Below are 40,372 nucleotides of genomic sequence, written 5' to 3' on the forward strand. Positions count from 1 at the left end.
ATTTACTAGAAAAATAACTACTTTTACTCATCGTTTTTTTTGTTTTGCAACTCTAAATTACGATAAGTTTTAAGAAGCCATTAATTTGGCTTCTTTTTTATTTATTTTTTATCGGACAACATTGAATCCAAATTATTAAAACATAAAAATTTGTTGATAAACTATCTTTTTGGTTGAAAAATTCTAAAAATATTAGTCGTTGTTTAACGAATAATTAAAATAGTAATAATTACTTTTGTATGTTTAAAACAACACCTATTTACTTCAAGAAATTACATGAAAACAGATGCATTTGCTTTACGCCATTTAGGTCCACGTGAGAGCGACTTAAATTACATGTTTAAAACCATTGGCGTTGAAAATTTTGAACAACTCATCTACGAAACTATTCCGGATGATATTCGTTTAAAAAAAGACTTGGATTTAGAACCGGCTCTAACTGAATATGAATATTTGAATCACATTCAGGAATTAGGCAAAAAAAATAAAGTATTCAAAACCTACATCGGATTAGGCTACCATCCCACTATTGTTCCTGCTGTTATTCAACGAAATATTTTTGAAAATCCGGGTTGGTACACGGCTTACACACCTTATCAAGCTGAAATTGCTCAAGGCCGCTTAGAAGCTATTTTAAATTTTCAAACTACTGTTATCGAATTATCCGGAATGGAAATTGCCAATGCATCTCTACTTGACGAAGGTACAGCTGCTGCAGAAGCGATGGCTCTTCTTTTAGATGTCAGAACGCGTGATCAAAAGAAAAACAACGTAAACAAATTCTTCGTTTCTGAGGAAATTTTACCACAAACACTTTCGGTTCTTCAAACAAGAGCAACTCCATTGAAAATTGAATTAGTAGTTGGAAATCATGAAACGTTTGATTTTTCTGCAGAATTTTTTGGTGCTATTCTTCAATATCCCGGAAAATTTGGTCAAGTAAATGACTATTCAGCTTTTATCGCAAAAGCGGCTGAAAATGAAATTAAAGTTGCCGTTGCTGCCGATATTTTATCATTAGCCAAATTAACCCCTCCAGGAGAAATGGGTGCTTCGGTTGTAATAGGAACCACGCAACGTTTTGGAATTCCAATGGGTTATGGCGGTCCACACGCTGCTTTCTTTGCCACCAAAGAAGAATACAAACGCTCAATGCCGGGAAGAATTATCGGGGTTTCCATTGATGTTAATGGAAACAGAGCTTTGCGTATGGCTTTGGGCACACGCGAACAACACATCAAACGTGAAAAAGCAACTTCAAACATTTGTACAGCTCAAGTATTATTAGCTGTTATGGCTGGAATGTATGCGGTATTTCATGGTCCAAATGGATTGAAATATATTGCTAATAAAGTGCACGCTTCAGCTGTAACTTTAGCAGATGCCTTAAACAAATTAGGCGTTTATCAATTAAATACCTCATTTTTTGATACAATTTTGGTGAAAGCAGATGCTCAAAAAGTAAAAGCCATTGCCGAAAAAAATGAAGTGAATTTCTTTTATGTTGATGCCGAAACGATTTCAATTTCTTTAAACGAAACCACTTCAATCAAACATATCAACCAAATTATTTCCATTTTTGCGGAAGCAGTTGGTAAAGAAAATGTGCCAATTAGTCAATTAGCCAATGAATCAATGGTACCTGAAAACTTAGTAAGAAAATCTACATTCTTGCAACACGACGTTTTCAACAATCATCATTCAGAATCGCAATTAATGCGGTATATCAAAAAATTAGAACGCAAAGATTTATCGTTAAATCATTCGATGATTTCGTTAGGTTCTTGTACCATGAAATTAAACGCTGCTGCCGAAATGTTGCCTTTATCGATGGCCAATTGGAACAGCATTCATCCTTTTGCCCCAATTGAACAAGCAGAAGGCTATCAAATCATGTTGAAAAAATTAGAGCATCAATTGAATGTGGTAACCGGTTTTCAAGGTACAACTCTGCAACCCAATTCAGGTGCACAAGGTGAATATGCCGGTTTAATGGCAATTAGAGCTTATCATCTTTCCAGAGGCGATAACCACAGAAATGTATGTTTGATTCCGGCTTCTGCACACGGAACCAATCCGGCTTCTGCTGCCATGGCAGGCATGGAAATTATCGTTACCAAAACCATGGATAACGGAAATATCGATATTGAAGATTTAAGAGCAAAAGCCATTCAACATGCAGCTAATTTATCATGCTTGATGGTGACATATCCTTCCACGCATGGTGTTTTTGAAAGTGCCATTTGCGAAATCACCAAAATCATCCACGATAATGGCGGTTTGGTTTATATGGATGGTGCCAACATGAATGCACAAGTTGGTTTGACAAATCCGGCCACTATTGGAGCGGATGTTTGTCACTTGAATTTACATAAAACATTTGCCATTCCTCACGGTGGCGGCGGACCAGGAGTTGGCCCCATTTGTGTGAACGAAAAATTGGTGCCGTTTTTACCTACCAATCCTATCATTCCAACCGGAGGAAGTCAAGCGATAACAGCAATTTCATCAGCTCCGTTTGGTTCTGCTTTGGTTTGTTTGATTTCATATGGCTACATCACGATGTTGGGTGCCGAAGGTTTAAAAAATGCTACGCAATATGCCATTTTAAATGCCAACTATATGAAAGCTCGTTTAGAAGCCCACTACCCCATTTTATACTCAGGAGAAATGGGAAGAGCGGCTCACGAAATGATTTTAGATTGCAGAGCTTTTGAAGAAAAAGGTATCAAAGTAACCGATATTGCCAAACGTTTGATGGATTATGGTTTCCATGCTCCAACAGTTTCCTTCCCGGTTGCCGGAACGTTAATGGTAGAACCCACCGAATCGGAAGATTTAGCTGAGTTAGATCGTTTTTGTGATGCGTTGATTTCAATTCGTAAAGAAATTGAAACTTCTACAAAAGACGACGCCAACAATATTTTGCGAAACGCTCCTCACACTTTAGCTATGGTAACTTCAGATTCCTGGACTTTCCCTTATACAAGAGAACAAGCCGCTTTTCCGTTGGACTATATTGCCGAAAACAAATTTTGGCCCACTGTTCGTCGTGTTGATGAAGCGTATGGCGATAGAAATTTAGTATGTAGCTGTGCTCCGATTGAAGCATATATGTAAAAAAGTGATTAGTCCTAAGTCATTAGTGATTAGTCCTAAGTAAATAGTTTAAGGTTTCAAATTAATTTTGAAACCTTTTTCTTTTCATAAATATTATATAAATCAAATTATTAATGTTTCATTCAAGTAACTTTGTATTCCAATCATAGTCAGAAATGAAAGATATCCTATCCTAAGACGATTTATACCTTCTTGTAGATGAATTCTACAAAAAACTCTTGTCCGACCCAAAAATCAGTTACATTTTTACCGATGTGGTCAAAATTAAGTTAGAAGAACACTTGCCCATCTTAGTTACTTTTTGGTCACAAGCCATTTTAGGAACGGGTGGTTACACCAATAACCTAACGCAGATTCATTTGGATGTAAATGAAAAAGAATATTTATCCCCTGAGTTATTTCAAATTTGGTTGAACCAATTTAACCATGCTGTTGATGAAAATTTTAGTGGAACAAATGCAGAGAAAATAAAAACCCAAGCCTTAAACATTGCTACCGTGATGCAGATAAAAATCGCTCAGAAAAAAGGCTAAAAAATGCGAGTTATTTAATTTTCAATATATAATTTTAAATAATTCACAAATCTATAGTATTTGTTGCTAACTATTGAAATTAAACAGACAATTATTGATAATTTCGTTAAGAATATGACCTTTAAATTATGAATATCAAAATAACCGGTTCAGGTAGTTACATTCCAACCGAAGTAGTAACCAACATCGATTTTGCTAAACACGTTTTTCTGAATGATGACGGGAGTCCCTTTCCGCAACCCAATGAAGTGATTGCCGAAAAATTTCGTGACATTACCGGTATTGAAGAAAGACGTTATGTAACAGATGATTTAAACACTTCTGATATTGCAACCATTGCTGCCAAAAAAGCCATTGAAGATGCCAAAATTGACCCTGAAACATTAGATTACATCATTTTTGCACATAATTTTGGTGATGTAAAAAAAGGAGCTATACAAACTGATTTATTACCAAGTTTAGCTTCACGAGTTAAATTTAATTTACGTATCAAAAACCCAAAATGTGTGGCCTATGATATGCTTTTTGGATGCCCGGGTTGGGTGGAAGGAGTCATTCAAGCACAAGCGTTCATCAAAGCAGGAATGGCCAAAAAATGTTTGGTCATTGGAGCTGAAACATTATCGCGAGTAGTAGATATGCACGATCGAGATTCAATGATTTATTCTGATGGTGCCGGTGCAACAATTATAGAAGCAACAGAAGACGAAGGCGGTATTTTAGCCCACGAAACAGCCACATTTACCTTTGATGAAGCCTATTATTTATTTTTTGGCGATTCTTTCAACAAAACACACGACCCCGATGTTCGATATATCAAAATGCACGGTAGAAAAATCTATGAATTTGCGTTAAGCCAAGTACCAAAAGCAATGGTTTCTTGTCTTGAAAAAAGTGGAATTCCCATTCAAGAAGTCAAAAAAGTGTTGATTCACCAAGCCAATGAAAAAATGGATGAAGCCATCATTCAACGCTTTTACAAACATTTTAAACAAACACCTCCCGAAGGCATCATGCCCATGAGTATTCATAAATTAGGTAATTCTAGTGTGGCAACCGTTCCAACTTTATTTGATTCCATTCTTAAAGGAAAAGTTAAAAATCAAGAATTACATAAAGGTGATGTTATAATTTTTGCCTCGGTTGGTGCCGGAATGAATATAAATGCAATTGTCTATAGAATGTAATATTTAGGAGCTAATCCTGCTTTTCGTTTCAAGTCCTCACTCAAAAAATGGTTTTTTTAGGTGGTTTTCAAGAGCTCCCATGGTCGCTTTGCCTCCCACAAAAAAACTCATTTTTTGAGTTCCGGGCTTTCCTCTTCAATCAGGGCTATTTCGTGCCAACATCAAATAATTTAGTACATTTGTGTCACGAAAACCAAACCATGTACGAAAAAACATTTCCCAACAAACGATTCAAAATCACGCTTGAATTTCTGGAAAAACACCTTGAAAAGTCAGAAACTATTCTGGATTTAGGGGTTGAAAATCCGTTTTCCTCCATCATGAAAGAAAATGGCTATTCAGTAAAAAATACTGCCGGTGAAGATTTAGATTTTGATCAATCCGGTTTGAAAAAAGAAGAGTATACTGCAGTTACTGCCTTTGAAATATTTGAACATTTACTCAATCCGTTCACAGTTTTGCAAAACATAAAATCAGACAAAGTGTTTATTTCCATTCCCATGCGTTTATGGTTTTCACCGGCCTACCGCAGCAAAACAGATTCGTGGGACCGTCATTATCACGAATTTGAAGATTGGCAACTCGATTGGCTGTTAGAAAAAACTGGATTTAAAATTGTGGATAGTTTGAAGTTTACTCATCCTACTAACAAAATTGGTTTTAGACCGATATTACGTTATTTTACAAATAGGTATTATTTGGTTTATGCTGTTCGTCAATAACAATATCAATTTCAAAATTCAATTTCAAAAATTGGAGTTTTCAAAATGAAGTATTATATCATCATACCCACCTATAACGAAGAAAAATTTATTTCACTCACTTTACAGTCGCTTGTGGAACAAACGGTTTTGCCTTCTAAAGTAGTAGTGGTAAATGATGGCTCAACCGATAAAACAGCTGAAATTATACAATTGTTTACTGAAAAACATTCATTTATTACTTTGGTAAACAAAACTTCCCAAGCCATTCATCTTCCCGGAAGCAAAGTAATTCAAGCCTTTAACAAAGGATTAGAAACAATTGATGACAACTATGATTTTATTGTAAAAGCAGATGCCGATTTGATTTTTCCACCCCATTATTTTGAAACAATCAGCAACCATTTTCAATCGGACAATCAAATTGGAATGGCCGGTGGATTTTGTTACATTAAAAAAAATGGCGAATGGATTCTCGAAAACCTAACTAACAAAGACCATATTCGCGGAGCAATAAAAGCCTATAGAAAAGACACTTTCAACCAAATTGGCGGATTAAAACCCGAAATGGGTTGGGACACTGTAGACGAATTACTTTGTAAATTTTACAATTGGAAAGTTGTTACAGATAATTCACTACGCGTCAAACACCTCAAACCCACAGGAGCAAATTACAATCAAGCCGCACGTTTTAAACAAGGCGAAGCGTTTTACAGTTTGGGTTATGGTTTTTGGATAACCGCAATTGCTTCGTTAAAACTAGCTTTGCTAAAGAAAAAGCCTTTTCTGTATTTTGATTATATTCAAGGTTTTTGGAAAGCAAAATCAGCAAAAAAACCATTATTGGTCACTTCAGAACAAGCAAAATTCATCAGGAATTATCGCTGGAAAAAGATAAAAGAAAAAATTTTGTAAGGTATATTTTTATTTATAAAACTGTTTTTATAAAACGGAGATTCTAAAACTCAAAACCGAAACTTTTTCCTATTTTTGCTTCATGCTAAAAATGCTTACACATATCGGAAAGTATTTCCTGATGCTCAAAGAAGTCTTCAACAAACCCCTTAAATGGAGTGCGATGAAGAACTTAATTTTTAAAGAAATCGATGATTTAATCATAGGCTCTTTGGGAATTGTGGCATTCATCTCCTTTTTCGTAGGAGGTGTGGTTTCTATTCAAACCGCATTAAACCTTACTAATCCGTTAATTCCGAAATACCTCATTGGTTTTGCTACCAGACAGTCAGTTATTTTAGAATTTGCACCCACTTTTATTTCCATCATTATGGCGGGAAAAATGGGTTCGTTTATCACTTCAAGTATCGGAACCATGAGGGTTACAGAACAAATAGATGCGTTGGAAGTAATGGGTGTAAACTCTTTGAACTACTTGGTTTTTCCAAAGATTATCGCTTTACTTTTATACCCTTTTGTCATTGGAATAAGTATGTTCCTAGGGATTTTAGGTGGTTGGATGGCAGGTGTTTATGGTGGTTTTACATCAAGTGACGAATTTATCATGGGATTGCAAACAGAGTTTATTCCTTTTCATATTACTTATGCATTTATCAAAACGATGGTTTTTGCAATAATTTTAGCAACAATTCCCTCCTATCACGGCTATTACATGAAAGGTGGAGCATTGGAAGTAGGTAAAGCTAGTACCGTTTCTTTTGTATGGTCATCGGTAGCAATTATTTTGGCCAATTACATTCTAACCCAATTATTGCTGAGCAAATGATAGAAATTAAAGACATAGAAAAATCATTTGGCGAAACAAAAGTTTTAAAAGGTATTTCCTCCGTCTTTGAAACCGGAAAAACCAACTTAATCATTGGTCAAAGTGGTTCAGGAAAAACCGTTTTACTCAAAACTTTGTTAGGCATCCATTCGCCGGATTCGGGGACAATTTCGTTTGACGGAAGAATTTATTCCGAATTAACCGCCGATGAAAAAAGAGCTTTACGAACAGAAATCGGAATGGTTTTTCAAGGAAGTGCATTATTTGACAGCATGACTGTAGAGGAAAATGTTGGTTTTCCGTTGAAAATGTTTACAAATCAAACTCCAAAAGAAATTCAAGAACGAGTGGATTTTGTTTTGAAAAGAGTGAATTTAATTGATGCTCATAAAAAGAAACCTTCTGAAATTTCGGGTGGAATGCAAAAAAGGGTTGCGATTGCCAGAGCAATTGTGAACAAACCTAAATATTTATTTTGTGATGAACCTAACTCAGGACTTGATCCAAAAACAGCGATTGTTATTGATAATTTAATAAAAGAAATTACAGAAGAATACGATATTACAACCGTTATTAATACCCACGACATGAATTCTGTGATGGAAATTGGCGAAAGAATCATTTTCCTCAAAGAAGGTATTTTAGCTTGGGAAGGCACAAAAAAAGACATTTTCAAAACAGACAACGAAGCCATTGTTGATTTTGTGTATTCCTCCAATTTGTTCAAAAAAATCAGAAAAGCACAGAATAAGGGAGAATAAAAGAATTTATTTTTTCTTAAACAATTTTCCTATCATTTTTGCCACGTCGTCAAGGCGTTCTAAATTCTCTGTAAAAGTGTCAAAGGCTCCCGGATCTCGCAAGTCAATTTTAGAATTTCCTTCAATTCCCAGTTGCAATGGATAAATTAAAATCACATTATTTTTGTTAAAATATTTGTTCATGTAGGTTGGGATCTGAATCATATTTGTATTAAATGACAAATTTGGTTTTCTACTCATAACTACAACTAGTGCATCATCTTTCACAATGTTTCTGGACAAGATTAAAAAGTCATCCCAATCAGAAAACACATTAAAACCAGCATCTACAGGGTGTTTTGCATGAATATCTTTGATGAAATTAATTGTAGTTTCACTCCCATAAAAAACAATTTTTGCACCGGTATTTTTTCCTAAATTCCATATTTTTAAAAGCCAAAAAGGAAATCCGATTTCTCGTTCTGCTCTTTCCGGAATCACAACGATGTATCTTTTTATAGTTGAAATGGGTTGAACAGACTTATAAATAAATGTAGTTGCGTTGCATTTATTCAAAACACCATCAGTTAACGGGCCATACATTGTATCGTTTGAACCTAAACTTTCTGTTTGTCCTAAAATAATATCTGAAATTTTTTGTTCCCTAACTACACTCGTGATTCCGTTTAAAATATTCAAATCATATCGCATTAACATATTTAGGCGATTATCCGTGGCAGAGGCGACAACTGCAGCTTTGTCTACAATTTTTTTTGCTTTAGATTCTTTAGATAATGAGGACGAATTGTTATTTATTACATTCAAAGCAAACAATCCTGTTTTATTTTTCTTTGATTTAATGGTTACAGCCAATTGAATCAGTTCTTCAACTGTGTCAATATTTTTCATCGGAATCAAAATACGCTCATCCCCTTCGATAGGATTGCCCTCTTCTTGTTCATCGGAGTCGTCTTCCATTAATGCAATGTTATAAGCTCCTTTCTGAGCCACAAAAGAAGCGATTGTACAAGTAACAAGAATCATCAAAATGGTTCCGTTAAGTACATTTTCATTTAACAAACGATTTGGCATTCGTATATCAGCCAAACGACCTTGGTTGAAAGACATTTCCGTTTTATCTGTTAACTTATATAATCCATTAGCAGGAACATCTGCTACATAAGCTTCGCTTCCAACTTTTGGAAAATCACCTTTTCTAAAATCTTTAAAAACCAATTCCGAGAGATTTTCGGTTGTAAGTTTGTTGTTTTTTAGGTGAATTTCATTGTATACAGTCACGCTTTTATAATCTACAATAATATTGAATCCAACCAAAACAGCAGCTAGTGTTGCAGCGGCTTGAGCATTACTTAAACCAAAAATCAGCTTTCTTTCATTTTTTGTATAACCAAATAATTTTTGTGTAATTAAGGCAGGTAGGTATTTTCCAATGATTGCCACAACAGTCATAATTGCAGCAACTTGCAAGGTATCCCAATCTTTGATAAATGCTTTGTAATCAATGAGCATTCCGACTCCAATCAAAAAAAAAGGAATAAAAAGTGCATTCCCTACAAATTCTATTCGATTCATCAATGGCGAAGTATGGGGAATAAGTCGATTCAATGCTAATCCGGCTAGGAAAGCACCAATAATCGCCTCAATTCCTGCCAACTCGGCTAGCGTACAGCCCAAAAAAACCATCGCCAAAACGAATATATATTGAGAAATATTATCATCAAATCGTTTAAAAAACCACCTACCAATAATAGGAAAGAGAAGCATAACAACCAGTCCGAAAGCAATAACAGAAAGGCCTAACCTTATCCAAAACTCCTGATTAATTTCTCCTGTTTGCATTCCGGCAATTACTGCTAAAACCAAAAGTGCAAGGGTGTCAGTAATCATTGTTCCTCCCACGGCTACTGTAACTGCTCTGTTTTTAGCAATACCTAACTTACTGACTAAGGGGTAAGCAATTAATGTATGCGAAGCAAACATACTCGCTAATAAAATTGAAGTGGCAATTGAAAAATGCAAGATATAAAGACTCACGACAGTCCCTAAAATCATTGGAATTGAAAATGTCAACAATCCAAAAACTAAACTCTTTGAGCTATTTTTTTTGAACTCCGCCAAATCAATTTCTAATCCGGCCAAGAACATAATATATTGTAAACCAACCGTTCCAAATAAAATAATGCTCATATCGCGAGCAATAAGATTAAAACCATTTGGTCCAATGAGAGCACCGGCAATAATCAATCCGATTAGATGAGGAATTCGTAATTTATTTAAAACAATCGGAGCAAATAAAATGATGAACAGTATTAAAGAAAACAATAATACCGGATTTTTGAGTGGTAAAGTAAAATCTATTCCAACTAAAAAAAGCATAGTTCCTAATTTAAAAATTAAAAATAATAATATTACTCTTCCAAAAATAATTTATAAAATGTCATCTATTTTAAAAATTCAATCTAGAAACAATCTGCTTAATATCCTGTTCTTTCCCTTTGGGATAAACTAACAATACATTTCCCTGATCAACAACAATGTAATCATTTAAACCATCAATAATCACTAACTTTTTTCCCTCTGTTCGGATAATATTATTTGAGGCATTTTCTAAGACTACTGTAGCATTGACGATGGCATTATTCTGTTCATCTTTATCTAATTTTTCATGCAAAGAACCCCAAGTCCCTAAATCATTCCAATCAAAATTGGCAGGTAGAACATATACATTTTTAGCCTTCTCTAAGATGGCATAGTCAATTGAAATATTTTCTGCTGAAGCATAATTTTGATGAATGAAATCAATTTCTGCTTCTGTGTTATACTTTTCAAAACCTTCTAAAAACAATTGATTCATTTGAGGTTGAAAAGTAGAAAAAGCCTCTGTTATTGATTTGACAGACCAAATGAAAATGCCGCCATTCCACAGGAAATTACCACTTTCCAGAAAAGATTTTGCCGTTTCATAATCAGGTTTTTCTCTAAATTGATTTACTTTTTTTATGGGATTTGAATCGGTTTTATCAAATTCAATATAACCAAAACCGGTATTTGGAAATGTAGGTTGAATACCTAACGTCATCAATGCATTTTCGTGCTGACAATAATCAAAACATTGTTGCAAATTTGATATAAAAGCGGTTTCATCTTCTATCCAATGATCGCTTGGAGCCACGACCATCAAAGCATTGGGATTCATTTTTTGAATTTTTAGCGAAGCATATAAAATGCACGGAGCGGTATTTCGCATAGCCGGTTCCAATAAAACTTGTTCTTGTTTCACCATCGGCAATTGAGTAAGAACCAAATCATTGTACTTTACATTGGTTAAAATCAAAATGTTTTCTGCCGGTATTAATTTTGACAATCGGCTGAACGTTTTTTGAATCAACGTTTCCCCTGACCCTAACATATCGTGAAATTGCTTTGGAAAATCGGTTGTGCTTACCGGCCAAAACCGTGAACCCACTCCACCGGCCATTACTATTGCGTAATAATTTTTGTTCATTTTATTTTTTTCTGCAAATGTATTTGTGAAAATATAGGGTATTCAATTACATTCTTTTAAATGTTTATTTCATTCGATGAATTAATAGGATGTAAAGATAAAGAGTTATTTCTATTTGGATGTTGACTTTAAAAAAAATGAGCTCAATTTAAGTAAGATATTGAAAACAAATAACAATTGTAAGCCTGCAAAAATTAATAATGAAATTATAGTTCTTAAATTATAATCAATAGAATCAAAAATGGAAGATGAATTTATTTTACCTAAATAATAGAAAAACACTCCTAAAAAAATCAACGAACCATAGACATGAATTAAGGAAAGAATTGAAATGAATTGAATTTCAAAAAAATTAAAAATGAAGTATATCAATCCTGTAATGAAAAATATCAAACACAATAAAATATAAGCATGCTGAAAAGTAATTACATAATAAGTATCATGAACATTAAAATCCAATGTTTCCTTTTTATTTACTATAAAAGACAAAATCAAAAATGAAATTGCAGCTAAAAGCAATAAAAAATAAGGTTTGTTTTTAAGCAATTCTAAAATCATAAATCGTTATACTTAAATCGTTAATCAACCCGGAATAATCTCCACCTCAGCATTCGCATTAAACAAATATAATTTTCCGGTTTTTACTTCCAAACATTCATAGCGTTTGACACGTAAACCTTTTTTTTGAAAAACTCTTCCGTTTTTAATTCTAAAAAAACTGCCGGAAGGCACTTCATGTATAAAATGAATGTCGGGTTTTCGTTCGTCAAATTGCTTCAATGCAAAAGCCAATCGAGCATCGGTATCGCTACTGGCCGTTGGATTTCTAAAATGATTCGCTACCAAAGGCAAAACCGAATTCGGAAAAATTTCAGGACGAATAAACGGAATCATCAACCGTTGAAAGGTAATTTTCCATTCATTGCCATGTGGTTTAATCATTCGCCCATATTTTTCAAAAGCAGCCAAATGAGCAATTTCATGTACCAACGTGATTAAAAAACGGTATTTATTCAAATTAGCATTCACCGTAATTTGATGTTTCCCGGAGGGATGTCTTCTATAATCACCGTGACGCGTAACCCTTTCATTTACAATTTTTAAATGAACGGAATTGGTTTTGATTAACTCAAAAACCGGTTCGACTGCGTGTTCGGGGAGATATTTTAAGAGGACTTCGCTCATTTATTTCTTATCAATTTCTTTTTTTTGATTGAGTAATGTTTTGGCATTTAATTCGGTTACAACTTTTTTACCGGTTTTGGCTTCCAATTCTTTTCTGGCAACATTGGCAACATTTCCGCCTTGTTTAGCCACTTCTTTACTGTCTTCAAACGTTTCAGGATGCAATGCTTTGGAAATATCTTTAGTGGAAGCTTCTGCTAACATATTCAAAATCAATTCCGTGTTGGTCATATTATCGCGAAGGTTTTCCTTTTTTAATCCTTTCAATATTTTATATTCTTTGGTGGTTTTTCCCGACCAAGCTTTTAACAATATCGGTTAAGGTAGCAAATTGTTGACCTTCTTTAATTCCTCTACTTTTCCATTCATCCGTTAATTCTTTTCTAATTTCAATGCTTTTCAAACGTTGATTAATCCAATTTTCAGAATATCCGAATTGTAAATATTGTTCTAACGCTCTGTCAATTGTTAATTCCGGATCTTGCATTTCGTCTAATCGTTCGGATGCAATTTGTGCTAACCACAACTTAAACGGTTCTGCTTTTGGAGATGGAATGGATTGAATTAGCCTAAAAAGCTGCTCTGTATCAGCGACATCTGTAATTCGCATTTTCCCGTCAGGAGCAACCATTTTCAACTGTCCGATTTTATCGGACACTTCACTTCCCTCTTTTTGTAACTTCGCTTTTAAATCACTCCAATATTTTCTTGGGCGATCACTTTCTGTTAAAACTTCAATTACATCAATAATTGAAAAGAACCACTTCTCGTTTTCTGCATCCCAAAGTGTTCTTACTTTTTTGTTTTCAAATAGCTGGATGGCGTTTTCTTTTTTCATATTATATATATTAAAAATTTGAATTACGGTGTGGATGAACTTACCTGCAACACTTTACCATTATAATACTTATTTCCGTTTAACGAAAAATCATAAATATAATCGGCCATTTCTTTGGCAGAAAGTGGGGCTTGATAACCTGGAAAAGCTTCTTGTAACATTTCGGTTTGTACTGCTCCTAATGCTAATACATTAAACGAAATACCTTCTTCTTTGTATTCTTCTGCTAACAATTCCGATAACGTAATCACCGCTCCTTTGCTGGAAGAATAAGCAGCCAATCCAGCAAATTTTGAACTGCCTTGAACGCCACCCATCGAACTAATCGTAACCACATGACTGCCTTTTTGCATAAAAGGCAAACAAACCTGTGTTAAATTAGCCACTGCAAAAACATTGACTTTGTAAACCATTTCAAAATCGGCTTGTGATAATTGTAAGAATGGCTTTAAAACCAAACTTCCCGCGTTGTGAATTAATACATCTACATTTTTCCATGTATGAGTAATGAATTCTTTGATTACATTCAATCCGGATTCTTCCGATAAATCAACGGAAAGACAAGTTATATTGGAATGTTCAATTAATTCTTTGGGCGTTTTCCTTGAAATTGCCAAAACTTGATGACCTGCATTAGCAAATTGCAAAGCCAGTTCAAATCCAATGCCACGTGACGTTCCGGTAATGATGATGTTTTTCATGTTATAATCTGAATAATTTCTTTCAAATGTATGTAAAAGGAAACCGCAAATTCGCAAATTAAATTTTAAAATTTGCGAATTTGCGGTTAAAATTAATTCAAATTATTAAATCAAACCTCTCGAAATCACTATGCGTTGAATTTCAGAAGTTCCTTCATAAATTTGTGTAATTTTAGAATCACGCATCATTCGTTCTACATGATATTCGGCTACGTAACCATTTCCACCATGAATTTGAACGGCTTCATTTGCTACTTCTAAAGCAATTTCAGAAGCATATAATTTCGCCATCGCACCGGAATGGGCAATGTCTTTTCCTTCATCTTTTTCACAAGCTGCTTTCATTACTAATAATTTTGCTGCTGTAATTTTTACATACATATCCGCTAATTTAAAAGCAATAGCTTGATGTTTGAAAATTTCTTTTCCGAACGCTTTTCGTTCTTGTGAATAATTCAAAGCTAATTCATAAGCTCCGGTTGCAATTCCTAGAGCTTGAGAAGCAATTCCGATTCTTCCTCCGTTCAAAACATTCATGGCAAAACTGAATCCAAATCCATCTACTCCAATTCTGTTTTCTTTGGGTACTTTCACGTCCGTGAACATTAATGAATGTGTGTCGCTTCCGCGGATTCCCATTTTCTTTTCTTTGGGACCAATTTCAAAACCTGCCCAACCTTTCTCAACTATAAAAGCGTTGATACCTTTGTGACCTTTTTCAATATCCGTTTGAGCGATAACAAGATAAGTAGAAGCAGTTCCGCCGTTGGTTATCCAGTTTTTGGTTCCATTTAATAAGTAATAATCACCCTTGTCGATGGCAGTAGTTTTTTGCGAAGTTGCATCACTTCCCGCTTCCGGTTCTGACAAACAAAAAGCACCAATCACTTCACCTTTAGCTAAGGGCACTAAATATTTCATTTTTTGTTCTTCAGAACAATACTTCTCCATTCCGGCACAAACTAAAGAATTGTTTACCGACATAATTACCGCTGCTGAAGCATCTACTTTGGCAATTTCGGTCATGGCCAAAACATACGAAACACTGTCTAATCCTGCTCCACCGTATTTTGGATCTACCATCATTCCCATAAAGCCTAATTCGCCCATCATTTTGACTTGCTCAGTCGGGAATTTTGAATGTTCGTCTCTTTCAATAACTCCCGGTAATAATTCTTGTTGAGCAAAATCACGAGCGGCTTGCTGAATCATTAAATGCTCTTCGGTCAGATTAAAATCCATAATTATAAAAAATAGTGTTTGATTGTTTCTTAAATTTGAACGCAAAAATAGTACATTAAAGTCAAAATCTCAAACGATTTCGTAATTTTAGGCCATGTTTAAAGAATCATATCACGTTATTGGTGTCATGAGCGGTACTTCGCTCGACGGAATAGATTTAGCTCACCTCTATTTTTCGAATAAAAACGGAAATTGGACCTATAAAATCGGCATCTGTCAAACTGTTCCATACAATTCAGAATGGTTAAACAAATTAAAGATTGCAGTTCACTTTTCTTATAAAGAATTAGAAAAACTAAATCAAGATTACACCAAATATGTTGGTAAAATAATCAAACAATTTATTGAAATTAATCATTTCAAAGAGATTGACGCAGTTTGCAGTCATGGTCACACCATCTTGCATCAACCTCAAAAGGGTATCACATTACAAATTGGAAATTTACCTGAAATTGCTAAAATTATTGGTGAGAAAGTTGTTTGTGACTTTAGAGTACAAGATGTAAAACTGGGCGGACAAGGAGCTCCATTAGTTCCGATTGGAGATCGATTATTATTTTCAGACTACGATTTTTGTTTAAATTTAGGAGGATTTTCTAATATTTCGTTTGAAGAAAATGGAGATCGAAAAGCATTTGATATTTCTCCGGTAAATACTGTTTTGAATTTTTATGCCAATCAATTAGGTTTTGATTATGATGACAAAGGAGAAATCGCTCGTTCGGGAAAAGTAAATCAAGCTTTGCTCGTTGAATTAAATTCGATTGATTTTTACAAAAAAAAATACCCAAAATCATTGGGGATTGAATTTGTAAATTCAACAATTATTCCATTAATTAATTGTTTTTCTATATCAATAGAGGATAAATTACACACATTTGTAGAACATATAGCAATCCAAATTGCCGTGGCTTTATCAAAAAAAGAAGGAAAGATGCTGGTTACCGGTGGTGGTGCATATCATCTTTTTCTCTTAGAAAGAATGAAAGACTATTTGCCAACGACGGAAATTATTGTTCCAGATGCCAAAACCTTAGAATTTAAAGAAGCACTTATTTTTGGACTGTTAGGTGTTTTGCGATTGCGAAATGAAATCAATGTTTTAAGCAGTGTAACAGGTGCAAAAAATGACCATTGTTCCGGTATGGTTTACAAACCATCATACTGTAGATAAATCTCTTGAAAACTTTAGTAAAAAATTAAAAATAAATCGAATTTGTTCAATTAAATTTGCATTACAAACAAACTGAAATGAAAGAATTACTCAAAAAATTTGAGAATAAAGAACCTGAAATAATTTTTAATTGGAAAGACCCTGAAACGGATGCAGAAGGATGGACAGTCATCAATTCATTGAGAGGAGGAGCCGCTGGTGGCGGAACTAGAATGCGAAAAGGACTTGATATGAATGAAGTGCTTTCGCTTGCCAAAACCATGGAAGTAAAATTCTCTGTTTCCGGCCCCGCCATTGGTGGAGCGAAATCAGGAATCAATTTTGACCCAAATGATCCCCGCAAAAAAGAAGTGTTACAACGTTGGTATAAAGCTGTTTCTCCCTTATTAAAAAGTTATTACGGAACCGGTGGCGATTTGAATGTAGATGAAATTCATGAAGTAATTCCAATTACAGAAGAGTGTGGGGTTTGGCATCCACAAGAAGGAGTTTTTAACGGTCACTTTAAACCTACTGAAGCCGACAAAATTAACCGAATTGGTCAACTCCGTCAAGGTGTGATCAAAGTAATTGAAAATCCAAAGTTTTCACCGGATGTAAACCGAAAATATACCGTTGCCGATATGATTACCGGTTTTGGCGTTGCCGAAGCTGTTCGTCATTATTATGATATTTATGGAGGTAGCGTTGTAGGTAAAAAAGCAGTCGTTCAAGGTTTTGGAAATGTAGGTTCAGCTGCGGCCTTTTACTTGGCCGGTATGGGTGCAAAAATAGTCGGAATAATTGACCGTGAAGGGGGAATCATCAACGAAGATGGTTTTACCTTTGATGAAATAAAACGATTATTTCTCAACAAAGACGGTAACAAATTAGTGGCCCCAAACATGATTCCGTTTGAAACAATAAATCAACAAATTTGGAATATCCAAGCAGAAATTTTTGCTCCTTGTGCCGCCTCACGATTGGTTCAAAAAAGTCAAATTGATCAAATGATTACTTCCGGTTTAGAAGTGATTTCAAGCGGTGCCAATGTACCGTTCGCAGATAAAGAAATTTTCTTTGGTTCCATCATGGAAGAAACCGATGCGAAAGTTAGTTTAATCCCTGATTTTATTGCAAATTGCGGTATGGCACGTGTTTTTGCCTATTTTATGGAAAAGAAAGTTCAAATGACTGATGAAGCAATCTTTTTTGATACTTCTGAAATCATCAAAAAAGCAATTGAAAAAACGCATGCTTTAAATTCATCTAAAACAAATATTAGTGCTACTGCTTTTGAAATTGCACTTAAACAATTAACTTAATAATCCTATGGCAATTATTATCATCTTATTATTCGTTATTGGTTACATGTCCATCACTTTAGAGCATCCTTTAAAATTGGACAAAACAGTACCGGCTCTATTAATGGCTGCTGTCATGTGGGCTTTTTTATCTTTTGGTTTCAATAATGGATGGCTTTCAATTATTGATGGTCATAATCATGTTTACAACATTAACATAGGTGACGCTGAAGCCAATCACGAAGGATTTCTTGAAAACTTAATGCATCATTTCGGAAAAACTGCTGAGATTTTGATTTTCTTGATTGGTGCAATGACTATTGTTGAAATTATTGATTTACACCAAGGTTTTGATGTAATAAAAAATAGAATTAAAACCACGAATAAAGTAAAACTATTATGGACATTGGGATTAATTGCTTTTTTTCTTTCAGCCATTATAGATAATTTAACAACTACCATTGTATTAATTACTTTGTTGAGAAAGCTTATTCCAAAAAGGGAATACAGAATATGGTATGCTTCATTAATAGTTATAGCAGCAAATGCTGGAGGAGCATGGTCTCCAATAGGAGATGTTACTACAACTATGCTTTGGATAGATAATAAAGTCACTGCCATCGGATTATCCGAATATGTAATTGTCCCTGCTATAATTTGTTTTGTGGTACCCTTTTTTATTGCTTCAAGATTAAAACCATTTCAAGGAACTACCGAAAGAAAGTCTTTTGGCATCAATGAAGAATCAGAACGGTTTTTAAGTAGTAAAAAAATGCTTTATATTGGATTAGGAGCAATTGTATTGGTACCAATCTTCAAAATGATAACCGGACTTCCTCCCTACGTAGGAATGATGTTTAGTCTCGGATTCGTTTGGTTAGCATCAGAATATGTTACGCCTTATGACGATTTCAACAAAAAAGACAAGCATCTCTATTCCGGGCACAAAGCCTTAACAAAAATTGAATTTTCAAGCATCCTCTTTTTCTTAGGGATTTTAATGGGAGTAGCCGCTTTAGAGAGCATGGTTTTTGGTCAAATTAACGGTTCAGATACCGGAACACTTCGCTATGCAGCAGAGTCTTTATCTAATGCTGTTCCCAATATGGACATCGTTGTTATTCTTTTGGGAATTCTCTCATCGGTTATAGACAACGTACCTTTAGTTGCAGCATCAATGGGAATGTACACCTACGAAGTTGATCATCCTGTCTGGCATTTTATTGCCTATTCGGCTGGAACAGGTGGTAGTATGCTTATTATCGGTTCAGCTGCCGGTGTAGCCGCCATGGGAATGGAAAAAATAGATTTCATCTGGTACCTCAAACGAATCACTTGGCTAGCCTTTGCAGGATTCCTAGCAGGAGCTTTAACATTCATGTTTATTGAACATTTCGTACGATAAACAATTTAAAATAGTATTTTAGCGTTATCTTTTAACCAATCAAAAAAACTAATTAAAATATGCAACCAAACGATAGTCTATTATCAGGGCAAGAAAACAACCCTTTTATTGAAGGAAATGAACCAGTAGAAAAAACATTATCCATTTGGGAGTTAATCACTAGTGGTGGAATCGGGGGACAACTCATCATGATTACATTGGGTTTATTGCTTTTTTTCGCTTTGTATCTTTATTTTGAAAGACTAATGGCTATCAATGCCGCTTCAAAAATTGATGTGAATTTTATGAATAACATCAAAATGAATATCCTTAACGGAAAATTAGATGCCGCCAAAATGCTATGTGCTCAAACCAATTCACCTGTTGCTCGATTAACCGAAAAAGGAATTTCCCGAATCGGAAAACCTTTAGAAGATATTAATACTGCCATTGAAAATGCAGGAAAACTGGAAATTTATAAACTAGAGAAAAACGTGAGCATGCTTGCAACTATCTCTGGAGCTGGCCCAATGATTGGTTTCCTAGGAACCGTAATTGGTATGATTCTTGCCTTTCATAAAATGGCTAGCGGAGGCGGGCAAATTGAAGTAGGTGCGTTGGCAGAAGGTATTTATACTGCAATGACAACCACAGTTGCAGGATTAGTAGTAGGTATTATCTCGTTTATGGGTTACAACCATTTGGTTGTTAAAACAGATAAAGTAGTGCACCAAATGGAAGCCAATGCAACTGATTTCCTTGACCTTTTAAACGAACCTTCTTAATATGAATATCAGAGGTAGAAATAAAGTATCACCGGAATTCAACATGTCGTCTATGACAGACATCGTCTTTTTGTTGTTAATTTTCTTTATGCTAACATCCACTATGGTGACCACCAATGCATTGGATTTAGTTTTGCCTAAAGCAAAAGGAAAAACGGATAGCAACAAAAACATTTCGGTAAGTATTAATAAAGATTTACAATTTTTTATTGATAAAGAACAAGTTCAAGAAGCAGATTTAGAAACCCGTTTATTAGGTTTGTTTGCTAACAAAGAAGACAAAGCCTTAATTCTTAGAGCCGAAGAAGGTGTGCCAATTGAAAAAGCAGTCAATGTGTTAGACATCGCCAACCGCAACCAAATTAAAGTGGTATTGGCAGTACGACCAAAATAATAAGAAGCTAATCCTGCTGTTCGTTCCTAGTTTTTTTGAATAAACCCTTTTTTTGTAAGCCGTTTCAAGAGCTTCCGCTGGTCGCTTTGAAACAGCAACAAAAAATAGTGTTTCTTTCAAAAAAAGCTATCCACTACCATCAGGGCTAAAAAGAGAGACCATGAAATATTTAGAAACCGAATACGAAAAAAAATCATTTGCCATTACTACAGCAATTATGGCAGTGTTGCTTTTATTATGCATTTTTCTGGGGTTAACATACATGGATCCACCACCCGAAAACGGAATCGCTATTAACTTTGGTAACACTGACGCCGGTTCAGGAAACACCAACACAACAGAACCTGTTAAATCAGAACCAAGAGAAGTAACCGAACAGCCGGTAGAAGAATCTACTTCTGAACCTACTTCTCCCAGTAAAGCCGCTGAAAATGTAATTACTGCCGATAATGAAGCGGCAATTGCCTTAAAAAAACAAAAAGAAGAAGCGAAAGCCAAAGCAAATGCCGAAGCTATAGCAAAAGCAGCCGAACAGAAAAAAAAGAAAGAAGAAGCGGATAAAAAAGCAAAATTAGATGCTTTAATTGGCGGTGTAAAAAAATCAGATGGTAAAACCACCAGCGGCGACGGAACATCAACTTCACCCGGTAATCAGGGAAAAATTGACGGAAGTATCTATTCCAATAGCTACTATGGTAGTGGCAAAGGAGTCGGCACCGGAAACGGATCTTGGGGATTAAATGGGAGACGGCTTTCCAGCCCGGGAGCGGTTAAAGCTGAATGTAATGATGAAGGCACAATTGTAGTTGAAGTAAAAGTAAACAAAAACGGTGGGGTAACTAATGCAAAATTTAGCCCAAGCGGCTCAAATACAACCAGTCGTTGCTTACAAGAAGCAGCCATCAAATCGGCATACAAATACCGATGGAATGATGACGAAAAAGCACCGGATGGACAAATTGGGTTTATTGTATTTAACTTTAGAAACGGAGAATAAAATGAAAAATCAGTTTCTTTTGCTTTTCCTATTTTTTTGCTTTATATGTTTTGGACAAGAAACAAATTCTAAATCAGCTGTTTTAAATAAAGGTTTAAATACTACTAATAAGGATATAGAAGAATCTTCAAACAATTATTATGGTAGCGGAAAAAGTAATGTAGTATTAAATGGCAGAAATTTAGCCAATCAAGGCACAATCTTACCAGATTGTAATGACGAAGGAACTGTTATTGTGGAAATTGAAGTAAACCAGAGTGGTATTGTTACAAATGCAAAATTTAGTCCTCGAGGCTCAAACACAACCAGTAAATGTTTACATGAAGCTGCTATAAAATCGGCTTATAAGTACAAATGGAATGAAGATTCAAAGGCTCCAGAAAATCAAATTGGGTTTTTAGTATTTAATTTTAGAAACGCAGAATAAAAAATAAAATTTATTTATATTTTAACCTCACTCTTGTGGGGTTTGTTTTTTTAACTCATGAATTATCAAGAAACTGTTAACTGGCTATTCAATCAGCTTCCCATGTATCAAAACCAAGGAGTATCGGCCTATAAACCGAACCTTGACAATACAATTTTATTGACTAATTATCTCAACAATCCCGAAAAAAAATTAAAAACCATTCATGTTGCTGGCACTAACGGAAAAGGTTCTACCTCTTCTCTACTCGCTTCCGTTTTACAAGAAGCAGGTTATAAAGTGGGGTTATATACTTCACCTCATTTAAAAGATTACAGAGAACGCATCAAAATCAATGGAGAAGAAATCACCGAAGAATTTGTAATCGACTTTGTTTCCAAACACAAATCCTTTTTTGAAAGTCATCAATTGAGTTTCTTCGAAATGACCGTTGGTTTGGCTTTTGATTATTTTGTGAAAGAAAAAGCAGATATTGCAATCATCGAAGTGGGAATGGGCGGCCGATTAGATTCCACCAACATCATTACACCATTAATTTCAGTCATTACGAATATTGGATTAGACCATACTCAATTTCTGGGAAATACATTGGAAGCCATCGCCTTTGAAAAAGCCGGCATTATCAAACCCAATATTCCGGTAGTGATTGGTGAATTTACTACTGAAACAAAACCCGTTTTCGTAAAAAAAGTATCAGAAACAAATTCACAGATTTATTTTGCCTCTGAATTGGTTAAAGCTACTTATCCCTCCGCATTATTGGGTGATTATCAAATTCAGAATAAAAAAACAGTGATGCAAAGCATTCGTATTTTACAACAACAAAATGAATTTATAATATCCGAAGAGAATATAAAAAAAGGATTTTTAAATGTCATACAAAATACCGGCTTAGCGGGAAGATGGCAACAATTGGGAGAAAGTCCTAAAATAATTTGTGATACGGCTCATAATAAACACGGACTATCAGTTGTAATTAAACAACTGGAAAAACAAAAATTTGAAAAACTTCATATTGTCTTAGGCGTTGTAAACGATAAAGATTTAACTGAAATTTTACCTTTATTTCCTAAAAATGCATTGTACTATTTCTGCAGTCCAAAAAATTTACGTGGGTTACATCCAGAAATTCTAAAACAAAAAGCCGTTGAGTTCGGACTTAAAGGAAAAGTATACAATTCTGTTTCAGAAGCTTATAAGAACGCTATGGAAAAATCTACCGCAAATGACTTTATTTACGTGGGTGGAAGTACTTTTGTTGTAGCAGAAATTTTATAATTTTTTTTCGCTTTTTGTTTGCAGATACCAAAAACTGTTCTATATTTGCACTCGCAATCAAGCACTAATCGGGCGATTAGCTCAGCTGGTTCAGAGCACCTCGTTTACACCGAGGGGGTCGGGGGTTCGAACCCCTCATCGCCCACAATAAACTCCTTAAGCAATTAGGGAGTTTTTTATTTCTAAAGGGTCATTAACTCAGTTGGTTCAGAGTGTCACGTCGACAACGTGGAAGTCATTGGTTCGAATCCAATATGACCCACTACTTAATACTATAATTCTACTCATTGTATTTCAATTTTATAGATTATCTTATGCTTTCAGTTATCGTTTTCCTAGATAATTATTCTTTACTTTTCAGATACTCCATTTAATACTCATTTTTTTGATATATTTGAAATCAAATCATTGTTTTGATTTTTTTGAAATTAAAGCTTGATTTTACTTATCTTTTAAAGTAAAAATCTGATGAAAAATAAACTTTTAACTATTATACTTTTTTTGAGTCCAATAGCTTTATTTGCCCAAAATAAACAAACGGAAAAAGCCGACAAGCTATTTGAAACCTATCAATATGTGGCTGCTATTGAAGAATACTTAAAATTGGCTGAATCTAAAAAAGCTGATAATTATGTTTTCAAACAATTAGCAGACAGTTATTACAACGTATACAACACTGCGGAAGCTGCAAAATGGTATGCCAAAGCAGTGGTAAAAAGTTCGGATGGAGAAACCTTTTATCGCTATGCTCAAACTCTAAAATCGCAAGGGAAATACCAAGAAGCCAATACACAAATGGATAAGTTTGCTTCGCTAATGCCTTATGATCAACGAGCGAAAGACCACAAAGCCAATCCGAATTATATCCCCAGTTTGGCCGATAAAACCAAGTTGTTCGATAGTAAAGAAACAAAAATCAACAGTAAAGAGCAAAGTGATTTTGGAGCTGTTTTAACCAATGATAATACGTTGTATTTTGCAAGCACACGAAACACTTCAAACAAAACGGACAAGTGGAATAATCAACCCTATTTGGATATTTTTTCTTCAACATTAAATCCAAACGGAACACTTTCTGAACCTCAAAAAGTAAATGAATTAAATACACCCTATCATGACGGACCGGTTACTGTTTCTGCAGACGGGAATACAATGTTTTTTGCAAGAGACGGCCACAGCGAGGGAGTTTATGAAAAAGACAAAAAGAATAAAATTCAAATTGGTGAGCAGGGTTTGTATAGAGCCTCTAAAGTCAATGGTAAGTGGTCTTCCATTCAAGCATTGCCTTTCAATAGCAAAAATTATTCAGTTAGTCATCCTAGTTTGAGTAAGGATGGTCAAACGTTATATTTTGCCTCTAACATGCCCGGAGGATTGGGTGATACAGATATATGGAAAGTTACAGTTAAAGGTACCTCATATGGAAAGCCGGAAAACCTTGGGGTTTCTGTTAACACAGCCGGAAAAGAAGGCTTTCCCTTTATAACCGATGACAATGTGCTTTATTTTGCTTCGAGTGGTAGACAAGGTTTTGGTGGTTTAGATATTTTTAAAGTTGATTTGAATAATCCATCAGAAACAATAAACATCGGAAAACCGATTAATACCGAAAAAGACGATTTTTCATTTAGTTTTAATACAAGCAAAAATATTGGCTTCTTTTCTTCTAACAGAGATGGAGTCGATAACATTTTTGAAGCCATCCCAGTCTGTACGGCTGAAGCGTTTGCGATAGTAAAAGACAAAAAAACCGGAAAAGTTCTTGCCAATGCAACGGTATCCATTTTGGATGAAAAAAGAAACGTGATTGCCACTTCTCAGACCAATACCAGTGGCGAGGTGATGTATGACATCAACTGTAATACGTTGTATATTTTTCAAGTAACGAAGTCAGATTATGATCCTGCTACTTCAACGGTTGAAAAAGTAAAATCCGGAAGAACTTCAGTTGTAATTGAATTGGAGCCGATTGAAGTGATTGTGACCGAGACAGAAGTGATCTTAAAAAGCATTTATTTTGAATTTAATAAAAGTAATATCACTGAACAAGGTGCAACGGAATTGGATAAGTTAGTTAAAGTGATGAAAGACTATCCCACAATGGAAATTTTGGTTAAATCGCATACGGATTCAAAAGGAACCTCGGCTTATAATTTGAATTTATCCAATCAACGAGCCCAATCTACAGTTCAATATTTAATTTCAAAAGGAATTGCTAAAGAGCGACTTTCCGGCAAAGGATTAGGATTTACTGAGCCAAAAATTGATTGTAAAGCAAATTGTAATGACGAACAAGATGCACAAAACCGTCGTTCGGAGTTTTTAATTGTGAAAAAGTAAACTCTTTTCTAGCACTTTTTGCGTGAGGGATAGTAGCGGAAAGCCCACAGCAACAACGGAGCTTGTGGAGTTGGTGCGAGGACTTGCAGCGGATAGCCCGACCCTTGTGGTCACGCCCAAATTATAAAATTATCCGTGAACCGTTTCTTTTTTTCCATAGTTGGAAATGAGTTCGCCTTCAAATTCGAGCCATTCCTGCCAGCGTTTATCCACATCAACATTTTCGGAATATTTTCGGGCAAATTTTAAAAAAGTGGTATAATGGTTGGCTTCGCTAATCATGAGTTCACGATAAAACTTGGCTAATTCTTGGTCTTTAATATTTTCGGAGAGCACTTTGAAACGTTCGCAACTGCGGGCTTCAATCATGGCGGCAAAAAGCAATCGTTCGATTAAGGCATCGTTTCTAGAACCGCCTTTTTTGCTGAATTTTACGAGTTGGTTGACGTAATCGTCTTTTATCTCACGTCCAAATTCGAAACCGCGTTCTTGAATAATGTTGTGTACCATTTGAAAATGTTCCATTTCTTCGATGGCGATTTTAGCCATTTCGGTGACTAATTCAACGTTTTCAGAATTGTTGGTGATGATATAAAGAGCATTGGCAGCCGCTTTTTGTTCACACCAGCAATGGTCGGATAAAATTTCTTCGAGGTTTGATTCGGCGATATTGGCCCATCGTGGGTCGGTTTTAAGCTTTAATCCTAACATGATTCGTGAGATTTACTGCAAAAATAATGCTTTTTATTTGAATAGAATTGCCTCTTTTATTGCTATTTTAGTGGGATGAAAGGATTAGAAAACAAACAACTTTTAATTATTGGTTTTGTGTGGCCGGAACCGAAATCTTCTGCTGCCGGAAGTAGGATGATGCAATTGATTTCTTTTTTTAAGGAAAAAGGAGCAAAAATAACATTTGCCAGTACAGCAGTAAAAAGTGAATTTTCGGAGGAATTAATTGGTATTGTTTGTAAACAAATAAGCCTGAATTGTACTTCTTTCGATGTATTTATATCTGATTTGCAGCCGGATTTGGTCTTGTTTGATCGGTTTATGACAGAGGAACAATTTGGTTGGCGAGTTGCACAACATTGTCCTAATGCACTTCTAATGTTGGATACTGAAGATTTACATTGTTTACGAGAAGCAAGGCGTTTGGAAGTTTTAAAGAATAAACCGTTTGACTTGAATAATGATTTGGCAAAGCGTGAAATTGCGAGTATTTTTCGATGTGATCTAACGTTGATGGTTTCGGAATTTGAAATGGAATTGTTGCAAACGTATTTTAAAGTGCCTTCGTTTTTATTGTTTTATTTGCCGATTTGGGTTGAGAATGAAACACTAGATTTACCAAGTTTTGAAGAAAGAGACGATTTTGTATTTATTGGAAATTTTTTACATGCTCCTAATCACGATACCGTTATCTATTTAAAAGAAGTGATTTGGCCATTTTTATCTAAAAAATTTCCCGAAGCAAAGTTGCAAGTTTACGGAGCCTATCCCACACCAAAAATAAAATCATTGCATGAGCCGAAGCTGAATTTTTTTGTTCATGGTCGAGCCGAAAGTTCGTTCGAAGTGATTTCTAAAGCAAGAGTTCTTTTGGCACCCATTCGTTTTGGTGCCGGAATTAAAGGAAAATTGTTGGAAGCCATGCAGTTTGGAACGCCTAGTGTTACTACTACGATTGGGGCGGAAGCCATGAATGGTGATTTTTTATGGAATGGATTTATTACTGACTCACCGGAAGATTTTGTCGAAAAAGCAATAGAATTATACCAAAACAAATCCTTTTGGATGCAAGCTCAACAAAATGGTTTCGAAATTATAAAAAATCGATTTTCGAAGGATTTGTTTGAAAATACTTTCCTTGAAATGGTATTAGATAAGTTTGATAATTTGGAAAAATATCGTGAGCATAATTTTATTGGTTCGATGTTAATTCATCATTTTTTGCAAAGTACCAAGTATATGGCGAAGTGGATTGAGGAGAAGAATAAAGCGAAGTATTAATGTCTTTAAGTTTATAAAATATAATGTATGATTTTTTTTAAAAAGCCAAAAAAAGATACGAAATCTTGAAATTATATAAAGTAGTTGATTTAGAGACTGCAAAAAAATTTCAAACTCACGCGATTATTAATTTAATTTTAGAATTTTTAGAATCTAATTATGAGATGCTCCCAATTACTATCGATTTAAATTATGGAAAAAAAGAATGGTTTGACTTAAAAAAATTTAAACAAGGTTATTCTAAATTTCCTAGTGATAAAACTTGTTATTTAACTGTATATTTTGGCTCAAGTAGTTCAATGTTTAGTTTTTCTAATGATATTTTAAATTCTAATAATAAAAAAAGAATCATATATCAATATTACATTAGCATTAGATAAGCAATTTTTTCATTCTGAAACTACACATCAATTTGTTAAAAAGTTAAATCACATTTCAGAATTTGATTATGGTTATGGTTTGAGGTTAAATGAGGATTTTGATTTTAATAGTGAGCGAAAGTTTAAAAAATCCTTATTTGGGTTGTCAATATCATCTTCCATAACAGAAGAAGATATTGAATTAGAAAAAAGAAAAATTAATTTTAAAAATGGATATTTTCAGAAAGTTTACCCATTTAATATCTTCAATAAGAGTCAAATCAATTCACTTATTATTAATCTATATCCAAATCACAAACTTTCAAATTTTAGTGATGAACTTTTTTATTTTAATTTAATAGAATAATTAATAAAAAAAAGCGAGTCCAAAATTGAACTCGCTCTCATATATAGTTTCAAATAAATCTAAGCTAACATAGTCACTGGATTTTCTAAATACGTTCGTAACGTTTGAAGAAATTGAGCTCCTGTTGCTCCGTCAACCGTTCTGTGGTCGCATGCTAAGGTTACTTTCATGGTATTTCCAACTACAATTTGACCATTTCTTACTACCGGTTTTTCGATAATCGCTCCTACGGATAAAATAGCAGAATTAGGTTGGTTGATGATTGAAGTAAATTCTGTTATGCCAAACATACCCAAGTTAGAAACCGTAAATGTGCTTCCTTCCATTTCGGTTGGTTGTAGTTTTTTGTTTTTAGCTCTTCCGGCCAAATCTTTAACTGCAGAACCAATCTGTGTTAAACTCATTTGGTCAGTAAATTTCAGCACAGGAACTACAAGTCCATCTTCTACAGCCACGGCTACACCAATGTTTACGTGGTGATTGATAACCGTTACATCCTCTTTCCATTGTGTATTTACTTGTGGGTGTTTTTTTAATGCCATCGCACAAGCTTTCACCACCATATCGTTAAATGACACTTTCGTATCCGGAACGGTATTGATAATTGCTCTGGATTTCATTGCTTCATCCATGGCTACTTCTATTGTTAAATAGTAATGTGGAGCTGTAAATTTAGATTCAGAAAGGCGACGAGCAATGGTTTTACGCATTTGCGAGTTTTTCACTTCTTCTGAATACGATTCTCCGGCAGGAACAAATGGTTGAACAGCAGCAACAGGTTGAGCAATGCTTTCTTGTTGCACTGCTTTTTGAGGAGTAACAGCCGATGATGTGAAATTTTCAACATCACTTTTTACAATTCTTCCATTTTCGCCTGATCCTTTTACTTGAGAAAGGTTGATTCCTTTGTCTTTTGCAATTTGTCGGGCTAATGGTGAAGCAAAAATTCTTCCGTTTGTTTCGGAGGAAGTGGATGCTTCTTCTTTATTTTCTGTGGATGGTTTTGCATCCTCTGATTTACTTTCTGGTTTTTCGGCTTTAGGAGCGTCACCACCTTTGGTAAAGTTTTCCGCAATACCGGAAACATCAGTTCCGGCAGGGCCGATGATGGCTAAAATACTATCTACCGGAGCAGACTGACCTTCTTGCACACCTATGTATAATAATGTTCCTGAATTGAATGATTCAAATTCCATTGTGGCTTTGTCTGTCTCAATTTCGGCAAGAATATCACCTTCTTTTACCGTATCGCCAATTTTTTTTAACCAAGTAGCTACCGTTCCGTCTGTCATGGTATCACTTAGACGCGGCATGGTTACTACTTTCACTCCGGCTGGAATTTCAGGAGTGGTCTTTGGTTTTGCTTCTTCACTTTTAGTATGGTCAGCTTCAGTAGATTTTTCTACTGTTTGGGCAGCATTTCCTCCTGCTAATAAACTTGAAATATCCTCACCTTCTTTTCCGATAATGGCTAAAAGGGAATCAACCGGAGCCGATTCGCCTTCTTGAATTCCGATGTGAAGAAGCGTTCCAGCTTCAAATGCTTCAAATTCCATGGTCGCTTTGTCGGTTTCTATTTCGGCTAAAATATCACCTTCTTTTACGGTATCGCCAACTTTTTTAAGCCATGTTGCAACAACTCCTTCAGTCATTGTATCACTCAAACGTGGCATTGTTATAATTTTTGCCATATTGCTTATAGTTTATGGGGAATAAAAGGATAGTTTTCTTGTTCGTATACTACGTCATATAATTGTTGTACTTCCGGGAATGGAGATTCTTCAGCAAATCTTTCGCATTCATCCACTAAGTTTTTCACTCGTTCGTCAATTGCTTCAATTTCTGCATCGGTTGCATAATTGTTTTCTTTGATAATATCTAAAACTTGTGTGATAGGGTCAATTTTTTTGTATTCTTCCACTTCGTCTTTAGTTCGGTATAATTGAGCATCAGACATCGAATGTCCTCTGTAACGGTATGTTTTCATTTCTAAGAAAGTGGGTCCGTCTCCACGACGAGCTCTTTCGATTGCTTCATGCATAGCTTCGGCCACTTTTACCGGATTCATTCCATCAACCGGTCCGCATGGCATTTCATACCCTAAACCAAGTTTCCAAACATCTGTATGATTTGCGGTTCTTTCGACAGAAGTTCCCATGGCATATCCATTATTTTCACAAATGAATACTGCAGGAAGTTTCCATAACATTGCCATATTGAAAGCTTCGTGAAGAGAACCCTGACGAGCGGCACCATCACCAAAATAGGTAAGTGTTACACCACCAGTATTGAAATATTGATCGGCAAAAGCCATTCCGGCACCAACCGGGATTTGAGCACCTACAATTCCGTGTCCACCATAAAAACCGTGTTCTTTAGAAAAGATGTGCATCGATCCACCCATACCTTTAGATGTTCCGGTTACTTTTCCATAAAGTTCAGCCATTACCTTTCGTGGGTCAACACCCATTCCGATTGGTTGAACGTGGTTACGATAAGCAGTAATCATTTTGTCTTTTGACAAGTCCATTGCATGCAATGCACCGGCTAAAACCGCTTCTTGACCGTTATATAAATGTAAAAACCCTCTCACTTTTTGTTGGATGTAAACGGCAGCTAATTTGTCTTCAAATTTTCTCCAAAACTGCATGTCTTCATACCATTGCAGATAAACTTCTTTGGTGATTTTTTTCATTTGTTCTATTTTGAATCTTTTATGTTTGTTTTGTCTGTTTCACAAATAGGTTGTGCACAAATTTGCGAGTAGCAAAAATAAGACATCCTAAGTAGATGTAAAAATTTAATCGCCTTAAAATGACAAACTTTATGAAAAGTTATTTACGATAACGTTATAGTTGACTTTAGTATTTATAAGTAATTTTTATCAAATACTAATGGTAGTAAGTTGGTTAATGAATCCGATTTATAAATTTCTCCTGATTCACCCATAAAGAATATTTCGATGGGCGTATTTTGTTTAAATTCATATTCAGCAATTGATTGGCGACATGATCCACAAGGAGGAATAGGTGAGGTTACCGGCTTTTCATCTGCAGTTGCGGAGATAGCTAATTTTAAAATTTTGGCATCGGGATAAATGGCTCCTGCCTGAAAAATGGCTACACGCTCTGCACAAAGTCCGGATGGGTAAGCCGCATTTTCTTGATTGGAACCTAAAACTATTTTCCCATTATCAAGTAAAATTGCTGCACCAACTCTAAATTTTGAATAAGGGGCATAGGCTTTTTTTCTAATTTCAATAGCCATTTCCATCAATTCCTTTATTTCTGATGGCAATTGTTCTTTGCTTTCGTAAACAGAAAATTCGGTTGTAATTGTAATTTTTTTCATAGTGTATAGCGGAAAAAAAATCCAAACTTCATTGTTGAAATTTGGATTATTTTTAATTTATATTGATTGATTAATATTCATCATATTTATCTCCAAAATTAAACGTTAAGGAGAAACGTAATGTGTTTTCAAGAGGATTTCGTACTTTAGAAGCAGAGAATAAATAGGAAACGTCTAATTTGATTACAGTGTATTTGAATCCGGCTCCAAAAGAAAAATATTTTCTAGCACCTTTTGTTTCATGCTCATTAAAATAGCCTAAACGAAGTGCAAATGAGTCCTGATAATTATATTCTGCACCCAAAGCCCATGTAAATTCTTTTAATTCCTCGCTAAATCCATCCGATGCATCACCAAATGATTGAAAAATACCAGATACCCAACCGATTCGTTGATAATCGTTTCTGCTTATGGTTTGATCTTCACTATCAATAATACCATCTCCATTTAGATCTTCAAGTCTTTGCGGCGAAGGTACTAGTAACTTGGTAACTTCGGCATTCAATCCAATTTTGTTGTATTCGTCAAAAATAAAATCGAAACCGGCACCTACACGCATATTAGCAGGGAGAAAATTCGATGTTAAATCTGAAACATCAGCATCATAATTAATTTTAGGACCTAAGTTTTGAAAGTTAAATCCAGCTCTCCATCTTCCGTTAAAGCTATCATAGGCCTCTTCTTCCGATTGATAATATCCGGCAAGGTCAAAAGCAAAAGAGCTAGCAGCCGAAGCATCTCCTTGTGTGTCTGGGATTCTTAATTGCGAACGAATGTAACGAAAGGCAACAGACGTAGAAAAACGTTCGCTTAATTTTAAAGCATACGAAACATCAACAGCCAATTCATTGGGCTCTACCTCTAGGGCAACGTCATCAAAATTTTGTCTCAACTCAATAGTTCCCAAACTAAAATAACGCAAACTTCCTCCAAAAGCACTTTTTTCGCTAATTCGATTATAGTAATTTAATTGACCTAATGAAATATCATTGACTAAATCAGTTAAATAAGGTGTATAACTTACACCAATACCAATCTTTTCAATAGCAAAAGCATATTTAGCAGGATTCCACTGTTGTGAATAAGCATCAGCAGAAGTAGCCACCCCAATATCAGCCATACCAGCTGCACGAGCATCTGCTGCTATCAATAAAAACGGAACTCCGGTGGTGATTACTCTATTTTGATCTTGTGCGGTAAGGTTCTGAAATGCTATTAGGCAAATTAAAAATACGGTTATTTTTTTCATTATAAATTCTGGATAATAATTAACAAATATAGTGTTTTCTTAAAGTATTACAAGTTTTTCTATTTTTTCAACTTTCTTGTTGGTGAGGTTAGACTTGACCGTTAGCTTATAAACATAGACTCCTTTACCTATTTTATCGCCAAAATCGTCTCTGCCGTCCCATGTAATCTCACGCGACAAAAAGCCTTCCGTGTTGATCACTTGGTTAATGGTTTTTACAATTTTTCCGGTAATAGTGAAAACTTGTACTTGTACATCTAAGGGTTCAAACGGACGGTTGTGTGAAAACCAAAATTGTGTGTAACTTACAAAAGGATTTGGGTAATTAAGCACATTGGTGAGACTAATTGTTTCATCACCCACCACAATAAATTGAATTTCTGCCGTGACCGGATTGTTGTAAACATCCCAAGCTCGAAACGTTATGGTATGTAAACCGGGAGCCAAATCTCTGAATGGGAAGCGAACTCTACCTTGGGTGTAATCATTTAATTCAGTTTCGTAGTAATCATTTAATACGTAGGGATTGTTTTCGTCACCATCTAAAATAGCTACGATATCGTGACCAATTCCGCTAGCGGTGTTGATTCCGTTTTCATCTTCTAAAAAAGCGAGGAAAATTGGACTAGCATTGGTGATTCCTCCTGAAATAAATGATTCATCATTCATGAAAAGCCGCACACGCGGACCAATATTATCTTCCGGAGCATTTTCGTTGATTCCACCAATTAAGATTGAGGTATCAAAACCGGTTTGGTCTTGTAAAACCGGGTTTGGGCTTTTTGCATAAAAACTAATTCTTCCATTTCCAACCGGAATAGAGATGTCTTTCGGAACAATAAATTCAATTTCAAACAAACCATTGGTAACCGTTGCATTACCTCTGAAAATTGTTTCACCTAACGTTTGAAAATTCATTAGAATTAAGTTGTTTGAGCTATTTCTTGTTCCATCATTACCTAATGTACTTCTGTTAACTGATTTATCAAAAATTTGAACGGCAATGTCTCCATTATAATTCGATAATAAAGCGTCTCCGTTGATATCTCTCACTTCTCCAGATATTTTCACCTTGCTCAAAGCATTAAAAACTAATGACGACGATTCGGCGGGCACATCATTTACTTTCGTAAGTACAATTTTTGGTTTTGGAATGGCCAATTTTAAAGCCGGATCTCCAACATAAAAAACCATCAAGGTCTGACTGTTATATGCATTTTTTGCTCTTCGCAAAGCTTCAGCAATGGTTGTTTCATCACTGGAATTTGGTCCGTATCCATATAAAAAGCTGGAAAAGCCTTCGTTAATTTGTTGCCCGGTTGTCACGCCAATTTGACGGGTTGTAGTGATTAATGAAATGGCACCTCCTGTTGGATTCCAGTAGGTGTATTCGCCTGCTGTGGGTCGAAAAGGGTTGTCAAATCGGGTAAATTCGCATGTTACGGTTACGATAAGTGGATAGCGATATTGATTATTTAAGTTTTGAGCATCTGTTTTTTCAAAAATACGTTCCGATGCTAATTGATCTTCGCCACCGTGACCAAAATAATTGAAAACCAATGAACCATTTTGGATGGCATTTAATAGTTCTTGTTTTAATTTAGGATAACGTTGTCCGCCCGCAGAGGCTTCTTGTACATAAGAGTCAGCATGAAATTTAAGTACATTCACAAATGGTTTTTCATTGTTAATCGTATTTCCGAGATTATCAATTCCATTTTGAATTTGATTTTCCCAGCTTTCATCCACATCATCAGAAACCAAAGTAAAATTGTTTCGCCATCTACCGTAGGAATTGATATCGTGGTATTGAATGATTTTATCAACCATTTCTTTGGCTTGCTGTAATGAAGAAACTAACATTCTTCCCACTGCAATATCCAAAGCTTCAAATCCGGGAAGATTACTTTGACTAATCATTCTCCCTTCATGCGGATCCATCATTCCGTAAAAATCATCCGTCATGGTTGAACTTAATAGTGATTCACTATTTAGACTATGAAAGACCGGGACAATGTTTGTATTGTTGGGTATTCTGTCTTTGTAATCAAAAGATGTATCACCAAACAGGTTGAGGTATTTTACTCTTTTAGAATCATCAGAAGCATTGAAATAGACGTATTTAACTAAATTTCTGATGGCTCCAATATCTTGTTTACCGGATGAGAATTCTTGATAAATTTTTTCTAAAGTAACGACTTTAACGTTCAAATTGGAATAATTTCTGTGGAAATTAGCCAATCTTTCAGCCTCTGAGACTAAATTGGTTGGAGAAATAATCAAGTAATCAATATCTTGAAATTGACCTTGAGCATTATTGAAAATAGTTCCCTTTATGTCTTGATTAACCACTTTTGATTGTGATTCGCGAAGTGGATTGTAATAATCAGAAGGCTCAAGGGCAATGTATTTTCTGGTTTCGCCTAAGTCTACTTTAAATGAAAAAGTAGCGTTACCTTCATTTTCGTAATTTGTAACATTATATATATCCGTAATATCCCAAACTTGCTGAATAGACGATGCACCGGATATTTGGTACTCTCCAACACCTATTAATGTAGCAGCAGATTCATTTTGAAAACGGAATTGTTTGGCATATCCTTGGAGATTCCTTTTTGCACGTGCAATTACATAATTCAAATAACCTCTTGCACTCGGAACTCCATTATTGTTATAGCTTAGTTCTAAGTTTACATCTTGAGTAGCAGGAATGCTGAATTGAGCAGTGCCGGAAGAAAACAAAACAGAGCTAAATGTTGGTATAGCTGTAAAGTTAATGCTTTGCGATTGTCCTCCTGCATTTATCGATAAGTTAGAGCTTGACAAAGAAACAGCAGCACTATTTACTGTAAATTGTATTGACGAATTATTAACAATATTAGGAAAATTAAAATTTAATGTAAGCGGAGTTTGGGAACTGAATTGTTCTCCATACCAAGTTCTTCCTAATCTTCCAATACTAATTAGGTCTTCTTCATGAAACTGATAATCATCAAAAGTTGTAAAAATAGTAGAAACCGGGTCGGTTGGCTGCAAAGCGGAAGTTATTCTTTTACCGCTTCCTCCCTGAGCAGTTACATAATAATACGACTTATCTTCATATAGATTGAGATGTGTTAAGCTTTCCGTATTCCAATTGTCCATTCCTTCAGCATAGAATAAAATGTAATCGTCCGGATTAAAAATTCCGTCTTCTTCGCCAACAAACAAGATTGCATTTTCAGCTAAATCGGAGGGATATTCAATACTATTTAATAGTGGAATCATTCTTCCGCCGTTGCCATATATTTTTATATTTCGAGGATCAACATTGACATTCATTCCAAGTTGACTTAAAAAATTTCTGGAAATTTTATAGACACCCGATTTTTCTATATAAAAACGATACCAATCTCCATTCGATAAAACTGAATTTTGAATAGTGCTGAAGTCGAAACTATTCTCATTTCTTTGTTGAAAATTAGTTGAATTGCTATATGAAATTCGAAATGATTTTACTTTCTTATACCCATCATTTGTCTTAATTATAGGTGAAAACGTCAATAAAACCTGTAGTAAATCCCTTGCTTTTCCGTTTTTTAAAGTAACATTAATGTTGTTCGGGATGTTTTTTAAGGATAAATCGCCAAGTTCACTTTGAGCAATATTTTCATAAATCAAAGCTGATAATTGAATAGAGTTTTCATCGATTGGAGAGGAAACCGTTACTTTCTGATTGTAGAATATTGATTTATTTACATCATCAAAAAAGAAGTTGTTTTGCTGGAATTGCGGAATGTTTAGTTGATGGTTTCCCAAGTCCAATAATCTGCTTTCCTGCCACGAAACAGCTATATCTATAGTGTTTTGAGCAATGCCAAACAAACCATTCAACATGATATAAAGGAGTAAAATCTTTTTCATAACAAGAAATAAACGCAATGGATGCAAATTTATTACAAGATATAAATATTTTGCAATGTTTTTAATTTATACTAAACAAATTATTTTTGCGTTTTAGGTTTGTTTATAAGACAATAAATTTGTTCTTTTGACAAAATTTTTAAAAAACTGTTGTAATATAAAGGTTAATTAGTATATTGCGGCTCTAAATTTATTACCTACTTAACGTATGAAAGTAAACAAAGTTATGACATTAAGATTGCTATTCGGATTGATAGTGATGTTTGGTTTTGCTAGTTGTAGTAAAAGTTCAAGCTCAAAAAATTCATCCACAGCAACCGGTTGGAAAATCAACGATAAAAAAGGTGGTTTTCAGTACGCATCAAACTTCAAGAAGCAAGAAGCTGCCCCTGGCTTGATTGCTATTGAAGGTGGGACTTTTACGATGGGAAAAGTTCAGGACGATGTAATCCATGATTGGAATAATACACCAAATCAGCAACACGTTCAATCTTTTTTCATGGATGAAAGCGAAGTTACCAACCTTATGTATATGGAATACTTAGATTGGTTAAAACGACTTTTTGATCCTAATGACGAAAATTACACAAATATCTATAACGGTGCTCTACCGGATACATTAGTGTGGAGAAATCGTTTAGGATATAATGAAACGATGACAAACAACTATTTGAGACATCCTGCTTACAAGGATTACCCTGTAGTTGGTGTAAATTGGATTCAAGCGGTTGAATTCTGTAAATGGAGAACAGACCGTGTTAATGAGGATATTTTGGAAAAAAATAAATTCCTCAAAAAAGATGCTAAATTAGCCGATGCTTCTGCTGAAAAATCATTTAGTACTGAAACTTACATTAATTCACCTTCTCAAGCATTTGGTGGTGATGAAGAAATTGTACTAAAAGGTAAAGGAGGTCGTGCAAAAGCAACTACAAATAAAGATGGAGAATCATCTGAAGCTAAAAATGTTTACGCAACACGTTCTTCCGGACTTATTCAACCTGAATATCGATTGCCAACCGAAGCAGAGTGGGAATATGCTGCTGTAGCTAATGTTGGTAACAGAGAATATAATTTGTATCAAGGAAAGAAGAAATATCCTTGGAGTGGTAGTTACACTCGTTCTGGTAAAAGAGTTGTAAAAGGTGATCAGTTAGCAAACTTTAAACAAGGAAAAGGAGATTACGGCGGAATTGCCGGATGGTCTGATGACGGTGCTGATATAACTCAAGTGGTTAAATCTTATCCACCAAATGATTTTGGTTTGTATGATATGGCGGGTAACGTTAACGAATGGGTTGCCGACGTTTATAGACCAAGAGTAGATGATGAAGCAAATGACTTTAACTACTACAGAGGTAACGTTTACATGAAAAATAAAATTGGAGAAGATGGTAAAGTTGAATTAATCACTTCAGAAAATATTATGTATGATACGTTAGTTAACGGTAAAATCATTGCTAGAAATCTTCCTGGACAAATTGCTCAAGTACCTGTAGACGAAAAAGAAACGTACTTAAGGCAAAATTTTGACAAGAGTGATAATAGAAATTACCGTGATGGAGATAAACAATCTATCCGTTTCTATAAATTTGGATCAGAAGAAGAAGGAGACAATAATGTAAGTGAGAAAAACAGAATGTATGATTCTCCAAAGCATCAAGTTTCTGTTGATAGTGCTTCTGCTGAAATGGTAAGAAAGTATGACAAATCATCTAAAAGAACTACCCTTATCGATGATAATGTAAGAGTTTACAAAGGAGGTTCTTGGAGAGACAGAGCATATTGGTTAGATCCAGCTCAGAGAAGATTCTTCCCACAAGATATTGCAACTGACGACATTGGTTTCCGTTGTGCGATGTCTAAAGTTGGACCAAAATCAAACAAAAAAACTGCTAAAGGAAAGCCAAAATCAACACGATAATTTTCTTTTGCAAATCATACAAAAAGCCCTTTTCAGGGCTTTTTATTTTTAAAATACTTTTGTTTTTATGGATATTGCTCAAATTCACGCCTGTTTTTTAAAGTGTACATCTGTTTCAATCGATACGAGAAGGATTGAGAATAATTCTTTTTTTGTGGCCTTAAAAGGAACAAATTTTGATGCTAACACATTTGCTAAAGAAGCTTTGGAAAAAGGAGCTAGCTATGTTTTAATTGATAATGGTGAATTCTATTTGAATGAACAAACAATTTTAGTTAACGATTGCTTAACGGCATTACAACAGTTAGCAAGTTTTCATAGGAAGTATCTAAACTTACCCATTATTGCCCTTACCGGAAGTAATGGAAAAACAACAACCAAAGAACTATTTCAGGTTGTGTTGTCTAGAAAATACAAGACTAAAGCTACATTGGGAAATTTTAATAACCACATTGGGGTACCACTTACCTTGCTTTCTTTTACCAAAGAAACAGAAATTGGTATAGTTGAAATGGGTGCAAATCATCAAAAAGAAATTGCTTTTCTATGTGAAATTGCCCAACCGGACTACGGTTATGTAACCAATTTTGGCAAAGCTCATTTAGAGGGTTTTGGTGGGGTTGAAGGCGTTATAAAAGGGAAATCAGAGATGTATGATTATCTTTCTGCAACTAATAAAAAAGTGTTTGTAAATCTTGATGATTCCATCCAGTACACTAAAACGATGAAAATGAATCAAATTACATTCAGCAATTCAACTCCTGATGGTTTTATTTATATCGATAAAATTGAAGCAAACCCCTTTGTTAAAATTAATTATGAAAATATAGAAATTCAATCCAATTTAATTGGACTCTATAATGCTACGAATATCATGGCTGCAATTACAGTTGGCCGTTATTTTAACGTTGATAATGAAGAAATAAAACAAGCTTTGGAAAGCTATCAACCAGACAACAATCGTTCCCAAATTATTTATCAAAACAGTAACGAAATTATTCTCGATGCCTATAACGCAAATCCAAGTAGTATGGATGTTGCTTTACAAAATTTTATTCAACTAGATAAAACTTCAAAAATTGCTGTTTTGGGCGACATGTTTGAGTTGGGTAACGAAAGCCATGAAGAACACAGAAGTATTGTAAAAAAACTCCGTTTAGAGGCAAATTTTAACTGTTATTTGATCGGAAAAGAATTCTATCTTGCAAAAGAACATCAATCAAACCTTCATTTCTTTCAAACGTTTGATGAATTTTCAGCATATTTAAAAGATAATCCAATTCATAATTCAATTATTTTGATCAAAGGTTCACGAGGCATGGCATTGGAACGTAGCCTTAAATATATCTGAAAATGTGATTTGATTTATAATTTTTTAAACTGTTGATTGCTTGCTATCCGCTACAAGTCTTCGTTCTTCGTGCCTACTCTCTGTGGGCTTTTCGCTAATCTTGTCATTAATAGGAACCAGGACACGAGCGATAGCGAACTGGCTAAGCTATCCCTTTCATTGTTTTCTGTGCTTCTTGTTAGAAAACTTAAAATACAGGTTTTGAACTTGAGCCTTTTTAATCATTCTAATCTTCGTGCCTTCTTAACTTTGAGGTAAAACAAAAGAATCTGAATCAAG

The 40,372-nt window shown here is 34.9% G+C and carries 31 protein-coding genes, 2 tRNA genes and 1 pseudogene; 22 read left to right on the forward strand and 12 right to left on the reverse strand.

All coding sequences use genetic code 11. The features are described 5' to 3' along the window. The first annotated feature begins 276 nt into the window (after positions 1–276). The 7 genes from gcvP (at position 277) to ACIQ0M_RS09575 (ending at position 8,043) form a co-directional block, all read left to right on the forward strand. A complete protein-coding gene (gene gcvP, locus ACIQ0M_RS09545; RefSeq protein WP_396151623.1) occupies positions 277–3,120 on the forward strand; it encodes an aminomethyl-transferring glycine dehydrogenase in 2,844 nt (947 codons plus the stop codon). Between the two features lie 218 nt (positions 3,121–3,338). Further along, on the forward strand, positions 3,339–3,653 hold the full coding sequence (locus tag ACIQ0M_RS09550; protein ID WP_396151625.1) for a group III truncated hemoglobin: 315 nt from the start codon (positions 3,339–3,341) through the stop codon (positions 3,651–3,653). Positions 3,654–3,781: 128 nt separating this feature from the next. After that, entirely contained in the window at positions 3,782–4,840 is a 1,059-nt protein-coding gene (locus tag ACIQ0M_RS09555; RefSeq protein WP_396151627.1) for a 3-oxoacyl-ACP synthase III family protein, read from the forward strand. A gap of 200 nt (positions 4,841–5,040) precedes the next feature. Further along, the gene (locus ACIQ0M_RS09560; RefSeq protein WP_396151629.1) at positions 5,041–5,562 is read left to right on the forward strand and encodes a methyltransferase domain-containing protein; all 522 of its coding nucleotides are present in this window, start codon (positions 5,041–5,043) and stop codon (positions 5,560–5,562) included. A 45-nt stretch (positions 5,563–5,607) separates the two neighbouring features. Further along, complete coding sequence (locus ACIQ0M_RS09565) at positions 5,608–6,456, forward strand: glycosyltransferase (protein ID WP_396151631.1); 849 nt, start codon at positions 5,608–5,610, stop codon at positions 6,454–6,456. A gap of 82 nt (positions 6,457–6,538) precedes the next feature. Further along, positions 6,539–7,282 (forward strand): MlaE family ABC transporter permease, encoded by a 744-nt coding sequence (locus ACIQ0M_RS09570; protein WP_396151633.1) that lies wholly within the window; start codon positions 6,539–6,541, stop codon positions 7,280–7,282. Then, on the forward strand, positions 7,279–8,043 hold the full coding sequence (locus ACIQ0M_RS09575) for an ABC transporter ATP-binding protein (RefSeq protein WP_396151635.1): 765 nt from the start codon (positions 7,279–7,281) through the stop codon (positions 8,041–8,043). Before ACIQ0M_RS09570 ends, ACIQ0M_RS09575 begins: the two co-directional genes overlap by 4 nt. Positions 8,044–8,049: 6 nt before the next feature. Here ACIQ0M_RS09575 and ACIQ0M_RS09580 read toward each other — a convergent pair whose 3' ends face one another. The 6 genes and pseudogenes from ACIQ0M_RS09580 to ACIQ0M_RS09605 form a co-directional block, all read right to left on the reverse strand. Beyond that, positions 8,050–10,419: a cation:proton antiporter gene (locus tag ACIQ0M_RS09580; RefSeq protein WP_396151637.1), complete on the reverse strand. Its 2,370-nt coding sequence runs from the start codon at positions 10,417–10,419 to the stop codon at positions 8,050–8,052. A 70-nt stretch (positions 10,420–10,489) separates the two neighbouring features. Beyond that, complete coding sequence (locus tag ACIQ0M_RS09585; protein WP_396151639.1) at positions 10,490–11,548, reverse strand: mannose-1-phosphate guanylyltransferase; 1,059 nt, start codon at positions 11,546–11,548, stop codon at positions 10,490–10,492. Between the two features lie 582 nt (positions 11,549–12,130). Beyond that, complete coding sequence (locus ACIQ0M_RS09590) at positions 12,131–12,733, reverse strand: SprT-like domain-containing protein (protein ID WP_396151641.1); 603 nt, start codon at positions 12,731–12,733, stop codon at positions 12,131–12,133. After that, positions 12,734–13,571: pseudogene (locus ACIQ0M_RS09595) on the reverse strand (Bro-N domain-containing protein). Positions 13,572–13,594: 23 nt separating this feature from the next. Continuing rightward, positions 13,595–14,272, reverse strand: a complete 678-nt coding sequence (locus tag ACIQ0M_RS09600; RefSeq protein ID WP_396151643.1) for an SDR family NAD(P)-dependent oxidoreductase — start codon at positions 14,270–14,272, stop codon at positions 13,595–13,597. Positions 14,273–14,377: 105 nt separating this feature from the next. Beyond that, positions 14,378–15,514, reverse strand: a complete 1,137-nt coding sequence (locus ACIQ0M_RS09605) for an acyl-CoA dehydrogenase family protein (protein WP_396151645.1) — start codon at positions 15,512–15,514, stop codon at positions 14,378–14,380. 94 nt (positions 15,515–15,608) lie between these two features. On the opposite strand from ACIQ0M_RS09605, the gene ACIQ0M_RS09610 reads away from it, so the two are divergent. The 11 genes from ACIQ0M_RS09610 (at position 15,609) to ACIQ0M_RS09660 (ending at position 25,576) form a co-directional block, all read left to right on the forward strand. Further along, entirely contained in the window at positions 15,609–16,688 is a 1,080-nt protein-coding gene (locus tag ACIQ0M_RS09610) for an anhydro-N-acetylmuramic acid kinase (protein WP_396151647.1), read from the forward strand. Between the two features lie 77 nt (positions 16,689–16,765). Then, positions 16,766–17,992: a Glu/Leu/Phe/Val dehydrogenase dimerization domain-containing protein gene (locus ACIQ0M_RS09615; protein WP_396151649.1), complete on the forward strand. Its 1,227-nt coding sequence runs from the start codon at positions 16,766–16,768 to the stop codon at positions 17,990–17,992. Between the two features lie 7 nt (positions 17,993–17,999). After that, positions 18,000–19,376 carry a sodium:proton antiporter NhaD gene (nhaD, locus tag ACIQ0M_RS09620; protein WP_396151651.1) on the forward strand — a complete coding sequence of 459 codons (1,377 nt, stop codon included), beginning with the start codon at positions 18,000–18,002 and terminating at the stop codon, positions 19,374–19,376. A 59-nt stretch (positions 19,377–19,435) separates the two neighbouring features. Next, positions 19,436–20,140 (forward strand): MotA/TolQ/ExbB proton channel family protein, encoded by a 705-nt coding sequence (locus tag ACIQ0M_RS09625; RefSeq protein WP_396151653.1) that lies wholly within the window; start codon positions 19,436–19,438, stop codon positions 20,138–20,140. 1 nt (position 20,141) lies between these two features. Next, positions 20,142–20,534, forward strand: coding sequence for an ExbD/TolR family protein (locus tag ACIQ0M_RS09630; protein ID WP_396151655.1), 393 nt, complete (start codon positions 20,142–20,144; stop codon positions 20,532–20,534). A 160-nt stretch (positions 20,535–20,694) separates the two neighbouring features. Then, positions 20,695–21,531, forward strand: coding sequence for an energy transducer TonB (locus tag ACIQ0M_RS09635; RefSeq protein WP_396151657.1), 837 nt, complete (start codon positions 20,695–20,697; stop codon positions 21,529–21,531). 1 nt (position 21,532) lies between these two features. Beyond that, a complete protein-coding gene (locus ACIQ0M_RS09640; RefSeq protein ID WP_396151659.1) occupies positions 21,533–21,958 on the forward strand; it encodes a hypothetical protein in 426 nt (141 codons plus the stop codon). A 57-nt stretch (positions 21,959–22,015) separates the two neighbouring features. Next, positions 22,016–23,236 (forward strand): bifunctional folylpolyglutamate synthase/dihydrofolate synthase, encoded by a 1,221-nt coding sequence (locus tag ACIQ0M_RS09645; protein ID WP_396151661.1) that lies wholly within the window; start codon positions 22,016–22,018, stop codon positions 23,234–23,236. A 70-nt stretch (positions 23,237–23,306) separates the two neighbouring features. Then, positions 23,307–23,381 (forward strand) — tRNA-Val (locus tag ACIQ0M_RS09650). A 42-nt stretch (positions 23,382–23,423) separates the two neighbouring features. Further along, positions 23,424–23,498 (forward strand) — tRNA-Val (locus ACIQ0M_RS09655). 206 nt (positions 23,499–23,704) lie between these two features. Beyond that, positions 23,705–25,576 (forward strand): OmpA family protein, encoded by a 1,872-nt coding sequence (locus tag ACIQ0M_RS09660; protein WP_396151663.1) that lies wholly within the window; start codon positions 23,705–23,707, stop codon positions 25,574–25,576. A 129-nt stretch (positions 25,577–25,705) separates the two neighbouring features. Here the strand turns inward: ACIQ0M_RS09660 and ACIQ0M_RS09665 are convergent, their stop codons facing one another. Next, positions 25,706–26,287 carry a tRNA-(ms[2]io[6]A)-hydroxylase gene (locus ACIQ0M_RS09665; protein ID WP_396151665.1) on the reverse strand — a complete coding sequence of 194 codons (582 nt, stop codon included), beginning with the start codon at positions 26,285–26,287 and terminating at the stop codon, positions 25,706–25,708. Between the two features lie 75 nt (positions 26,288–26,362). Here ACIQ0M_RS09665 and ACIQ0M_RS09670 point away from each other — a divergent pair, with 75 nt between their 5' ends. Both ACIQ0M_RS09670 and ACIQ0M_RS09675 read left to right on the forward strand, forming a co-directional pair. Next, positions 26,363–27,589, forward strand: coding sequence for a glycosyltransferase family 4 protein (locus tag ACIQ0M_RS09670; RefSeq protein WP_396151667.1), 1,227 nt, complete (start codon positions 26,363–26,365; stop codon positions 27,587–27,589). 65 nt (positions 27,590–27,654) lie between these two features. Next, positions 27,655–27,969 carry a hypothetical protein gene (locus ACIQ0M_RS09675; protein ID WP_396151669.1) on the forward strand — a complete coding sequence of 105 codons (315 nt, stop codon included), beginning with the start codon at positions 27,655–27,657 and terminating at the stop codon, positions 27,967–27,969. 405 nt (positions 27,970–28,374) lie between these two features. Here the strand turns inward: ACIQ0M_RS09675 and ACIQ0M_RS09680 are convergent, their stop codons facing one another. From ACIQ0M_RS09680 to porU, 5 genes are all read right to left on the reverse strand, one after another. Then, complete coding sequence (locus ACIQ0M_RS09680) at positions 28,375–30,006, reverse strand: pyruvate dehydrogenase complex dihydrolipoamide acetyltransferase (protein WP_396151671.1); 1,632 nt, start codon at positions 30,004–30,006, stop codon at positions 28,375–28,377. 5 nt (positions 30,007–30,011) lie between these two features. Further along, positions 30,012–31,010, reverse strand: a complete 999-nt coding sequence (pdhA, locus tag ACIQ0M_RS09685; RefSeq protein ID WP_396151673.1) for a pyruvate dehydrogenase (acetyl-transferring) E1 component subunit alpha — start codon at positions 31,008–31,010, stop codon at positions 30,012–30,014. A 173-nt stretch (positions 31,011–31,183) separates the two neighbouring features. Next, positions 31,184–31,666, reverse strand: a complete 483-nt coding sequence (gene cdd, locus ACIQ0M_RS09690; protein WP_396151675.1) for a cytidine deaminase — start codon at positions 31,664–31,666, stop codon at positions 31,184–31,186. Positions 31,667–31,736: 70 nt separating this feature from the next. Further along, positions 31,737–32,915 carry a type IX secretion system outer membrane channel protein PorV gene (gene porV, locus ACIQ0M_RS09695; RefSeq protein ID WP_396151677.1) on the reverse strand — a complete coding sequence of 393 codons (1,179 nt, stop codon included), beginning with the start codon at positions 32,913–32,915 and terminating at the stop codon, positions 31,737–31,739. A gap of 39 nt (positions 32,916–32,954) precedes the next feature. Further along, on the reverse strand, positions 32,955–36,818 hold the full coding sequence (gene porU / locus ACIQ0M_RS09700) for a type IX secretion system sortase PorU (protein WP_396151679.1): 3,864 nt from the start codon (positions 36,816–36,818) through the stop codon (positions 32,955–32,957). Between the two features lie 208 nt (positions 36,819–37,026). Here porU and gldJ point away from each other — a divergent pair, with 208 nt between their 5' ends. Both gldJ and murF read left to right on the forward strand, forming a co-directional pair. Beyond that, the gene (gene gldJ, locus ACIQ0M_RS09705; RefSeq protein ID WP_396151681.1) at positions 37,027–38,742 is read left to right on the forward strand and encodes a gliding motility lipoprotein GldJ; all 1,716 of its coding nucleotides are present in this window, start codon (positions 37,027–37,029) and stop codon (positions 38,740–38,742) included. A 67-nt stretch (positions 38,743–38,809) separates the two neighbouring features. After that, on the forward strand, positions 38,810–40,093 hold the full coding sequence (gene murF / locus ACIQ0M_RS09710) for a UDP-N-acetylmuramoyl-tripeptide--D-alanyl-D-alanine ligase (RefSeq protein ID WP_396151683.1): 1,284 nt from the start codon (positions 38,810–38,812) through the stop codon (positions 40,091–40,093). Positions 40,094–40,372: the final 279 nt, after the last annotated feature.

Origin of the sequence: Flavobacterium sp., from assembly GCF_044339515.1 — a bacterium.
In the GTDB taxonomy this organism is placed as follows: domain Bacteria; phylum Bacteroidota; class Bacteroidia; order Flavobacteriales; family Flavobacteriaceae; genus Flavobacterium.

Excerpts from the sequence above, each read along its gene's own strand:
- gcvP (WP_396151623.1), top strand. The coding sequence starts at position 277 with ATGAAAACAGATGCATTTGCTTTACGCCATTTAGGTCCACGTGAGAGC.
- ACIQ0M_RS09555 (WP_396151627.1), top strand. The coding sequence starts at position 3,782 with ATGAATATCAAAATAACCGGTTCAGGTAGTTACATTCCAACCGAAGTA.
- ACIQ0M_RS09560 (WP_396151629.1), top strand. The coding sequence starts at position 5,041 with ATGTACGAAAAAACATTTCCCAACAAACGATTCAAAATCACGCTTGAA.
- ACIQ0M_RS09565 (WP_396151631.1), top strand. The coding sequence starts at position 5,608 with ATGAAGTATTATATCATCATACCCACCTATAACGAAGAAAAATTTATT.
- ACIQ0M_RS09570 (WP_396151633.1), top strand. The coding sequence starts at position 6,539 with ATGCTAAAAATGCTTACACATATCGGAAAGTATTTCCTGATGCTCAAA.
- ACIQ0M_RS09575 (WP_396151635.1), top strand. The coding sequence starts at position 7,279 with ATGATAGAAATTAAAGACATAGAAAAATCATTTGGCGAAACAAAAGTT.
- ACIQ0M_RS09580 (WP_396151637.1), bottom strand. The coding sequence starts at position 10,419 with ATGCTTTTTTTAGTTGGAATAGATTTTACTTTACCACTCAAAAATCCG.
- ACIQ0M_RS09585 (WP_396151639.1), bottom strand. The coding sequence starts at position 11,548 with ATGAACAAAAATTATTACGCAATAGTAATGGCCGGTGGAGTGGGTTCA.
- ACIQ0M_RS09590 (WP_396151641.1), bottom strand. The coding sequence starts at position 12,733 with ATGAGCGAAGTCCTCTTAAAATATCTCCCCGAACACGCAGTCGAACCG.
- ACIQ0M_RS09600 (WP_396151643.1), bottom strand. The coding sequence starts at position 14,272 with ATGAAAAACATCATCATTACCGGAACGTCACGTGGCATTGGATTTGAA.
- ACIQ0M_RS09605 (WP_396151645.1), bottom strand. The coding sequence starts at position 15,514 with ATGGATTTTAATCTGACCGAAGAGCATTTAATGATTCAGCAAGCCGCT.
- ACIQ0M_RS09610 (WP_396151647.1), top strand. The coding sequence starts at position 15,609 with ATGTTTAAAGAATCATATCACGTTATTGGTGTCATGAGCGGTACTTCG.
- ACIQ0M_RS09615 (WP_396151649.1), top strand. The coding sequence starts at position 16,766 with ATGAAAGAATTACTCAAAAAATTTGAGAATAAAGAACCTGAAATAATT.
- nhaD (WP_396151651.1), top strand. The coding sequence starts at position 18,000 with ATGGCAATTATTATCATCTTATTATTCGTTATTGGTTACATGTCCATC.
- ACIQ0M_RS09625 (WP_396151653.1), top strand. The coding sequence starts at position 19,436 with ATGCAACCAAACGATAGTCTATTATCAGGGCAAGAAAACAACCCTTTT.
- ACIQ0M_RS09630 (WP_396151655.1), top strand. The coding sequence starts at position 20,142 with ATGAATATCAGAGGTAGAAATAAAGTATCACCGGAATTCAACATGTCG.
- ACIQ0M_RS09635 (WP_396151657.1), top strand. The coding sequence starts at position 20,695 with ATGAAATATTTAGAAACCGAATACGAAAAAAAATCATTTGCCATTACT.
- ACIQ0M_RS09640 (WP_396151659.1), top strand. The coding sequence starts at position 21,533 with ATGAAAAATCAGTTTCTTTTGCTTTTCCTATTTTTTTGCTTTATATGT.
- ACIQ0M_RS09645 (WP_396151661.1), top strand. The coding sequence starts at position 22,016 with ATGAATTATCAAGAAACTGTTAACTGGCTATTCAATCAGCTTCCCATG.
- ACIQ0M_RS09660 (WP_396151663.1), top strand. The coding sequence starts at position 23,705 with ATGAAAAATAAACTTTTAACTATTATACTTTTTTTGAGTCCAATAGCT.
- ACIQ0M_RS09665 (WP_396151665.1), bottom strand. The coding sequence starts at position 26,287 with ATGTTAGGATTAAAGCTTAAAACCGACCCACGATGGGCCAATATCGCC.
- ACIQ0M_RS09670 (WP_396151667.1), top strand. The coding sequence starts at position 26,363 with ATGAAAGGATTAGAAAACAAACAACTTTTAATTATTGGTTTTGTGTGG.
- ACIQ0M_RS09680 (WP_396151671.1), bottom strand. The coding sequence starts at position 30,006 with ATGGCAAAAATTATAACAATGCCACGTTTGAGTGATACAATGACTGAA.
- pdhA (WP_396151673.1), bottom strand. The coding sequence starts at position 31,010 with ATGAAAAAAATCACCAAAGAAGTTTATCTGCAATGGTATGAAGACATG.
- cdd (WP_396151675.1), bottom strand. The coding sequence starts at position 31,666 with ATGAAAAAAATTACAATTACAACCGAATTTTCTGTTTACGAAAGCAAA.
- porV (WP_396151677.1), bottom strand. The coding sequence starts at position 32,915 with ATGAAAAAAATAACCGTATTTTTAATTTGCCTAATAGCATTTCAGAAC.
- porU (WP_396151679.1), bottom strand. The coding sequence starts at position 36,818 with ATGAAAAAGATTTTACTCCTTTATATCATGTTGAATGGTTTGTTTGGC.
- gldJ (WP_396151681.1), top strand. The coding sequence starts at position 37,027 with ATGAAAGTAAACAAAGTTATGACATTAAGATTGCTATTCGGATTGATA.
- murF (WP_396151683.1), top strand. The coding sequence starts at position 38,810 with ATGGATATTGCTCAAATTCACGCCTGTTTTTTAAAGTGTACATCTGTT.